The following is a 57,671-nucleotide window of genomic DNA, read 5'->3' as shown; positions in this document are numbered from 1 at the left end:
AATATTATCTGAATAAAAGGGCGGTCTTTCCGAGGCCGCCCTTTGTTTTTGTGAAGCGGACGGACAACAACTTTGGCCTGATCACGCATCTGTCAGAACATCGGACCGTTTTGGCTGGAAATTTATGTCTTTGGATTCTATCAAGGTTCCATGACAACAAAACCTTCGCGCCGAATCCGCCTGACAGCGTCTTTCCGTTCCTTCATCGAGAGCGAAGCCTCCGGTGGCATCATCCTGATGGTGGTGGCCGCGCTGGCGCTGATCATTGCCAATTCACCGCTCAGTGACGGTTATTTCGGCCTTCTGAAGACCTATGTCGGCGGCCTGAGTATTCTTCACTGGGTGAATGATGCGCTGATGGCGATCTTCTTCCTGCTGGTCGGGCTGGAAATCAAACGTGAAATGATCAGCGGCCAGTTGTCCAGCTGGTCACGGCGCGCATTGCCGGGCTTCGCTGCGGTCGGCGGCATGGTCGTTCCGGCGGCCATCTTCCTTGCCTTCAATGCCGGCACCGAAACGGCGCGGGGCTGGGCCATTCCATCGGCAACGGATATCGCCTTCTCGCTCGGTGTTTTGTCCCTGCTTGGTTCGCGCGTGCCTTTGTCCCTGAAGGTTTTCCTGACGGCGCTTGCCATTATCGACGATCTGGGTGCGGTTCTCATCATCGCGCTGTTCTATTCGGACGGGCTGAATATTCCCGCCGTTGCCGGTGCCGCCGGTGTTTTCGTCATCCTGATGGCCATGAACCGTCTCGGCATGGTGCGGCTCTGGGCCTATCTCGTCCTCGGCGTCATTCTGTGGATTCTTGTGCTCAAATCGGGTGTGCATGCCACGGTGGCCGGTGTCCTCCTGGCGCTAACCATTCCCATGCGCGGGGCCAAGGACGGGCAGGGGGCAACCGAATCGCCGCTGCTCAAGCTGGAGCACGCCATCCAGCCCTGGGTCGGCTTTGCCATCGTGCCGATCTTCGGTTTTGCCAATGCGGGTGTGTCCTTCAGTGGCGTCTCGCTGTCCAACCTTGCCGATCCCGTCCCCCTTGGCGTGGCGGCCGGCCTGTTCGTCGGCAAGCAGATCGGCGTGTTTGCCTTTGCGCTGCTGGCGATAAAGTTGCGGCTGGCGGAACGCCCGGCGGGAGCAAGCTGGTTCCAGATCTATGGGGTTTCGATGCTGTGCGGCATCGGCTTTACCATGAGCCTGTTCATTGGCCTTCTCGCCTACGCAAATTCGCCATTGTTGCAGGATGAAACGAAGCTCGGCGTTCTGCTTGGATCACTGCTTTCCGCCGTTGTCGGTGCCGCGCTTTTGCGTGTGTCGCTGACGCGGTCGACAAAGGCGTGATCGCGCAAGGCAGGGCGCTGGCGCAAGCCTAGTCTTTGCTGTCTTGAACAGGAGTCCGTCCGATGTCGGAATTGCATAGTGGATCGTGTCTGTGTGGAGGCATCCGCTTCAAGGCGCATGGCAAGCTGCGCGGGATCGTCTATTGCCATTGCTCGCAGTGCCGCAAGCAATCCGGCCATTTCTATGCGGCGACGAATGTCCAGAAGGATGCCATCACCATCACCGGTGAGGAAAACATCAAATGGTATGCCGCCAGCGAATATGCGGCGCGCGGTTTCTGCCGCAATTGCGGATCGGTGATGTTCTGGAAACACCATGATCTCGACTACATCTCGGTGATGGCCGGATCGTTCGATAAGCCGACCAGTCTCAAGGGCGAAGTGCACATTTTCGTCGGCGACAAGGGCGACTATTACGAAATCGGCGACGATCTGCCGAAATATGTGGCGAGCGGCGGCGGTATCGTCGTGGCAGGCGACTGAGGGGCCGGGAACGCGTGAAGGATTGACGCCGCCCGATCTGGCTTTATAGCTGCCGTTACGGACGGACGGGAGCAAACCATGCAGCGGCTAATACTGGCATTCGTCAATTCCATGCGCGCGCTCAGGCACCTGGCGGTGCATGAAAAGGCGGTTCAGCAGGAACTTATCCTTTTCATCCTGTCGATTCCCGTCGCGGCGGCGATTGCACCATCCGTGCTGGTTTTCCTGGTTCTGACCGGCTCGGTGCTTATCCTGATCATGATCGAGGTGCTGAACACCGGCATTGAAGCGGCGTGCAACGCCGTGTCGCGGGATTTCCAGCGCGACATCCAGATCGCCAAGGATTGCGGATCCCTGGCCGTGCTGATCTCGGTTGTTCTCGTCGCCATCGTCTGGTTCTATACGCTCTGGCACGTATTTTTTTCCTGAAACCGCGTGTGAGTCGCATTGTTTAATCTCCAGCGAAATGATATATGTTCAATATGAGCAAAAATCCCGACATCCTCCGTATCGCCATCGCCCAGCTCAATCCTGTCCTGGGTGACATCAAGGGTAATCTGACAAAAGCGCGTGAAGCACGGGCCGACGCCGCGCGGCAGGGCGCCGATCTCATCCTGTTCACGGAGCTGTTTATCTCAGGGTATCCGCCGGAAGATCTGGTGCTGAAGACAGCCTTCATCGAAGCCTGCGAAAAGGCGGCAATAGAATTTGCGGCCGACACATCGGATGGCGGACCGGGGGTGATTATCGGCACGCCGCTGCGGCGCGACAGCGGCCTGCACAATTCGATCATGGTGCTGGATGGCGGCAAGGTGATTGCGGAACGCTTCAAGGTCGACCTGCCCAACTATGGCGAGTTCGACGAGAAGCGGGTATTCCAGCAGGGGCCGATGCCGGGGCCGGTGAATTTCCGCGGCATCCGCATCGGCATTCCGATCTGCGAGGATATCTGGGGCGACCTCGGCGTGTGTGAGACACTGGCCGAGAGCGGCGCGGAGATACTCTGCGTGCCCAATGGCTCGCCCTATTACAACGGCAAGGTGGATGTGCGCCATCAGGTGGTGCTGCGCCAGGTGATCGAAACCGGTTTGCCGCTGATTTTCGCCAACCAGCTCGGCGGTCAGGACGATCTGATTTTCGACGGTGCCTCGTTTGCGTTCAATCCGGACAAAAACATCGCGTTCCAGATGTCGCAATTCGAGGAACAACTTGTTGTCACCACGTGGCGGCGCGGCGCGGGCGGGTGGTCCTGCTCGGAAGGCCCCATGTCGAAAATCCCCGAGGGCGAGGAGGCGCAGTATCGCGCCTGCATGCTGGGCCTGCGCGATTACGTCAACAAGAACAGCTTCAAGGACGTGGTTCTCGGCCTTTCCGGCGGCATCGACTCGGCGATCTGCGCGGCGCTGGCTGTCGACGCGCTGGGCGAGGAGCGGCTGCGCGCCGTGATGATGCCGTATACCTATACATCGAAGGACTCGCTGAAGGATGCGGAAGACTGCGCCAAGGCGCTGGGGTGCCGCTACGACATCGTGCCGATCTTCGAGCCGGTGGAAGGCTTTCTGAAAGCGCTCGGGCCGACATTCGAAGGTACGAAAGAGGGCATCACCGAAGAAAACCTGCAAAGCCGGGCCCGTGGCACGATCCTGATGGCAATCTCCAACAAGTTCGGCTCGATGGTGGTCACGACGGGCAACAAGTCGGAAATGTCGGTGGGCTATGCCACGCTCTATGGCGACATGAACGGCGGCTACAATCCGATCAAGGACATCTACAAGATGCAGGTCTACGCCATGTCCGAATGGCGCAACAGGAATGTGCCCGCCGGCGGCCTCGGTCCATCGGGCATCGTCATCCCGGAAAACATCATCAGCAAGGCGCCGTCCGCCGAATTGCGCGAGAACCAGACGGATCAGGATTCGCTGCCGCCCTATCCGGTGCTCGATGACATTCTCGAATGCCTCGTCGAGAACGAGATGGGCGTCGACGAGATCGTCGAGCGCGGCCATGAGCGCAAGACGGTCGAGCGGATCGAACACCTGCTCTATCTCGCCGAATACAAGCGCCGGCAGTCCGCGCCGGGTGTGAAGGTGACGCGGAAGAATTTCGGCCGCGACCGGCGCTATCCCATCACCAACAAGTTCCGTGATCGAGGGTAGGACCGATTGCATGTGTCGAACCAGGCACTGATCGCCCTGCAACCATCGTTTTTGACTACGACTAAAGTCTAGTGTTGCAATCGCGCCTCACTTTATTTCGAAAAGCGGCTGCACAAAAAATAGGCGCTTGGCGCGTGATTGCGATTCACCTATAAGCCATCTCTCCGGCAATCAAGCCCGGGAGGTTTAGAATGGCAGCTGTTTCAATGTCCCCTCGGGGCGGCGTCCGTTCCTGACATGTGATGATGAAAAGTCCCAGGGCTTTTCAATTGACTTCACCGGTCAAGAACACTCATCGCCGATATTGGCCTTTCCTGTATTCAGGCAAGTCGCCAAGCCAATTGTGCCGCATTGATTCCCTCGTTCTGTTGCGCGGCATTCTCGTCTGAAATTCATATTTGAGGCCGGTGCGTTTTGGCACCGGACGATCGTCATGGCATTTTTACGTAACGCCTTGCGCGGCGGAGCCTTCCGCAGCGTTCTCGGATTCACCTGGATTCACTGGCAGAAGCAGCCGGTGCGTCTGGCAATCATTCTTGGTGCAGTGCTGCTCTCGACACTGGCCGACGTGCTGACGCCGCTCTATTCGGGGCGGCTGGTCGACGCGGTGGTCAATGGCGCGGCAACGGATGCCATTGCCTGGGATGCGGCGATGGCCGCGTTCTGGACCCTGATGGCCCTGTCGCTGGGTGCCATCATCCTGCGGCACGTCACCTTCATGACGATCGTCAAGCTGACATTGAAAATGATGTCGGAGATTGCCTCCGGCGCGTTCTTCCGTGTCCAGCGCTTCTCGACGGACTGGCATGCGAACAGCTTTGCCGGCTCGACGGTGCGCAAGATCACGCGCGGCATGTGGGCGCTTGACCTGCTGAACGATACGCTGCTGGTGGCGTTGTTTCCGTCCGTTGTCATGCTTGTCGGCTCGACCGTGCTGATGGCCTGGTACTGGCCCATGATGGGCGTCATCATCGGTCTGGGATCCCTCGTGTTCGTCGGCGTGACGGTGGCGATGTCGCTTGGCTATGTCGCGCCGATGGCGAGCCTTGCCAATCGCTGGGATACCAAGCTCGGCGGTTCGCTGGCCGATGCGGTCAGCTGCAACATGGTGGTGAAGGGTTTCGGCGCGGAAAAGCGCGAGGATGCACGGCTGCTGAAAGTTCTTGCCAAGTGGCAGGACCGGACGCGGCGCACGTGGATCCGCGGCACCCGCAACGGCACGACGCAGGGTTCGCTGCTGCTCATCCTGCGGGCATCGGTCATCGGCTTTGCCCTGTGGCTGTGGTCCAGGGGGCAGGCGAGTGCGGGTGACATCACCTTCGTGCTGACGTCGTTCTTCATCCTGCAGGGCTACCTGCGGGAAGTCGGCATGCACATCCGCAATTTGCAGCGTTCGATCAACGATATGGAAGAGCTTGTTGACATTGAGAGTCAGCCGCTCGGCATTGATGACCGGCCCGGCGCCAAGCCGATCCAGATCACCAATGGCAAGATCGTGTTCGACAATGTGACGTTCCACTACGGGGCGCACCGGGCACCGCTCTATGATCGGTTCTCGGTGACGATCCGGGCGGGTGAGCGCGTCGGCCTTGTCGGCCACTCCGGTTCGGGCAAGACGACGTTCGTCAAGCTGATCCAGCGCCTGCACGACGTGAAGGCGGGGCATATCCTGATCGACGGTCAGGATATTTCCGCCGTCACCCAGGCATCGCTGCGCCAGCAGATTGCCATCGTGCAGCAGGAGCCGATCCTGTTCCACCGGACGCTGGCCGAGAACATCGCCTATGCGCGGCCGACGGCCACGCAAAGCGAAATCGAGGAAGCGGCCCGGCAGGCCAGCGCGCATGACTTCATCACGGCCCTGCCGAAGGGCTATGGTACGCTGGTGGGTGAACGCGGTGTAAAGCTGTCCGGCGGCGAGCGCCAGCGTGTGGCCATCGCCCGGGCGTTCCTCGCGGATGCACCGGTTCTGATCCTGGACGAGGCGACATCGAGCCTCGATTCGGAATCGGAAGTGCTGATCCAGCAGGCCATGGAACGGCTGATGCTGGGCCGCACGACGCTGGTAATCGCGCACCGGCTGTCCACGGTGCGGGCACTCGACCGGCTGCTGGTCTTCGACCATGGCCGGATTGCGGAAGAGGGCAACCACGAAGCTCTGATCCGCCTGAACGGCGGCATCTACCGCAGCCTGTTCGAACGGCAGGCGCTGGAACTGACCAAGGGTCTTGTTCTGGCCGACGACTGATCCTGTGGGCCGCGCGAAAGCGCGGCCCATATTGATCTTCACGCGTCGTTCCGATATGCCCGACGCATGACCATCACCGTCCGTTTTGCACCATCTCCGACCGGCTATATCCACATCGGCAACACGCGGACAGCCCTGTTCAACTGGCTGTTCGCGTTGAAGCACAATGGCCAACTGATCCTGCGCTTCGATGACACCGACGTGGAACGTTCGAAGACCGAATATGCCGAAGCGACCGCCGCTGATATTGATTGGCTTGGCATCAAGCCGGTGCGGGTCGAATACCAGTCGAAACGCTTTGCCTTCTACGATGCCGCCGTCGAGAAGCTGAAAGCGGCTGGCGTGCTATACCCCTGCTACGAGACCCCGGAAGAGCTCGAACGCAAGCGCAAGCTGCGCCTCGCGCGCCGCCTGCCGCCGGTCTATGGCCGCGATGCGCTGAAACTGACGGCGGAGGACCGCGCGAAGCTCGAAGCGGAGGGACATCGTCCGCACTGGCGTTTCCTGCTGCCGAACTTCAAGGACGATCCGTTCGCGCCGGCGCGCACGATTGTCCACTGGGACGATATCGTGCGCGGCGAAGAGACCGTCGATCTCGCTTCGCTTTCCGATCCGGTGCTGGTGCGCGAAGACGGCACCTATCTCTACACGCTGACCTCCGTGGTCGACGATATCGACATGGGCATCACGCACATCATCCGCGGCGATGATCACGTCACCAACAGCGGCGTGCAGATTTCCATTTTTGAAGCGCTCGGTGCGAAGGCGCCGGCGCTTGGCCATCACAATCTGCTGACGACTGTTTCGGGCGAGGGACTGTCCAAGCGGACGGGAGCCCTGTCCGTCGGCAGCCTGCGCCGCGACGGCTATGAGCCGATGGCCGTGGTCAGCCTCGCCGTGCTGACGGGAACGTCGGAGAATGTGGTTGCCATGCCTGACATGGCATCGCTCGCCGCAATCTTCGATCCGAAGGCAACATCGAAATCATCCTCGAAATTCGATCCGGCGGAACTCGATACGCTGAACCGCACGCTGATCCACGCCATGCCGTTCGACGTGGCTGAAGAGCGGCTGCGGGACATGGGGATCACCGGCGACAAGGCCGAAGCCTTCTGGCTTGCGGTGCGCGGCAATCTCACACGCGTTGCCGATGCGGCGCTGTGGTGGAAGATCGTCCAGGACGGTCCCGTCAGTGACGAAGTCCTTGCTGAAGAGGATCGCGATTTCGTTGCGGCGGCTTTTGACGTGTTGCCGCAGGAGCCGTGGAGCCGCGCGACCTGGGAGCAGTGGACGGAAGCGGTGAAGGTTCAGAGCGGACGCAAGGGCAAGCCGTTATTCATGCCCCTGCGCATTGCCCTTACCGGGTTGGCTTCTGGTCCGGAGCTCGCAGATTTACTGCCCCTTCTTGGTCGGGAAGGAACGTTGGCCCGACGACCCTGACCTTGCGGTTGGGATCGATCGGCTTGTCCGGTGACAGCGGTTTCGGCTGTTCCGCTTCGACTTTCGGCACGGCGGGTGTCCCCAGCTGAATAATCGATGACGGTTTTTTCTCCGGCTCTACCACAGGCGCAGCCGGTTCGGCCTTGGCCTCGGCCGGTGCCGACGGCTTGTTCGGTTCGGGGTTTTTCGCCGGCTCTGCCGATGGCAATGGTTCGGCCTTGACAGGCTCGACCGGTTTGATCGGTTCCGCCGGTTTGAGTGCTGGCTGTGTTTGTGCTGGCGCCGGTTTCGTCGCGGGCGCAGTCGCCGCCGGTTGCCGGGCTATTTCCTTGGGATTTCCAAGCGTGGTGTAATTGCCCGCCGTGCGCTGACAGGAGCATTGCGGCGTGCCATTGGCGCCGACTTTCCTGAATTTGAACGCGTTGGGCATATCCGTATAGGCCTGGCCGCGCAGGGAAATCATCTGATCGACGGTTTCACCGTTGGTCGAATGATAGAACAGTTTCGCGCCCGGGCATTGCGCCTGGCACTGCGCTTCGTCGCGGTGGAAATTCTCCGCGCCGGTCGCGTAGGAAATGGGGAAATAATAGCCGTCGCAGGTGCGCACGCAGAGCGTCTGATATTGTCCGCCGTAGACCGGTGCGGTGCTTTCAAGCGGCTCGTTTTCAACGGGCCGCTGGCCTCCGAGGACTTCATAGGGGCGGCGCCGGGGCTCCCCGTCTCGCGGTTCGACTTCGCGCGGCAAGATTTCGCGGTCAGGCTCATAGGATGCCGAGCAATTGTTGGCGTCCATGGCAGCTTCCACCCGGTCGCGGCGCAGGTTCAGCTCATACTCATCCGTGACGAAATCATTGTCGAGTTCGCGCAGACGCTGTTCCATGCGGCTGCAAACGTCCGACTGGGCCGCTGCCAGCTGTGTTGACAACAGCAGCGTGCCCATGGCGAGTGCCGCGAAGTGTATGAACCGTTTCATATGGTCTAGTCCTGCAAGATCACGCGCAGCCTACCTGGCTGACTGCGCCTGAACCATCCATGAACGTGCGGCAGCAATAAGACGGCAGCGCGCTATTCCAGGCGCTGTGACGCCTCAACCACTGCCAGAGCCGTCATGTTGACGATACCGCGCGATGTCACCGACGGCGTCAGAATATGCACAGGCTTGGCGGCGCCGAGCAGAATGGGCCCGACATGCAGTGCATCGGTGACCGTCTTGACGACGTTGAGCGTGATGTTGGCCGCGTCGAGATTGGGGAAGACCAGAAGGTTGGCTTCGCCGCTCAGGCGGGAATGCGGCAGCACACGCTCACGCAGGATTTCCGACAGGGCGGAATCGCCATGCATTTCGCCATCCTGCTCCAGATCCGGTGCCTTGGAGCGCAGGATTTCCGAAGCGGCGCGCATCTTGGCGGCACTTTCGGAATCGCGTGAACCGAAGTTGGAATGCGAAAGCAGGGCTGCCTTGGGCTCGATGCCGAAGCGGCGGATTTCGTTGGCGGCCAGAACCGTCTTTTCGGCAATCTCTTCGGCTGTCGGATCGATGCTGACATAGGTATCGGTCAGGAACAGCACGCCGCGCTGTGAAATCAGCAGGCTGAGTGCGGAAAAATTGCGGATGCCTTCGAGCTTGCCGATAATCTGGTCGACATTGCGCAGATGGCGCTCGAAACGGCCTTCCAGACCGCAGATCATGGCGTCGGCTTCGCCGCGCATGATGGCCAGCGCTGCAATCACCGTGCCGCTGGCGCGGACCATGGTGCGTGCCACTTCCGGCGTGGTGCCGCGCCGGCCGGTAAGGTTCACCAAAAGGTCGACATAGTCGCGGTAGCGCGGATCGTCTTCCGGGTTGATGATGTCGAAATCGGTGCCGAGCTTGATCTTCAGGCCGTAGCGCTTGAGACGCGTCTCGATGACCTGCGGGCGGCCGATTAGCGTCGGGATCGCCGTGCCTTCTTCGAGCACCACCTGTGCCGCGCGCAGAACCCGCTCGTCCTCGCCGTCGGAATAGATCACCCGTTTCTTCTCGGCAGTCCGCGCTGCGGTGAAGATCGGCTTCATGATCAGGCCGGAACGGAAGACAAAGCGGTTCAGCTTGTCGAGATAGACCTCGAAATCCTCGATGGGGCGGTCGGCAACGCCGGTTTCCATGGCCGCCTTGGCCACTGCCGGCGCGATGCGCAGGATCAGGCGCGGATCGAACGGCGAAGGAATGAGATAATTGGGGCCGAAGGTCGGTGTTTCGCCGGAATAGGCGCGGGCCGCCACATCCGATGGCTCCTCGCGGGCAAGCGCCGCGATGGCCTTGACCGCCGCCATCTTCATTTCCTCATTGATCGCCCGTGCGCCGCAATCCAGCGCGCCACGGAAAATATAGGGGAAGCAGAGGACGTTGTTGACCTGGTTGGGGAAATCGGAGCGTCCGGTGCAGATCATGGCGTCGGGGCGTGCGGCGCGTGCTTCCTCCGGCATGATTTCCGGATTGGGATTGGCGAGCGCCATGATCAGCGGGTTCGGCGCCATCTGTTTCAAAAGTTCCGGCTTCAGGACACCTGCCGCTGACAGGCCGAGGAACACGTCGGCACCGCCGATGACATCGGCCAGCACGCGCGCATCGGTCTTCTGGGCATAGACGGATTTCCAGCGGTCCATCAGGGTGTTGCGGCCGTCATAGACGACGCCGTCGAGATCGCAGACCCAGATGTTCTTGCGGTTGGCACCGAGCTTGACCAGAAGGTTGAGGCAGGCGAGCGCTGCCGCACCGGCGCCGGACGCCACGATCTTGACCTTGGACAGATCCTTGCCGGCCAGCTCCATGCCGTTGAGGATGGCTGCGGCGACGATGATCGCCGTGCCGTGCTGGTCGTCATGGAAAACGGGAATGTTCATCCTGGCACGGAGGATTTCCTCCACGTCAAAGCATTCCGGCGCCTTGATGTCCTCGAGGTTGATGCCGCCAAAGGTGGGTTCGAGCGCGGCAACGACATCGACGATCTTGTTGATCTCCTGCGCGTCGATCTCGATGTCGAAGACGTCGATGTCGGCGAATTTCTTGAAGAGAACCGCCTTGCCTTCCATCACCGGCTTGGAGGCGAGGGGGCCGATATTGCCAAGACCAAGGACGGCGGTACCGTTGGAGATGACGGCGACCAGATTGGCGCGGCTGGTATAATCGGCGGCTGTAGCAGGATTTGCATGAATGGCAAGGCAGGGCGCCGCCACACCGGGGGAATAGGCAAGGGCAAGGTCGCGCTGATTTCCAAGCGGCTTCGTCGCCTGGATTTCCAGTTTACCCGGCTGAGGAAAGCGGTGGTAAAACAGGGCGCTTTCTTCGAGGTCGGACTGGTTGGGCGAATTGTCCTTGGCCATGGATAATATCCTCCGGAAATTGGCTGGTCGCAACTTGGGATTTGCGATTCAATCTTTTTAGCATGCATAAATGACACGAAGAGCCATAAATGAAGTCCATTTTGTTACAAGTGTTTATCGCAGGAAACCATAGACTTTTTAGCGGCGTCATAAGACTGTGACATGAATCAGGTTTCTGTCAGACCAGAGGTACCGATGCGTACCGGCGCTGAACGGAGATCAGCCTCATGGTTGAGCCAGAGACACGTAAGTTTCGCACGCTCTTTTTGTCCGATGTGCATCTTGGTTCCAAAGGCGCCAAGGCGACCTTCCTCCTGGACTTTCTGAAGTATCACGATGCGGATACGATCTATCTGGTCGGCGATATCGTCGATGGATGGCGTCTGCGCCGCAGCTGGCACTGGCCGCAGGAGCACAACGACATCGTGCAGAAACTCCTGCGCAAGAGCCGCAAGGGCGCGCGCATCCTCTACATCGCCGGCAACCACGATGAATTCCTGCGCGATTTCCAGGGCACGCATTTCGGCGGTATCGAGGTCATGGACCGCACGATGCACGAAACCGCTGACGGCCGTAAATTCCTCGTGATCCATGGCGACCAGTTCGACGTCGTCGTGCGCAATGCCCGCCACATCGCCTATCTCGGCGACTGGGCCTATGATGCGGCGCTGGCCATCAACACCATCATGAACAAGGTGCGGCGCATGCTCGGGCTGCGCTACTGGTCATTCTCCGCCTGGGCGAAATTCCGGGTGAAGAAGGCCGTCAACTTCATCGGTTCCTTCCAGACCGTCGTCTCCGACGAGGCCCGGCGCATCGGCGCCGACGGCGTCATCTGCGGCCATATTCACCACGCCACCATCGAAGAAATCGACGGCATCGAATACATCAACACCGGCGACTGGGTTGAAAGCTGCACCGCCATTGTCGAGCATCACGACGGCAAGATGGAACTCATCTCCTGGACACATCTGATCGGGGAGAAGGCCGGCTTTGCGCCTGTCGTCAAACTCGAGGACAAGCGTCCCAAGGCGGCGAATGCAGCCTGAATGGCTTCTCCTGCAGAGATCGATCCGATGAAGAGGCTGGTCATCGTCTCCGATGCCTGGCATCCGCAGGTCAATGGCGTGGTGCGCACCCTGACCCAATTGCGCGAGCAGATGGAGGCGCGGGGCGTCGAGGTGACGATCATCTCGCCCGCGGACTATCCTTCGGCGCCATGTCCGACCTATCCGGAAATCCGGCTGGCACTGACCTATCCTGCGGCGGTGAAAGCCCGGATCGAGGCGTTGCAGCCCGCCTTCGTGCATATCGCCACGGAAGGCCCGCTCGGCATCATGGCGCGGCGTGCCTGCCTGAAAAACAAGTGGCGCTTCACCACCAGCTTTCATACGCGTTTTCCCGAATATCTGCGCGAGCGTCTGCCCATTCCGCTGGCCTGGACCTACGGCTTTCTGCGCCGGTTCCACAATGCTGCCGAGACCTGCCTTGTCCCGACACAGTCCATCTACGAGGAACTGACCGAGCGCGGCTTCGACACGCTGCGCGTGTGGACGCGCGGTGTCGACCGCGATCTGTTCCGCCCGCAGGCGGATGTCGATCTCGGCCTCGCGCATCCCGTCTTTCTCTGCGTCGGCCGCGTTGCGCCGGAAAAGAATCTTGAAGCCTTTCTGGCGCTTGATCTGCCGGGAACAAAACTTGTCGTCGGCGACGGGCCGGATATGGATGAGCTGAAGCGCAAATTCCCCGACGCCGTGTTCGCCGGCAAGAAGGAGGGCGAGGAACTCGCCCGCCACTATGCGGGTGCCGATGTCTTTGTTTTTCCCAGCCGCACCGACACGTTCGGCCTGGTGCTGCTGGAAGCGATTGCCTGCGGGCTTCCGGTGGCGGCCTATCCGGTGGCCGGCCCGAAGGACGTCATCGGCGCGACGGGCGCAGGCGTTCTGTCAACCGATCTGCAGGAGGCCGCGCTGGGCGCACTTGCCATGGGGCGCGTCGATCCCGATGCCACCCTGCAGGGATTCAGCTGGGAAGCCTGCGCCGATATATTCGAGGATATTCTCACGGCGATTGCCGGTGCCAAGCCGCAGCTCGGCCACGAAGCGAACGCGGCGCGGGCGGTGTCGGCGGGCTAATCTATATTTTCTGCGTTTATGATAATTGAGCTGGAAAAACCTCCAGCGTTTCTAGGCAGTTGGCGCAAATCATGGTATTTCGGAATACGGCTAGTTGATATTCGTGCGCCGTTCCTCGATCCTCCGAAAGTCCCTCCATGACAGCCGCCACTGCGGACACTTTTCACGAAAAACCGTCTCGTTTCGAGTTTCGGCTGTCTCTGGCCTATTTCGCGATTTTCATCTCAAGCGGCCTGCATCTGCCCTATTTTCCCCTGTGGCTGGAGTTCCGTTCGCTGTCGCCGACGGAAATATCGATCGTCCTGTCCATGCCGCTGTTCGTGCGCGTCATCGCCGCGCCGCTGGTTTCCATTCTGGCCGACCAGTCCAGCGACCGTGCGCATATCCTGACCATTGCCACCATTCTGGCGGTGATCGTCGCGGCCTTCTACTTTCTGCCGTTCAATTTCTTCGGCATCCTCGTCGTGTCGCTGGTGCTTGCCGCACCGTGGACATCGCAGGTTCCGCTGGCCGATACGATTGCGCTTTCAGGCGTGCGCCGCTACGGGGCGGATTTTGCCAGGATGCGCGTCTGGGGGTCCATCGCATTCCTGCTGGCCTCCTTTGCCGGCGGCGTGCTGATCCAGCACACGGGCGAGTGGATCATCCCGACGGTGCTGCTGGGTGCGCTGGTAGCCGCATGCGGCATGAGTTTCGTGGTGCCGCGCATCGGCAAGCCGCGCCGCCTGTCGCCGCTGTCGGATATCGACATGGCGGATGCGGGCAGGGCGCTGCGCCGCCCGGCCTTCGTGACCTTCCTGATCGCCACGGGGATCACGCAGGCAAGCCACGCCTATGGCTACAGTTTTTCGGCCATCTACTGGAAGTCCATCGGCATTGAAGAGACGGTGATCGGGGCGCTCTGGTCCATCGCCGTGGTGGCCGAGGTGATCATGTTCACCTGCTTTCGCCGGGTTTTCGGACGCCTGCATCCGGCCAGGGTGCTGATGATCGGCTCAGCCGTCGCCATATTCCGCTGGACCGTCTTCCCGCTGATCGTGCCCGCCGGTCTCGGCGTCGCTGGCTTTTTCGTCGTGCAGAGCCTGCATGCCTTCTCCTTCGCCCTGTCTTTCCTCGGCATGCAGAAAATGATCGCCATGACCATTCCCGAGGAGAAGGGTGGAACGGCGCAGGGCATATCCACCTTCTTCATCGGCACGTCGCTGGCCATCGTCACCATGGTCTCCGGACCGCTCTACAGCGCCACCGGCATCTATGGTTTCTATGCCATGGTGGCGCTGGCGGCGGTCGGGCTTGTCTTGGCCAATGTTTCGCTTCGATTGGAGCAGCGCGAGCGCTAGCCCCAAAGCTCCGATTGCGGCGGCGAGACGCGGCTGCCTTCAAAGACGAGTCCGGGCTGGCGGTCGTCCTTCAGGATCAGCGGGCCGTCGAGATCGACGAAGTCGGCGTCCTGCGCGACGAGGATGGCAGGCGCCATGGCCAGGGACGTGCCCACCATGCAGCCGACCATGATGCCGAACCCGAGTTCGCGCGCCCGTTTCTGCATGCGCAGAGCCTCGGTCAGCCCGCCCGTCTTGTCGAGCTTGATGTTGATGCTGTCGTAGCGGCCAAGAAGGGTGTGCAGATCGTCGGTGCCGTGGGCGCTCTCGTCGGCACACAGGGGGACGGGGTGGGGGATTGTCGAGAGAATGCCGTCCTTGCCAGCTGGAAGCGGCTGCTCGATGAGCACGACCCCGGCCTTTGCGGCGGCCAGCATGTGCCGGACGATATTCCGGTCGGTCCAGCCTTCATTCGCGTCGAGAATGATGCGGCTGTCGGGCGCAGCTTCCGCTACGGCCCGAATGCGATCTTCGTCATCCTCGCCGCCCACCTTGACCTTGATGACCGGACGGCCGGACACGGCACGGGCCGCTGCAGCCATGGTCTGCGCATCGCCGAAGGAAACGGTCACGGCCGTGGTGAGGGCTTTGAGCGGCGACAAGCCGATGATATCGGCAACGCGCCGGCCGGCCCGTTTGGCTTCGAGATCCCAGAGCGCGCAATCGACGGCATTGCGGGCCGCGCCGGCGCCGATCAAACCGGGCAAATCCTGCCGGTTGGCCCCCGCCGCGAGCACGCTGCGCAGTTTTTCGATTTCGGCACAGACGGAATCGAGACTTTCGCCATAGCGGGCATAGGGAACGCATTCGCCGCGCCCCGTGTGCAGTCCGTCGCGCAGGGTGCAAACCACCACGGCTGCTTCCGTCTTGGAACCCCGCGAGATTGTAAACGTTCCGGCAATGGGCCAGCGTTCAACGGTAATCTCCATATTAACAGTCATTATGTGCGCCTTAGAGCCTTTCCTGCTTAAATAGAATCGTTCTGCCGGAGGGAATTTGGTTCAAGATCGAGGGGTTTGGCGAGACCGATGTTTATCCATCGGGCGAAGCCGAAGCCTGATGGGATTGGACCAAAATCACCCGGCCCTTCGGGTTTCGGACTGGCGGCCAACCACTTTGTCAGGCAGCTTCGTCCGATGGATAAACATCGGCCTTGCTACCTTCCGCGTGGATTGTCTCGCCATCCGGGAAACAGAACGGGTTCTATTTAAGCAGGAAAGGCTCTAATTGCTACAGTGACATCAAGTCCGAGACTCGATATGTGTGAGGGATGTTGACCGATAGAGCAAACAATTCAAGTGCTTCTGCTGTCATGGGACGCCATTTCTATGCGGCATGGATGGCAACAAGGCCCGCAGAGCTTTATGTACTGATTTTCAGATCCAGGGACGCCCGAGGCGAATGAATTCGACAGACAACGGCCAGAGCAGAGAGCAGGAGCCCAGCGATATCATCCTTTCGGTCAAGGATGTCAGCGTGTCCTTCGGCCGTTCATCGGTGCTGGAGCATCTGAATCTCGATGTCTATCGCGGCGAGATACTGGGATTTGTCGGCGCATCGGGGACGGGCAAGTCCGTCCTCATGCGGACGATCCTCGGTCTCAATCAGAAACAGCATGGCAATATCAGCATTTTCGGCCATGACATCGATCATGCGACGGAACAGGAAAAACTCAGCGTCGACATGCGCATGGGCGTCCTGTTCCAGCATGGCGCGTTGTTCTCGTCGCTGACGGTTCTGGAGAACATTCAGGTGCCGATGCGCGAATATCTCGACATTCCGCACAGCCTGATGGACGAACTGGCGCGCCTCAAGATCGATCTGGTCGGATTGAAACCGGATACGGCGGAGAAATTTCCGTCGGAACTGTCCGGCGGCATGATCAAGCGTGCGGCGCTGGCCCGCGCTTTGTCACTCGACCCGGACATCGTCTTTCTCGATGAGCCGACATCGGGGCTCGATCCCATCGGTGCCGCGGATTTCGATGAACTGATCGCAAATCTGCGCGATACCATGGGTTTGACGGTCTATATGGTCACGCACGATCTCGACAGCCTGTTCGCCGTTTGCGACCGAATCGCGGTATTGGGTAAGAAAAGGGTTCTTGTGGAAGGAACCATCGACGACATGCTGACGTTTGATGACCCGTGGGTTCAGGAATATTTTCATGGCAAGCGCGCGCGCCAGATCGTGCCGAACGGCAGCAGCAGGCGAAAGTCCGATCGTGTGCAAAGCGCCCGGCAATCCGGGCCGTTGCTGAAGGAACAGGGTTAGGTGGAATAATCGATGGAGACCAAAGCCAACTACGTTCTGGTCGGGATTTTCACGCTTGCGGTTTGCGTCGCGGCGTTCGTCTTCGTGTATTGGATCGCCCGTTATGGCGACAGGCAGGAAATGACGACGCTGGAAATCCGTATCGCCGGTTCGGTCACCGGCCTGGCCGAGGGCAGCCAGGTGCTGTTCAACGGCATCAAGGTTGGCACCGTGCGGCGCCTGAATATCGACAAGACCAATCCTGACGCGGTGATCGCCACCGCGGAAATTGACAGCACGACACCGATCACCCGCTCGACCCAGGCCACGCTTGGCTTTACCGGCCTGACCGGTCTGGCCTTCGTGGAGCTCAAGGGCGGCAAGGTCTATGAGCCCAATCTGCTTGAGGAAGCCGACAAGGATGGCGCCGTCGCGCGTATCGATGCCGACCCGTCCGTGGTCAACAACCTTCTGCAGAAGGCGCAGGACATTCTCGAACGCGTCAACACGGCGATGAGCTCGATTGAAAGCTTCATTACCGAAGTGAAGGGCCCGCTGGTCGATACGGTCAACAACACGAAGAAGTTCACCGATGCGCTGGCCAAGAACTCCGATGTGATCGACAAGTTCAGCCAGAGCGCCGAAGACGTGCAGTCGGTGGTGCGCGAGGCGCGTGAAATGATGACGCGCCTGAATGCCGCTTCCGCCCGGGTCGATGGCGTCCTGGCCAAGGTCGACAATCTGGTGTCCGACGGGGATGGCAGCGTCGTGGCTGAAGCGCGGAACACGCTCAAATCCTATCGTGCGGTTGCCGACAACCTCAACACCAAGCTCGGCCCGATCACGGACAACCTCAACCGCTTCTCCGGACAGGGCTTGCGCGACGTGCAGGCGCTCGTCACCGAGAGCCGCCAGTCGGTCCAGCGCATCGAGCGGGCGATCAGCGATCTAGAGAAGAATCCGCAGCGGGTGATTTTCGGCGGCAGCGGCAATGTGCCGGAGTATGACGGCCGCACGCGCCGTTGACTTTGACGATGCTGCATCGCATGAAGGTTAAGGAATCGTGAAGCTTTGCGTGACAGGGATGATACCATTGGTGAATTCAAGAACGACAATTGCCGCTCTGCTGATGGCTTTGTCCGTTTCCGCCTGCGCCGGAACCAAGAAGCTTGATACATTCGATCTGTCCGGCCCGTCGCTGTCCGACACTTCATCCAGAAAACATGGCAGCCGCCAGATCCTGATCGCCGCGCCATCGGCCCTCAAAGCGCTTGACGGCGAGAATGTCGTTGTCCGCTCCGGACCGAACGCCATTTCGTTCCTGAAGGGCGCACAGTGGTCCGACCGCCTGCCGAACATCGTGCAGACGCGGCTTGTGCAGGCCTTCGAGAGCTCGGGTCGCTTCGGCGGTGTCGGCCGTCCCGGCGAAGGCCTTGCCATCGATTATCAGGTGATCAGCAATATCCGCACGTTCGATATCGATGCCTCAGGCAAGGAAACGGCCGTCGTCGAAATCGCCATCAAGATCCTCAATGACAAGAACGGCACCGTGCGCGCCACCCGCGTGTTCCGCTCGACATCGCCGGTCAGCGGCCAGGGCAATGCCGCCTATGTCACCGCGCTGAACCATGCGTTTGACAGCGCCGCCGGCGATATCGTCACCTGGACGCTGTCGGTTATCTAAACCAGAAACTCAGGCGACCTTTTTGAGTTCGCCCGCTGCCGGACCGGTGGCGAAGGGGAGTTCCTCGTCGGCCCAGCCGGTAATACCGCCGATCATGATTTTCACCGGACGTCCCAGTCTTGCGAGTTTCAGCGCCGCCTGATCGGCTCCATTGCAGTGGGGGCCGGCGCAATAGGCGACGAACAGCGTATCGTTGGGCCATGCGGCCATGCGCTCGGCGGTGATCTCGCGATGCGGCAGATGAATGGCGCCCGGCACGTGACGGCGTTCATAGGCCGCCGGTGTTCCCACCACGTGCAGGAGTACAAAATCTTGGTCGCCGGCCTTCAGCGATGCGGCCACATCGGCACAATCGGTCTCAAGCGCGAGACGCCGGGAAAAATGCTCGATGACAATCTGTGGTGCGGCGGCAGGGGTTTCGGTAACGTAGCTCATGGGGTTCTCCTGTGTTGCTGCCCAATTCGTAAGGCAAGCAACAAGGCACTGGTAGTTGGCAAGATTGCCATATATCGTCGATATCATGTCAAACGCATCCCTTGCCCCACGCCTTGAGAATCCGCTGGTTGTCGCCGTTGCCTATGACGGGCTCTGTACGTTCGAGTTCGGCCTGGTCGTCGAAATGTTCGGACTGCCGCGCCCGGAAATGGGCGATGACTGGTACAAGTTTGCCGTCGCCAGTATCGAGGTGGGTGAGCTGCGCGCTACGGGCGGCGTGCGCATTCTGGCCGATGGCGGGCTTGACCTGTTCGAACAGGCGGGCACCATCATCATGCCGGGCTGGCGGGGTGTAGAGCATGCTGTCCCCGAGGCACTGACCGAGGCTTTGCGGCGGGCGCATGCCAATGGTGCGCGGATTCTGTCCATTTGCTCCGGCGTGTTTGTTCTGGCCGCCGCCGGTCTGTTGTCCGGCCGCAGGGCGACGACGCATTGGCGTTATGCGGATCTTCTCGCGGAGCGCTATCCTGACGTCGCGGTTGAGCCCAACGTGCTTTACGTGGATGAAGGCAGTGTGCTGACCTCTGCCGGGAGCGCGGCGGGCATTGACCTCTGCCTGCATCTGATCCGCCGGGATTTTGGCACCGAAGCCGCCAATAAAGTCGCGCGCCGCCTTGTGGTGGCGCCGCACCGTGAAGGCGGGCAGGCGCAGTTTGTTGAAAGGGCCGTGCCGCCCCCGCATGAGGGGATACGGCTGTCACCGTTGCTCGAGCGGATGCGCACCGAGCTCAGGCAGGATTTTTCCATTGCAACACTGGCCAAGGCGGCGGGCATGAGCCCGCGCACCTTTCTGCGCCGCTTCGAGGCCGCGACCGGCACGACACCGGCCAAGTGGCTGCTGTCGGAGCGGCTGGCCAAGGCACGGGAACTGCTGGAGCAGTCCGCGCTTTCTGTCGAGATCATCGCCGAGACCACCGGGTTCGGCACGGCTGCCACCCTGCGGCATCATTTTCGCCAGCAACTGGCGACAACACCCACCGCCTACCGCGAGATGTTCGGCAAGGGCCGGGAACTGGAGATCGCCTGAAAAGGCGCCGTGGATGCTTAAGGCCTATCCGCCTTCTTGTAAGACCCCATGGTCTGGCGATATGATCCATCTTTTTTAAGATAGCGGTAATGTTGAAATGTTGCTCTTTGTCATGACATCCATTGCTCTTGCATTCACGCCTGGACCAGACATGCTTTTGTGTATGAGCCGATCAATACGATCCGGTCGAACGGCAGGTCTTGTGTCCGCTGCTGGATCAACACTCGGACTTTATTTGCAAGCTGTCGTGGCCGCGATGGGCCTTACCGGTTTGCTGGCTGTTCTTCCGGAAGTATATATTCTCGTGAAGTATCTTGGCGCAGCCTATCTGCTCTATCTCGCATGGCGAATGATCGGGTCAGACGAGATTTTTCGCGATGATCCAACTCCGGCTGAAACAAGCTACAAATGGATTTTCTTCCAAGGCGTGTTGACGAACTTGACCAATCCAAAAGCGATCGTGTTCTTTATATCGTTCTTTCCGCAATTCATTGACCCAGCAGGATCAATTCTTGCTCAAAGTCTTGTCCTCGCCACGATCATAAATGTTTTCTCATTGGCTGTATTGATTTTGATCTGCCTCTTCGCGTCAGCCTGGAAAAATTGGATTGTCAGGCGCCCCGCCATGATACGCCTGCAGAATTGGGTGGTTGCTGGCATATTCGGCATGTTTGCCGTAAAAATCCTGACAAACCCGGCGAGAAGCTAGCCATATTTTTCCGCCTTCTGGAAATTCGCAACCGCTGCCGCCGCTGGTCAATATGATGACCTGTTCCATTCTCACCCCAGCTATGAACAGCTGTTCTGCACGCGCGGCCTCCCAACCCGAAGCGAGTTAGATGGAAGGCTCCAACCTTCCCCCAGAAGGACTGCGCAAGTGGCTTCTCAGCCGCCCATAGCGAGATGTTCGGCAGGGAGTCATGTTCTGCAACGCCAGTGACTGGCTTTGCAACCAAACCACTTCCCTCATGGTGAGCCTGTCGAACCACGCACCATGTATCGTTCTACCTATTCAGGCTCGCCGAACCATTGCGCCGCGGTCTGCGCAAGGTCCCCCAGATCGGGAGCGGTCTCGCCGGCCCAGGCGACGATGCCATCCGGACGTACAAGCACGGCGCACAGGCCAAGCCGGTTTCCGGCATCGCGTGCGAGATAGCCGATCCGGCCGCCCCAGCGGCATGCCAGTGCCTGAAGCGGTGCAGTGGCGTCAAAGTCCAGGAGGAGGCCTTTCCCGCTTCCAAGATGCCCGCCAAGGAACGTCCCGTCGGCCAGCTCGAAGTCGGGCGCACTGCGGCCGACCAGTGGGTGGGTGCCCCCAAGATCGTAGCGGAGCGATACGCCCCAGACGCGTTCGGCGAAGTAGGTTGCACCATCGCGCGTGTCGATGAGATCGCGGATGATGGCTTCGAGCGCACGGGAACTGCGGCTCGGCCGCATGAGCGCGACCTGGGCGCGCGACCAGTCAAGCACCTGCGCTCCGACCGGATGCCGTTCTCTCTCATAACTGTCGAGCAGGCCGGACGGCGCGGTGCCGCGGATTGTTGATGCAAGCTTCCATCCCAGGTTCATCGCGTCGCCAAGCCCGAGATTCAACCCCTGTCCGCCGAGTGGGGAATGGATGTGCGCGGCGTCACCGGCGAGCAGCACCCGTCCATGGCGGTAGGCGGTGGCCTGACAGGCGCGATCCGTCCACGTGGTGGCAAGCGTGAGCGCCGTCACCGTGATGCCGGTGCCGGAGACGCGTCGCAGCACCGCCTGCACGTGGTCGAGCGTGATCGGCCGGGTCCGGTGGTAAACGCCGCCGTCGAAATCGACCATCGCGATGGTTCCGGGCTTCTGGTAGGTGTACATGCCCGTCGGCGTATAGTGACGGCCGGGGGCAAGCACGTCCGGATCAGCCATCTCGACCTCAACGGAATAGCCGGTGAATTCGGGATCGGTGCCGGTGAACGTAAAACCGCCAGCCTTGCGCACGGTGCTGCGCCCGCCATCGCAGCCGACGAGCCAGCGTCCGTGAAAGGCGGTACCGCCAGCATGAACGGTCACGCCATCATCCGACTGGTCGAAACCTTCCACGCCGAAGCCGCGCCTGATCTCGACGCCCATCGCGTCAGCGCGGGCGGCAAGGACGGATTCCACCTGTTGCAGGGTGGTGGCCAGGTTGGCGGCGGCTGGGCCGGGCAGGCGATAGGGCCATTTTGAGGTGTCGATATTGTCCTGGAAAAACTGGATGCCGGCGAAATGGCCGCCCGGGCGGCGCGGCTGTTGCACCCAGTGCGCGGCAGCCGGTGTCCTGTTGCCATCCGATGGTTCTTTTTGCTGGGCCGAGATGTCATCGAGCAGGCCACGGCGGTAGAAGGCTTCGACGGTGGGGGCGGAAAGGCCGCGCATGCCGAACGGCAGCCCTTTCAGGGGGGAGTGCGGGTTTTCGGCTTGCTCCAGCACCAGGACCGACAGGCCGGCGAGGCGCAGTTCGCAGGCAAGAAACAGGCCGACAGGGCCTGCACCGGCGATCACAACATCATAAATCCTGGAAAAATCGGGCATGAACTACTCCTTTGTGGTCGTTCGACCGGAGCGGTTCATCGTTCTGCGAACCACACGGACGAACAAGAAACGCTTGGACAGCGTTGGCTGTTCGTCGAGGGGAACACATGCACGAGGCAGGGACAGAGCTTCCGTTTCCGAAAGGACTTGGGCTTACCAAACCAAGTCTGCCTTTTCCGACGCGGCGAACATAGCGCCGGAGCCGCCGGCCTGCAACGGGAGATATTCCATTCGCTGCTGGCCTGTCTCCGCCGCTGATGCGCGGGCAACAAAAAACGCGGCCAGTGGCCGCGTTTTTCAGTTCTGACAGGACACCGCCTTAGCGCAGGCGGTTACTCGCATGGGCCAGCATGGTGTAGACCTTGCCGGTATCCGACGTCAGGTAGTTCTGGGTCAGGACATTGTCGCGATCATTGCGGGCAACGTCTTCCAGCAGGCGTTCGAAGTCGTCCATGTAGCGGTCGACGGCACGGCGGAATTCGCTGTCTGCCTGGTACTTGCGCTTGATCTCGTCAAACGTCTGCTGACCCTTCAGCGTGTAGAGGCGACGGGTGAACACATTGCGTTCACCGGCGCGGTAACGCTGCCACAGTTCAACCGAAGCCTCATGGTCGATGGCACGGGTGATATCGACCGAAAGCGAGTTCAGCGATTCAACCACCTGACCGGGCGAGCGTGCCTCGGGCGCCTTTGCCTTTGGCTCGGCCGGAGCTTCATCGCTGGATGCACGACGGAGCAGGTCGGAAACCCAGCCATTGCCCTGCTTGGGCTGTTCCGGGTTGCCGCGCACGTCGAGGCTGCCGCGCATGGCCGGGGCCGGAGCAGCGGGTGCCGCAGCAACGGCGCGTGGTGCTGCAACCGGTTCGCTGCGTTGCGGCTGCGGGGCCTGTGCAACGGCTGCTGCCGTACGGGCAGGAGCCGGGGCGCGGGCTGCCCGGGCTTCGCCGACGTCGGTCAGGCGTCCGGACTTCTGCACGATTTCCGACAGCTCCTTCAGCGCATTGATCTGCTCGGAAACAGCCTTGCGCATCTGCGCGGTCGACTGCTTGGCTTCTTCCGGCATGTCCATGACGCCGCGCTGCAGTTCGGAGCGGGTCTCTTCGAGTTCCGCACGGATGGCAGCCGAGGAGCGGCGGATTTCGTCCGTCGCATTGGCGAACTTCTGCGATGCCTGTTCGACAACTTCCGCGATCGAATTGCGGATCTGTTCGGTTGTCTGCGTGGCACGGCCTTCGGCCCGGTCGAAGGCGGAGGAGACGAGGGATTCGAACGACCGCATGGTCTTTTCGATGTGCTCGGATTTCTCCACCAGACCGGTTGCCAGATTCTGCAGGGCGGCCTGACGTTCGTCGAAGGTCGAAGCGAGGTTCGACTGCGACGAGTTGATCAGTTCCGATGCAGCACCCAGCATCTTGCCATGCTCGTCGAAACGCTTGGCGATGGAGGCAATGTCGACGAGTGTCGTGTTCGACAGCTGCGAGAGCTTGCCGATATTGCCGTCGATCAGGCGTGTCGAAGACTGGAAGGACTCGGCAGCACGCGTTGCATTTTCAGCAAAGGTGGTTGTCGTGTCGAGCAGGCGGCCGTCGATGTCGCCAAGATTCTTGGTGGCCATGTCGATCAGTTCGCCCAGCTTCGCATTGGAAGAGGAGAGGCGGTCGATCAGGTTGCTGACGTCGTCGGTCAGGCCTGCCTTGGCTTCCTGGACAGCGGTGATGGTTTCCGCGGTGCGGCTGGCGATGGCATTGATCAGGGCCGCATTTTCCACGCGCAGGCGTTCTGTCGCCGCCGTGGTGGCTTCGACAAGCTGCGAGGCGAGCGTACGGCCATTGTCAGCAAGGCTCTCAACGAGCGGCTGCGCCGTGTTGTCGAGGATGCTGATGATTTCCTGCGAGCGGGCTGCCAGCACTTCGTTGAGTTCGCGGGTGCTTTCGGCCAGCTTGGAGGCGGTGGAATCCGTGGCCGCGGTGAAGCGGGCTTCCAGTGCTTCCAGATTGGCGGCGGCTTCCGTTGCCCGCTGACCAAGACGCTTCTCGGTTTCAGCCAGGCTTTCGTTCATGCGCTGGCTGAATGCCTCGCCATGACCGTCGAGTGCTTCACCGGCCTTCTGTGCTTCGCCGGTGAGGGTGGAAGCGGCTTCGGTGATCTTGTCGCGCAGGGTGCGGGCAACGACCGAGGCGCTCTGTTCAAGCGACTTGCGGACATTGTCGACACCCATGGCGAGCGCGCTCTGCATGGTCGTCGTGCGTTCGTCGATGGTGCCGCCATGGGTTTCGAAGGCCTTGGCGAGCACTTCGGCGCTGTCGTGCAGAACGGCCTGCAGGGCAACGGTACGATCGCTGATGGCGCTGGCCTGGCCGTCAAGGGTCTGGCTGAGCGTCGCATTGCCATGTTCCATCGCCGCGCGAATACCGCTGATACGGTCGTCGAGCACGCTGGCATGGCTGTTGAGGGTTTCACCAATGCGGGCATCGCTGTCGGCGAGGCTTGCCGCGATGGCTGCGGCCCGCTCGTCGATCGTGCCGACATGGGCGGCAAGCGTATCGCTGATACCGGCATTGCTGTTGGCAAGCGTTGCCTGGATGGCTGCAGCGCGCTCATCGAGCGTGTTGACGTGCGAGGCAAGTGTGCTGCCGATCTTGGCGGTGCTGTTGGCAAGCGTCGACGTGATCGTCGCAGCCCGCTCGTCAATGGCGCCGACATGCGAGGCGAGCGTGTCATCGATGCGCGCACTGCTGTTCGAAAGCGCTGCCGAGATTGCGGCTGCCCGTTCGTCAATCGCATTGACATGCGAGGCAAGCGTATCGCCGAACTGGGCGTTGCTGTCGTTGAGCGTTGCCCGGATTCCGGCGGCACGTTCGTCGATGGCGGTGACGTGCGAGGTGAGCACATTGCCGATCTGGGCATTGCTGCTGTCGAGAACAGAGCGGATGCCGGCAGTGCGTTCGTCGATGATCGATGCATGACCGGCCAGGGTCTGGCCGATCTGCGCATGGGTGTTTTCAAGCGCCGCCTGGATGGCCGCCGTGCGCTCATCCAATGCCGAGGCATGGGAAGAAAGCGTGTTGCCGATGCGTGTATCGCTGTTGGCGAGCGCCTGTTCGATACCGGCCGTGCGGTCCTCAATGGCGCTGGCATGCGATGCCAGGACATTGCTGATGCGCTCGTCACTGCTGGTCAGGGCACTCTCGATGCGGCTTGTACGGCCATCAACGGATTCAATGAAGCCGCTGAGCGTGCCGTCGATGCGCGCACCGCTGTTGAGCAGGGTCGACTGGATTTCCGCGTTGCGGGCGTCAATGGCCTGCGTGTGGGCAGCCAGCGTCTCGTCGAGCTTGGCATCGCTGCCAGCCAGAGCCAGCTGGATGTCCTGATTGCGTTCGTCCAGGCTCTTGGCATGATGGTCCAGAGTCTGGGCAATCTTGGCATGCGTGTCGACAAAGGCGGCGCGCATACCGGATGTGCGGTCATCCATGATCTTGGCATGGGCTTCGAGCGTCTGGCCGATGCGGGCATCGCCAGCCAGGATCGCGGCTTCAACACCGGCACTGCGCGCATCGATGCTGCGCGCATGTTCGTCCAGGGTCTGGCGGATCTTTTCATCCGTGTCGGAGAATGCAGCATGCATGCCCGACGTGCGGTCCTCGATGGCCTTGGCATGGGAATCGAGCGTCGCGCCGATGCGGGCATCATTGTCAGCCAGTGCCGCACGCAGACCGGAGGTGCGGTCATCGAGCGATGCGGTGTGACCGTCGATGATCTGGCCGATGGCTGCCGTGCTGGTTTCGAGAACGGAGCGCAGGGTCGACGTATGGTCGCCAAGCTGTCCGGCCTGATCGCGAATGATCGAGGCAGCCCGTTCTGTTTCGCCGGAAAGGGTTGCAGCGAGGGCTTCGCGGCTTTCGGCCAGCCTGTCGGCAAAGAGCGTCGTATTGGTGGACAGCAGGCTTCCAACCGATTCGGAAAGGCTCGACAGGTCGTTGCCGATCTTCGCCTTCGTTTCGTCGACGATACCGTCAATCGAAGCGCGGCCGTCAGTGAAGGTCTTGGCAATGTCGCGGGTACGTTCGATCAACTGTTCATTGATCTGGCGCGCACGGGCTTCCAGTGCTGAATTCAGGCGTTCGGTGCTGGCATCCAGCGACTGGGCGCGGGTTTCGAATTCAGCGAGCAGGGACCGGCCGCGCTCGTTGATTGTCGTGTCGAGCCCGGCGAGACGCGTATCGAATTCACCGACCAGGGTCTGGGTGGCGTTGCCCAGCAGCGACAGCATGCTGTTGGTGCGGCCATCCAGCGTATCGGCCAGCTTCATCGTCACCGAATCGGTCTGTTCGGAGAGCGCTGCAATCCGCATTTCCAGAAGATTTGCAAAGGCTTCGCCCGAAGTGGTGATCTTGGCCGAGATGTCGTCGGAGCGCGAGCCGATCGATTCGGCAATTGTGTGCCCGCTCTGGGTCAGGCGATCGATGAGCGTATCGCCGGACTGGTTGATCGACATGGTCAGGTTGGTCGAGGCGTTGAGCAGATTGTCACGCAGCGAATCGCCAGCCAGGGACAGTTCATCCTTCAGCTGTTCATGTGCGCTGGAGATCGAGGCACGAACCCGTTCGGCATGGCCGATGACCGATTCGCGTTCGCCGCCAAGACGGTCGACCAGCGTGCGGATGCGGTGTTCGTTGTCCGTATAGACGCGTTCCAGCTGGTTGACCTCGGTCTGAACAAGCGTTTCCAGCTCAACTGCACGGGCGAGGGTGCGTTCGACACCTTCGCTCATCGCGGCGACTTCACGGCGAACGGCCTGGCCCAGCGAGGCCACGCGGTCGGACGAGAGCATTTCCGGCTCGGAAAGACGCATGGCGGCTTCGGCCATGGAGCGGGCGGCATACTGCATTTCCTGCGCGCGGCGCACCATCAGGGCAAAGGCCCAGAACAGCATGATCGGAACGATGATCGCGACGGCGAGGGCAATCGCATAGGGCGCAGCGGCAAAATCGGCGAAGGACCGAATCGACCACAGGGACGAGCCGTAGAGCGCCTGACCAAGCGCAAGAACGCCGGCGGCCCAGAGCACGCTGACGATTGCGGTGACCAGTCCATAGGAGCGCGGCGCCTGGTTTGAAACCGGCGAACGGGTCGTTTGGGTATTCTGCAGCAAATCGTCATTTGCCGGCTTGAATGTCTGCGGCGGCACGGCGGGCGCCTTTGGCGGCGCGGGCGGAGCAGCGGGAATCGGGTTGGCAGCCTGGATCTGCGGCTTGGGCGCCGGCAGCGGAATCGTGTTCTCCGCGGCAAGGCTTTCCTTGATTTCCACGGGCTTTACAGGTTCCGGAACGACGGGCGGATTGTGTTTTTCCGCTGCCAGTTCCTGCGCTGCCTGGGAAATCTGCGCTTCGAGATCGTTGAAAGAGATCAGATCGTCATCGACTGGCGAAAGATCCATATCCATGCCGAGTGTCGACTCATCGAAATCAATTTCTAGAGCCTTTTCAAGAGCTTCACCAAGTTCATCCTCGGCTTTCGCTGCTTTGTTCTTCGGGGCTGTGGCCATGTTTACCTCGCAATATTGGGCAGTGACCACATGTGGAGTCGACTGCGCCATACTCTTTACGCCTTAAGTCTATCGTACTGGCACATGGATTGGAAAGAAACAATGGATTCGGGAAATGCTTAAAAGTTTAAACACAAGGTTAATTTTTTTGGCCCGAACCAAATTTTGCCGGAATGCCTGAATTAACCCTTCGTTCACCACATCGGGCCAATTCGGGGGGTAGCGGCCACGCTTTAACCCAGAATATCCGGCATTTGATTAAACTTGTGCATTCATTTGAGTCTGAGTTCAGGAGAGTATCATGGCACTGCCACAACAAGCGTCAATGGCTTTTGCGCTGCCGGGCGGCGAAACGTCCAAACCATCGCGCAAACGGCCGATCGATCTTGTGCATCTTACCCGCGAGACATTCGGCAACCGGGCACTCGAGACCGAAATCCTCAGCCTGTTCTCCCGGCAGATCTCCGGAATCGTCAACCGGCTGAGCCAGGCGAATGCGGATGAACGGGTTCGTCTCGCCAAATCGCTCAAGGGTTCGGCGCGCGCCGTCGGTGCCTTCCGCGTGGCCGATCTGGCCGAATCGATTGAACAGTCGCCCGGCAACACGAAGCTGTTGAGCGAACTGCATCCCGAAATCGACGATGTGCGTGATTATATAGCGGCGATCACGCGCTAGGGGCTCAGTCCGGGGGCGGGGCCCCAGGCTGCGTCAGGGAGTGCAATTGACTTCCCTGCCCAAATCCCTATCTCAGCGGTAACTTTTCTGCTTGGGGCTTTTTTCATGGCAAAGATCACGTTTGTCACTTTCGATGGCGTCCGGATTGAGACGGAAGCCGAGAACGGCTCGACCGTGATGGAAAGTGCCATCCGCAACGCCGTGCCGGGCATCGACGCGGAATGCGGCGGTGCCTGCGCCTGCGCGACCTGCCATGTCTATGTCGACGGCGCATGGAAGGACGCGGCCGGAGAGCCGGAAGCCATGGAAGAAGACATGCTGGACTTCGCCTATGACGTGCGTCCGAGCTCGCGCCTGTCCTGCCAGATTCGCGTTTCCGATGAACTGGACGGCCTTGTCGTGCATGTTCCGGAACGTCAGGCCTGACATTCCGCATATTTTGCCTGATATTTTCTCACGGACCGATTAGAATTGCTCCATTCCAGACCGCGGGCGGGTATGAAATACTGCACTGGTTTGTCATGAGGAATTGTCGATGAGTGAAATAACCAAAACGGACGTTGTGATCATTGGTGCCGGGCCTGTCGGCCTCTTTGCCGTATTCGAACTCGGCCTTTACGATCTCAAATGCCATCTGATCGATATTCTCGACCGTCCCGGCGGCCAATGCGCCGAACTCTACCCGGAAAAGCCGATCTATGACATTCCGGCCTGGCCCGAGATCAGCGGGCAGGGTCTGACGGACAAGCTGATGGAGCAGATCAAGCCGTTCGCGCCGCAATTTCATTTCAACCGCATGGTCACCCGGCTGGAACGCCAGCCCGATGGCCAGTTCCACGTGGAAACGGACGAAGGCGAGATTTTTGAGACCAAAGTGGTGGTGATCGCCGCCGGCGGCGGCTCATTCCAGCCGAAGCGCCCGCCGGTTCCCGGTATTGAAGCCTTCGAGGGCAAGAGCGTCTTTTATTCGGTGCGCCGCATGGAAGAGTTCCGTGACGAAGATGTGCTGATTGTCGGCGGCGGCGATTCGGCCCTGGACTGGGCGCTGAACCTGCAGCCCATCGCCCGCAGTTTGACCGTGGTGCATCGCCGTGCCGAATTCCGCGCGGCACCCGACAGCGTCAAGAAAATGTTCGAACTGGTCGAGCGTGGCAGCGTGCGGTTCGAGCTTGGACAGGTTTCCGGCCTGACGGGCACCGACGGGCAGCTGTCCAGCGCCACGATCAAGGCTGCGGAGGGAGAGACGGAGATTTCGGTCACCCGCCTGCTGCCGTTCTTCGGTTTGACGATGAAACTCGGCCCGATTGCCGATTGGGGCCTCAACCTGCATGAAAATCTCATACCGGTGAATGTCGAAACCTTCGAAACCTCGGAACCGGGGATTTTCGCCATCGGCGACATCAACTGGTATCCCGGCAAGCTAAAGCTGATCCTGTCCGGTTTCCACGAGGCCGCGCTGATGACCCAGGCGGCCAAGCGCATCGTCAGCCCCGGCGAGCGGGTGGTGTTCCAATATACGACCTCATCGACCAGCCTGCAGAAGAAGCTGGGCGTCGCTTGAAAGATGAACCGGCGCGTCAGCGCCGGTCAGACTATCCCTTTTTCTTTTCCATCTCACGCTGGATGCGGAATATGAGCAGCCGTTCGAAGCGGCGCTCAAAATTCTTTCCCTCCACGCGGTCAAACTGAATCTGCGCAGCGTCCTGCTCCTTCATCAGCTTGACCATGAGCCTGGCCGCATCGGCTTTCATCTCTTCGCAATTGCTGCGCCAGGGCAGGGCTTTCATTGCCCGTTCCATATCGCCGGCGGCGGTGCGGGCGATCACGATATGGCTCTCTTCATGACGTTTGATATCGGCCGACAGCGTATCCCAGATCATGGCGAGATCGGGCTTGGCCGAAGCGCGCTGTTTCCAGCGCGGCAGGTGGACCTGGGCGTGAATGGTGATGTCTGCCTCGACAACCCGGCAGCTCTTGCCGTCGGAGCCGTATTTGACCTTGGTGTTGAACCGCATCTGCGTCGCGCCGGGATGACGAGGGCCGGTCTTGTGCAGTTGCGGACCACGCCGGCTCAACTCGCGGTCGAGATCGGCGGCGGTCGTGCCGGACAGGGTGAAATACTTGTAATTGCGCAGGACCACGGCCGCATTGGCGCTTTCTGTCGCGAGCAGGCATGCAAGTGCGAGAGCCGCCGTTCTGACAATCGTTTTCATGGGGACTGGTCCTTCATTTCGGCCAAAGCCTGCCTGTGCTCCCGATACTGTAGCGCCAAAAACGTTGCGGATGAATTGACGTGACGGCCGTTCTGTTCAAAAACAACTGCAGCAGTACAGTCTTGAAAGGAGCATCCCATGCAAAGAGAGTGGCGTCTAGCGCATGGGCGATCCCTCACCCTCGGGCCGGTGTCTGTCATCATGGGTGTTCTCAATGTCACGCCGGATTCGTTTTCCGATGGCGGCGTGCATCTGGCGCTGGACAAGGCCATCGAGGGGGCGAGGGCGATGATTGCCGCGGGGGCAACCATCATCGATGTCGGCGGCGAGTCGACCCGTCCCGGCGCAACCCGCGTCGATGCCCGGACTGAACAGGCGCGGGTACTTCCGGTCATCGAGGCCCTCGCAGGGGAAACCGATGTCATCATTTCCGTCGATACCTATCGCGAGGAAACCGCGCGGCTGGCCGTTGCCGCCGGTGCGCATATCGTCAATGACGTGTGGGGTGTCCAGCGCGAACCGGCGATTGCCGATCTTGCGGCGGAAACCGGTGCCGGACTTGTCATCATGCATACGGGCCGGGAGCGGGAGCGCGATCCGGATGTCATCGTTGACCAATTCGCTTTCCTCAACCGGTCACTGGAGATCGCCAGGCTGGCCGGCGTGGCGCGCGAGCAGATCGTGCTCGATCCGGGATTCGGCTTTGCCAAGGAAACCGAGGAGAACCTTGCCCTGATGCGGCGGTTCGGCGAGCTGCAGGCCTTTGGTTATCCCTTCCTGGCGGGTACGTCGCGCAAGCGTTTCCTCGGCGCCGTGACGGGGCGCGATGCGGACGAGCGCGACGTGGTCACGGCCGCGACATCCGCGATCCTGCGGCTGGCCGGTGCGGATGTGTTTCGCGTGCATGATGTCAGGATGAACCGGGATGCGCTGGCCATCGCCGATGCCATGCTTGCAACCCGGAGTGCCGGGACATGAGCCCTGTGCACAAGGCGTGGCTGGGACTGGGCGGCAATATCGGGGAACCCGTTCAGTCGATGGCGGAAGCCCTGCAGGCCCTCGACCGCCGCGATGATACGCAGGTCACTGCCGTTTCGCCGGTTTACCGGACGCCGCCGTGGGGAAAGATCGATCAGGCGTGGTTTCACAATGCCTGTGCCTGTGTCGAAACATCCCTCGAACCGGAAGCTTTGCTGGCGGCCACGCTGGATATCGAGCGCCGGATGAAACGGGAGCGGATCGAACGCTGGGGACCGCGCATCATCGACATCGACCTTCTGGCCTATGAGGGCAGGGAGCGCTTTGAAAGCCCGACGCTGACGCTGCCGCATCCGCGCATGACAGAACGGGCCTTTGTGCTGGTGCCGCTCGGCGATATCGCGCCGGATCTTGTGGTCAGCGGCAAAAGCATTGCCGGATGGGCTGTCCTGTGTGACCGTTCCGGCATAGAAAAAGCCCGCACGGATGCGGGCTGGTGGCGCGACAACCGAACGGATTGATCAGTTCTTGGCGATGCTGCTGACCGCGGTGTTGTCCACCCGCTTCAGGGTCATGCCGACAACCGGGATCAGCGTATCTTCCAGCCGCACGGATATGGTGACGTTCAGCGTGTTGTCGCCGGTAAACTTGGCCAGCATTGCGCCGGTCAGCTGTTTGCGGGTGATGTTCAGGACAACCCGGTCGCCGGCAACGCTGCCGCCGGTGATATCAAGGCCCTTGCCCGCCGCACCGTCGAGGAACGTGCCCTTATAGGTGCCGCCGGAACGGGCGATGGTTGCCTTCATCGGCTGGTTGAAAATGCCGACACGGCAATTGCCGTCCAGCGTCATGCCTGCGGTCTCATCGGGCGTAGAACCGTCGAGCGTGCAGGTGAATTTCGTGCCTTTATACTTGCCGGCAACGATCTCGCCCGGACCAACCCACTGGCCTTCGACGGTCTGAAAGAACTCGGCGTCCTTGTCTTTGTCCTTGGCTTGTGCGGAAAACGCGAAGAGCGCGCATGCGAACAAAGATATGGTAGCGGCAGCTGCGCGTGTTTTCATTCGGGTTACTCAACACAAATCATTGAAATGACGATGACCGATCATCGGTTGGAATGGTTAACGGATGGTTGCCATTCCTGCCGAAATTGCAACCCCGTCCACAGGATTATTGTTTTTTCCCGCCGCCGATACGGGCAAGATCCCCAATAAAATCACTGATCCCCGGGCGTTTTTCCGCATTGAACGGAAACGGGCGGACCAGATCCATTGCGGAAATGCCGATGCGCGCGGTCATCAGGCCGTTGATGACGCCTTCGCCCAGCCGCGCCGAGAGCTTTGCGGCGAGCCCGTGGCCGACAAGCTGCTGGACGATGCTGTCGCCCATGGCCACGGTGCCGGTGACGGCGAGATGGGCGATCACGTTGCGGGTCAGCTTGAGGAAGCCCAGCGTGCCGGGGCGTCCGCCATAGAGTTCCGACAGGCGGCGGATCAGCCGGGCCGACTCGAAAATCACATAGCCGATATCAACGAGCGCGCGCGGACTGACGGCGGTGACAACCGAAACGCGCTTTGCTGCGGCGAGAATGAGTTCGCGCGCCTGCCGGTCGAGCGGGCGCAGCAATTCGGTTTCCGTCAGGCGGATGAGATCGCGTCCGTCGATCACGTCATCGCGCAGATCGTGCAGCAGGGCACGGCCCTTGGCGGTCGCCGGCATGGTCTCGGCGATGGTAACCAGCCGCGCGACGGCGGTCCTGGCCTGCCGTGCGTCATTGTCGGCCGCCGCCTTGGCCGCCTCATCGCGCAGGGATTGCACGGACGACAGACGGCGCAGGGCAAGGGTTTCGCGGATGACGATGGCCAGAAGCGAGAGAGCGGCGACGATGCCGACGGCAAGCGCCGCCCAGCCAAGCCAGGGCGCACGCTCGAACAGGGTGCGGATGAGATTGTCGGCCCATAGCCCGACGGCGAGCGATACCAATACGCCGAGGGAGCCGGTCAGCACGGATGCAAAGGAGAAACGTTTCTTGCGCGGCAGCGCTGGTGGCGGGGTCAAGGCATCCAGTTCATCTGCCGTTGCGGCATCGAGGTCGAACACATCAACGGGTGCCGGTGTGATCACCGCGATATCCCTGATTGCGGTCGGCCTGCGGGCTTCGGCTGGTTTGTGCGTCGTTTCCGTCCCGGTGCGCGCGGTTGCCTCCGGCGGGGCCATGCGGAAGGCTGCAGGTTTGCGTGGGGTGCTGTCGGTCATGCGAGGCGATCTCCGATCAGGAACTGAAGCGCGCGATCAAGCCGGATATGTGGCAGCGACAGTGTAAACCCTTCTGCGGTCTTTTCGAGTACCGGCGGACGGAAACGGACGAAGCGAATGGCCGGATCTTCAGAAGCCGATTCCGGTCCTTCGAAAATTGAATCCGGTCTTTCCGGTAAGTCACCGGGAAATATGGCTGTTTCCGTCTTGCCGTCGAAGTGTTCGCCGTCGATCGTTTCGCCCTTCAGCGGCGTTCCGACGATGACGGGGAGGATTTCCTTGCCCTGGGTGACGGTTGCCTCGCGCGTAGTGCGCACCGCCGCCATGGCCAGCACGTCGACATTCGCGCCGGAAAAGTCGGCACGGCCGACGGCCCGGTCCACCAGGCGGCGGACGATGGCCTGCAGCCGGTCATGGCTTTCATGGTGCAGATGATCGGCCTTGGTTGCGGCAATGAGAATGCGGCCGATGCGCCGCTGGACAAGCCCGGTGAGGAAATTGGTGCTGCCGGGACGAAAGCAGGAGAGGATTTCCGTCAGGGCGCGCTCGAGATCGGCAATGGCGGACGATCCCGCATTCATCGCCTGCATGGCATCGACCAGCACGATCTGCCGGTCGAGCCGGGCAATGTGCTCGCGGAAAAACGGTTTGACCACATGGGTCTTGTACGCCTCGTAGCGGCGCTCCATCATGGCGGCCAGCGAGCCGGGGCGGAATTTGCCGGATTTGAGATTGGGCAGGGGTGCGAAGGTGAGGGCGGGTGAGCCGTCAAGATCGCCGGGCATCAGAAAACGGCCGGGCGGCAGTGTCGAGAGCGCCCGTTCGTCCGCCTTTCCCGCTTTGAGGTAGCCGGTGAAACTGCGAGCAAGTCGCTGCGCCGTTACTTCGTCGGCCTGCGCATCGGCATCGATGGCATCGGCCACGGCAAGCCACTCGCTTGCCAGCTCGCGGCGGCTTTCAAGGCGCGCCAGATCGAAGGAGTCGCTGGAGAATTCGGCAAAGGACTTGTTGAGGAGCGGCAGGTCGAGCAGCCATTCGCCGGGATAGTCGACAATATCGAGGGAAAGCTTGCCGCCGGAAAACATGCGGTTCCACATCGACGCGGATTCGTATTCGATGGTCAGTCGCAGCTCCGAAATGGCTCGGGTGGAATCCGGCCAGACACGGTCCTCGATGAGCGCCTTGAGGTGGTCCTCATACTGGAAGCGCGGCACGGCGTCGTCCGGTTGCTCCTCCAGATAGGCCTTGGCGATCCTGCCGGATTTCTGCGCTTCGAACATCGGCAGCCTGCCGCCGTGGATGAGATTGTGCACCAGCGCAGTGATGAAAACGGTCTTGCCCGCCCGGGAAAGGCCGGTCACACCAAGCCGGAGCGAGGGCGAAACCAGCCCCGCGGTCCGGTCCGCCAGGGTATCAAGGGCGATCTTTGCCTCGTCGGTCAGTGTTGTCAGTGTTCCCAAGTCAATCGTCCTGCACTTTCGCCCGTTCTCGGCCCGGATATAGGGGTGACACGTCTAATGACAAGACGTTGGCTTTTTTCAGAGGTGCTCGGAAGGCGACAGGAACGTGCTCAGCGTCCCGGTTCCATGGCGGATTTCCGCCAGGGGAACGGCAAAATCAATGACGGCGAGCCCCGCCGTGGGAAAACCGGCTGCGAAGGTGGGGTGAGCGGGCGGATCGCCGCGCCCGGCAAGGGCAATGGCCACATCCTCCATCATCGGATTATGGCCGACCAGCATGACGGAATGGGCATTTTCATACTCAAGCCCCGCCATGCGGATGGCTGTCAGATAGTTGTCGGCGCTGCCGGAATAGAGTTTTTCCAGGTCTTCCAGAATGAAGGGCGGTTGCAGGGCGATATGCTCGAGTGTCTGCCTCGCCCGAACGGCGGTCGAGCAGAGGACAATGTCCGGCCGCAGCCCGAACCGTTTCATCTCTTCGCCGAGAACGGTTGCCGATTGAATCCCGACAGAATCCAAAGTCCGGTCAAAGTCTTTTTGCCCGGGAGATGGCCAGACTGCTTTGGCATGGCGGAGTAAATAGACCTGGCTCATCTCTAAACTCCACAGTGTTTTGGTTCTTTTAGGACACAATGAATGGATAAACCTCTGCGGCAAATGACGCAATTCTCAAATAATTGTGCAAAACCGGCCTGTCCTATTTATGGGCGGTCTGCATTTCTGCGAGGCAATGGTTAAACAGTGCCAGCGGATACAGGCGGCCAAAACCGGGATTTTGCCGTATTTTCGGCTGGAATATCGCATTTTATGTCGAGATGGCCCGTATTTGGCGGATTGTTTGCCGATTATTTAAGCAAAACCGCCTTGTTCGAATCCCTTAACAGCCTGTCGTTTTGCAGTTGTGCGGCTTTGTGACACGACCTATATAGGCCTCCTCGCGTCTCATAGGTGCAGGGTGATTCAAAGATGAATAAACTTATCGATCTTGACTATAAGCCCACGGATGACGAGCCTTTCATGAGTGATCGGCAGAAATCCTATTTTCGTGAAAAACTAATCAACTGGAAGAACGACATTCTGCGGGAGGCGCGTGAAACGCTTGAGATCCTGCAGCAGGAAAATGCGAACCTGCCAGATATCGCTGATCGTGCATCGTCCGAAACGGACCGTGCGATCGAGTTGCGGGCGCGTGACCGGCAGCGCAAACTGATCTCAAAGATCGATGCAGCCTTGCAGCGCATTGATGACGGAACATACGGGTTTTGCGAGGAGACCGGTGATCCGATCAGCTTGAAGCGTCTGGATGCACGGCCGATAGCTACACTTTCCATCGAGGCGCAGGAACGTCACGAACGACGCGAGAAAGTCTACCGCGACGATTGATGCGACCTTGATGAAACCAATAAAAAAGCCCGGATCGTTCCGGGCTTTTTTATTGGAGAAGTCTCTCTGAAGACTAACGCTTTTCCGGCCTGGACAGATCACCGAGCAGGCGCTCCATTTCATCCTCGATACTGCCGGTCTCCTTGCGCACTTCCTCATCGGGCGTGATGTGGAGCTCGCCTTCGAGATCCGACTCGAACGCATCGCCGAAATCAAGGTCCGCCAGATTGATGTCCGGTTCTTTCGCCTTGGCCGGCCCGAGAATTTCCAGCGACGATTCTTCGTGGATGGACCTTACGCCTTCACTCTGCACGGCGAACGGGAACGCCGCCGCCGTGGTGGTTCTGGTTTCCACAGGCGTCTTGGTTTCCGGATGTGTCTCATCAAAATGCGGCAGGGCATCGATGTGCGGTTCACTGCGCTGGCTTGCCCCAAAGGACGGCGAGGCCGTCCGCTGCCAGCCATTGTCCCTATGCGGCGCCTCGATATGGGGTGTCCCAGCAGGCTGCTGCACCGCGGCGGGTGGCGATACGGCATCGGGCGCACTGGTGATCGGAGGAATGGGCGCCATGGGTGGAACGGGCGGCAGCGGCGTTGCTGCCGTGATGGGGCGCTGTGGTTCGGGCTGCACCGTTTCGCGTTGCGGAGCCGCCGCTTGAACCGGAGCGGCCGGACGAACCGGCGCGGGCGGTGCTGCCGGGTGCACCGGCGCCGCGGGCCGGCTGACCGGCGGGACGGGCGGGGAAACGCGCGCCGGAGCCACGGGCTGCGGGCGGGGTGCCTCAACCGGCCGCGCCTCGGCTTTCGGCTCGGCATCCGCCGGAGCGATGGTGGCCGCAGGTTCGACGCGGGACTGCGGCTTGGCAAACTGACGGATATTCTGCTCGATCACCAAATCGCTGGGGCCGCCGATCAGGATCAGGTGTTCCACGTCGTCGCGGCGCACCAGAACCAGGCGGCGTCGGTTATCGACAGCAGCGGCATCGGTCACCGACAGGCGGACCTGACGGTTGCGCCCGCCGGCGACGAAGGTTCCGCCGGTGACGCGCCGCAAAACGGCAAAGACGAGCAGCAGAAGAACAATGACCAGTGCGAAAAGAAGGATGAACCCGACAATCGGGGCAGCGGTTTCGCCGACGACAGCGACCAGCCAATTATGCATGACGAACTCTCCTTTACATTCTCCGGACCAAAACGCACGTCCCCCGACATGGAACCCGGAGCAATAATCTGTGTGACACTAGTGCGAGCCTTTGCCTGCTGCAACCCTGACGCATCGTCTGGCCTGTGGCTATCGGCTGGTCCTGCCGATCTTGTGCCGCAATTGCCGTGCGAAACCGTGGAATAATGGCTGGTTCTGCACGCTTGGGGTTTATACGGCATCAAAGATATGATCCAAACGATTCGGAACCAGCATTGGTCATACGGACCTCAGCCGGTTCAAAATATTGTGGCCTGCCCGGGCAGCTTCCGCGATGAAAAGAAGGGGTTTGAGACGGATGTCTCAAGAGACGAACAACGATCTTTATCCAGAACCGATCATTGCCAATACAAAGTCGATCAAGGCGGCCTTGCGTCTTGTCATTCTCGGCATTGTGCTGGTTGGCGTTTCCATCCTTTATTTCATCTACCGCGACCAGCTGGGGCAGCAGTTTCTGCTGGGACTGCTCGGCACGCTGGCCATGACCGGCGTGTTCTATCTCTTCGGTTCGGCCATCAATGTCATTCAGTTCACACCGCGCGGCACCAGCGATGAACTGACGCGCGCCTTTGTCGATACGTTTCCCGAGGGCACGGTTGTCACCGATCAGAAGGGCCGTATCGTCTACGCCAACCGTGCCTATGCCCAGTTGACGGGCGTGACCAATTCCAGCGATGTCCGGGCGATAGAGCACATACTTTCCAGTGAAAGCGCCGCTTCCGATCCAATCTACCGGCTGGCCAATGCGGTGCGGGACGGTATTTCCGGCCAGGAGGAGCTGCGCCTGTCGCGGCCGCTCGACCCCGCGCGCGCGCCGATACCGACCTGGTATCGCGTCAAGGCCCGTGCCGTTGCGGGTATTCCCGGTCAGACAGCGCCGGTTTTTGCATGGCAGATTGCCGATATCTCCGCCGAGCGCGCCGAGCAGGAGCGCTATTTCCAGGATATTCAGGAGGCCATCGATCACCTCGACCATGCCCCGGCGGGCTTTTTCTCCGCCGACCCTGACGGGCGCATCACCTATATCAATGCGACATTGGCCGAATGGCTCGGGATTGACCTGACCAAGTTCACGCCGGGTTCCATGACGGTCCGCGATGTCGTCGCGGGCAACGGCATGGCGCTGATCAATGCGGTGAAGACGGAACCGGGTACCAGCCGCAACACGGTGATCGATCTCGATCTGGCCAAGGCGAACGGCCAGAGCCTCGCCGTGCGCTTCTATCACCGTGTGCAGGCGCAGCGCGACGGCAAGCGCGGCCCGACCCGGACAATCGTGCTCAACCGCGCCGAAGGCGAGGACAATTCCGCCGCCCTGCGCGCCGCCGAAGTACGGTTCACCCGCTTTTTCAACTCGGCGTCCATGGCGATTGCCGCCGTCGATGCTTCAGGCAAGATCCTGCGCACCAATGCGCGGTTCCTCGGCCTGTTCTCGCCCGTGGTGGACCGCGATGCCATCGACCGGCGCACGCCACTGGAAACCGTCGTGCATGAGCGCGACAGAGAAGCTTTCGACCGGGCGCTGGCCGCTGCCTTTGCCGGCAAGGCGGAGATTTCGCCGGTGGATACGGTCATTCCCGGGCATGAGGAGCGCCATCTGCGCTTCTATATCAGTCCGGTCTTCGATGCCGGCTCGGAAGAGGGCGCCGAGGAGGCTGCCATCGTTTCCGTCGTGGAAACCACGGAGCAAAAGGCGCTGGAAGCCACCATGGCCCAGAGCCAGAAGATGCAGGCCGTCGGCCAGCTCGCGGGCGGTATCGCCCACGACTTCAACAATGTGCTGACGGCAATCATCATGTCGTCAGATCTGTTGCTGACCAATCACCGCGCTTCCGATCCCTCCTTTGCCGACATCATGAACATCAAGCAGAACGCCAATCGCGCAGCATCGCTGGTGCGGCAGCTCCTGGCATTCTCGCGGCGCCAGACCCTGCGTCCGGAAGTGCTTGATCTCACCGATGTCATCGCCGATGTGCGCATGCTGCTGACGCGGCTTGCGGGAACGCAGGTCAACCTCAAGATCGAGCATGGCCGCGACCTGTGGCCGGTGCGCGCCGATCTCGGCCAGTTCGAGCAGGTGGTGGTCAATCTGACCGTCAATGCGCGCGATGCCATGCCGGAAGGCGGCGATCTGACCATCCGCACCCGCAATATCGGCGAGAGTGAAAGCGCGGCGCTGAACTACCGCGATCTCCTGCCAGGCGACTATGTCCTGGTCGAGGTGCAGGACAGCGGCACCGGCATGCCGCCCGAGGTCATCGAGAAGATTTTCGAACCGTTCTTCACCACCAAGGAAGTCGGCAAGGGCACCGGTCTCGGGCTTTCCATGGTCTACGGCATCATCAAGCAGACCGGCGGTTCGATCCATTGCGAATCCGAACTTGGCAAGGGCACCACATTCCGCATCTTCCTGCCGCGCCATGTGGAGGCTCCGGTCCTCAACGCGGCAGGTGAAGTGATTGCGGTTGAAGCGCCGAAGAAGGAAAAGAAGGTCGAGAAGGCCACCGATCTTTCCGGCTCCGCAACGGTTCTCCTCGTCGAGGACGAGGACGCGGTGCGCATGGGCGGTGTCCGGGCACTGCAATCGCGCGGCTATACGGTACACGAGGCGTCCAGCGGTGTCGAAGCGCTTGAAGTGATGAAGGAACTGGGCGGCAAGGTCGATATCGTCGTGTCCGACGTGGTGATGCCGGAGATGGATGGCCCGACGCTGCTGCGCGAACTGCGCAAGGAGTACGGGGATATCAAGTTCATCTTCGTTTCCGGTTATGCGGAAGACGCCTTTGCCCGCAACCTGCCGGAAGATGCCAAATTCGGCTTCCTGCCAAAACCCTTCTCGCTGAAGCAGCTGGCGACGTCGGTCAAGGAAATGCTGGAAAGCGAATAGAGGACGCACTTGATACTTCGAGCGTTTTCGAAGCATCCTTGCCGTGGATAGGCCAGTATCGGCCCGGAAGCAGCCACGGAAGAATGCCATGTCGAACACCGCCAGATTTGCCGAAATCGCCGCGCTGGCCGGAGATCCCGGCCGCGCCAGCATGCTCACGGGCCTGATGGATGGACGCGCGCTGACCGCGGGCGAACTGGCGCAGCTTGCCGGGATTACGGCCCAGACGGCCAGCAGCCATCTGATGCGCATGACGGAGGCCGGGCTTCTGCAGGTGGAAAAGCAGGGCAGGCACCGCTATCACCGGCTGGCATCACCAGCGGTTGCGCAAATGATCGAAAGCATCATGCAGATTGCAACACCCGGCACGCCCAGCAAGACCGTGCGCACCGGGCCGCGCGATGCGGCCTTGCGCGCGGGGCGCACCTGCTATGACCATCTGGCGGGGAAACTGGGTGTGTCAATTGCCGACGCGCTGGTCGGGGCCGGGCATCTGGAACTCGGGTTTGATGCGGGTGAACTGACGGATAGCGGCCTGTCGCTTTTCGACAGGCTGGGCATGGATATCGGTGCGATCCATCAGAAGAAGGGGCGCATCCTGTGCCGTCCCTGTCTCGACTGGAGCGAGCGACGCCCGCATCTGGCCGGTGCCATCGGTGCCGCATTGTGCAGTCACTGCTTCGATAAGGGGTGGATCCGGCGCGCCGACGGCACGCGCGCCGTATCCGTGACGCCGAACGGCCAACGGCATCTGCGTGAAGCCCTCGGCGTCAACCTGATGTAGATCGGGATTAAGAGGTGCGTGGTTCGACAAGCTCACCATGAGGGAAGTGGTTTGGCTGCAAGGCTACTAGGAAACATTGCAGGATTAGCTCCCTGCAACCTACTCCATCCCTCATGGTGAGCTTGTCGAACCACGCGCCCATATGGCAGGGCAGCCTTCGATGTGCTGCCCTTAACGCTGTTTAGACGTGTTTGGTGATCCCGCCATCCACGCGAATGTTCTGCCCCGTGATGTAGCCCGCATCGTCCGACAGCAGGAACGCGGTTGTCTTGGCGATCTCGTTCATGGTGCCGACGCGTTTCATCGGGATGCCGCTCTCGGTGCCCGGCTTGTGATCGAGGCTGTCGATAAAGCCGGGAAGCAACGCATTCATGCGGATATTGTCGGCGGCGTAGCGATCCGCGTAGAGTTTTGTATAGGCGCCGACGGCGGCGCGATAGGCGCAGGACACCGGGAAGACGAGGCTTGGCTCGAAAGCGGCAAAGGTGGTGATGTTCACCCAGGCGCCTTTGCCCTGCTTGAGCATATAGGGTGTGACGAGCCGCGCCATGCGCACGACGCTCAGCACCATCAGATCATTGCCAAGCGCCCATTTCTCGTCGGTGATGTCGATGAGGTCACCCTTCGGCGGATGGCCCGTATGGTTGACCACGGCGTCGATGCGCCCATAGGCTTCCGCTGTCTTGGCGACGAGCGTTTCCAGATCCTTGGCTTCTCCAGCCGAACCCTTGATGCCGATTGCACCCAATTCCGCTGCCAGCTCGATGGCGCTGCCGGACGGCGACATCAGGCCGAGCCGGTAGCCTCTGGCGTGCAGCTCGCGCGCTATGCCTGCGCCCATGCCGCGTCCGCCGCCGGTGATGATTGCTACGGGTGATTGTGAGGTCTCAGTCATGCGAAATCCTGTCGGTGTCGTTTGGGTGCGGCGGAGCATGTTGGAATAAGACCGGCGGCGCAAACGAATTCCGCCCGGCATATTCGTCAAAATTTTTGAACCGGGATCAGGTTTTGAATCAGAAACTCTCTTGAAATCACTGATATTGTGGTGAAAGATGGCGGTATGATCCGTCGTTCGAATATCATGATGCTTGGTACCGCACTCCTTTTCAGGGGTGGTGGAGGGCTGTTGCGCTGACGTCGACGCGATCTTTCACCAGACCCTGCCACGAGGCGAGCAGGGTCTGACCTTCGCTCTCCTCGAACAAACGGAGAGCAAGATGCAAGACCAACCTTTATCACCACCCCACGATAGCGCATTCTCGATCCGGGCGGCGCGTGCCGCCGATTTTGAACAGATCAACACATTGACCAATTTACCCGGTTTTCGTGCCGGTACTTTACGCCTGCCCTTTCAAAGTGCGGAGCAGACCCGCAAATGGCTCGAAAGTCTGGGCGCGGGGACGACAAGCATCGTTGCCGAGATCGATCAACAGATCGTTGGCCACGCGGGCCTGCATCGCTCCGATGGCAGGCGGGCCCATACGGCGCATCTCGGGCTCGGCGTGCACGACGATTTCACCGGGCACGGCATCGGCAAGGCGCTGCTGCTTGCCCTGATCGATGCGGCGGACAACTGGCTCAACATCCGGCGCCTGGAATTGACGGTCCATGCCGACAATGTCAAAGCCATCGGTCTCTACGAAAAATGCGGCTTCGAGCGGGAAGGCGTGCACCGGGATTATGCCTTCAAGAACGGGCGATTTGTCGATGCCCTGGCCATGGCGCGGCTACGGCTGATTTAGCCGTTTGCTTTCCATATTTTGCCGTATTCGATGCTATATTTCGCAACATTTCCAACGGGGACCTGATTCCATGATCAAGAAGTTTGCCATCGGCTGCCTTGCCGCGACGTTTTTGGCCGGTTGCACCACCACCGATCCCTATACCGGCGAGCAAAAAATATCGAATACGGCCGGTGGTGCGGCAATCGGCGCAGCGGTTGGTGCGCTGGGTGGTCTCGCCGTTGGCGGCGGTGGCAAATCCGGCCGCAACGCGGCGCTGATCGGTGCCGGTATCGGCGCGCTGGCCGGCGGTGCCGTCGGCAATTACATGGACCGCCAGGAATCGGAGCTTCGGGCCCAGCTGCAGGGCACGGGCGTATCGGTGACCCGTAACGGCGACCAGATCATCCTGAACATGCCGTCGAACATCACGTTTGCTACCGACCAGGATGCGGTGAAGCCGCAGTTCTTTGCAACGCTGAATTCGGTTGCAGTGGTGCTGCGCAAGTTCGACCGGAGCATCATCGATGTCTATGGCCATACGGACAATGTCGGCGGCCAGCAGTACAACCAGCTTCTGTCCGAGCGCCGCGCGCTGTCTGTTTCGAACTACCTGACCCAGCAGGGCATCGACAACCGGCGTTTCTCCGTTCGCGGCTTCGGCATGGACCGGCCGATTGCTTCCAACAATTCGGAAGCCGGCCGGTCGCAGAATCGCCGCGTCGAACTGCAGATTTCGCCGCTTACCTGACCAGTGTCAGGGCGACAGCAATGCGCGCTGCAAGGCGTGCATTGTTTTCCACCAGGGCGATATTCGCCTTCAGGCTTTCGCCCTTGGTGATGTCGAGAATTTCCGAAAGAAGATATGGCGTTACGGCCTTGCCCGTGATGCCATTTTTTGTGGCGCGCGACAGGGCTTCACGGATATATCCGCCCATGATGTCGGCCGGAATTTCGCTTTCCAGCGGAATAGGGTTGGCGATCAGCATGCCGCCGTTGACGCCGATGGCGCTGCGCGTTGCCTGGAACCTGGCGATGGCTTCCGGCGTGTCGAGACGCAAGGGGGCCTTGAGATGCGACTGGCGCGACCAGAAGGCCGGCAGAACATCCGCTCCATGCACCACAACGGGTACGCCTTTGGTTTCAAGCACTTCCAGCGTCTTTTCAATATCCAGAATCGCCTTGGCGCCCGCCGAGACGACGATCACCGGGGTGCGGCCCAATTCTTCCAGATCGGCCGATATGTCGAAACTGGTCTCCGCGCCCATATGCACACCGCCGATGCCGCCCGTGGCAAACACCTTGATGCCGGCCATGTGTGCGGCCAGCATGGTGGCGGCAACGGTGGTGCCGCCGGTGCGGCCTTCCGACAGCGCAAACGCCAGATCGGCACGCGACAGCTTCATGGCGCCCTTGACCTGCGCCAATGCCTCGCGTTCCTCGGCCGAAATGCCGATCTTCAGGCGGCCATCGATGATGGCGATGGTCGCCGGGACTGCGCCACCATCGCGGATGATCGTCTCGACATCGGCGGCCATGCGGCTGTTGTCCGGGTAGGGCATGCCGTGGGTGATGATCGTGCTTTCCAGCGCCACCACCGGCTGCCCGGCGGCAAGTGCTTTCTGCACCTCCGGTGCAATGTCGGTGAACGGGTTGAGAGCTGTTGTGGTCATGGTTCTTTCCTTTGTCGTATCAGGCCGTTGGCTCATGCGAGCGGGATGGCCTCCGGTATGGTCGCGAGGGCCGCGTCGAAAATCCTGGATGTGAAGATCGGCGTTGCCGAATGGGTTTGCAGTGTCAGCGCCGAGGCGGCAAAGCCTTCGCGCACGGCGTCCTCCAGGGGAAGGCCGCGCATCAGCGCCGATATGGTGCCGCCGGCCAGCGCATCACCCGCGCCGGTCACGTCGGCAATACCGGTCAGCGCTGGCGGAAGAAGGGAGAATGCACCGCCGCTGGAATAGACCAGCGCAGCCTGCCCGCCATTGCTGACAACGGCAGTGTGCAGACCCTCTGCCGTCAGGGCGCGGTGCAGATCGGGCAGGCTGGCATCGGCGCCCAGTCCCGTCAGCGCAAAGGCTTCACGCCGGTTGAGGAACAGGCAGGCGAGATCGCCGAGAACCGGCCGCAACCGCACCGCCTTGGCCGGGGAAATCGCCAGCGCATAGAGCGGTTTGCCGCCGGCAAGCTCGGCCAGTTTCTGCAACGCTTCCGACGGCAGATTGGCATCGCCGAAACCCGCATCGGCAGCATCGAGGGAATCGCGCCCCTTGCGCCGCCGCAACTGCCGGGGCAGGGCGAGTTCATACAGCGCCATGTCGGCAATGGCCGCCACCACATCGCCCTGTTCATCGAGGATCGCCGTATAGCTCGGGGTCGCCCGGTCGATGAACACGGCGGAACTGTCCTTGATTCCGGCGGCCTCAAAGGCGGCGCCGATGACATCGCCAACCCGGTCGCCGCCGCGCACCGACAGCATTTCAGCCCGCACACCGCGCCGCACGGCAAGGCGCAAAGCATTGAACACGCCGCCGCCAGGCTCTTCGCGCATGATGCCGGGGTTGGACGCGCCGGGAATGAAGGGAACGCTGCTCTGGCCGCGCCGGTCCATATGGGCGCCGCCGACAGCAAACAGCAGCGGTGTGTAATCCTGAGTCATGGTTGGTGGCTTTTGCTGAACAAAATGATCGGTTGCAAGACACTTGGTCCTTTCCTTCTCTAGATGGCCTGCTGCCCCGACGCAATCGCCGCAACGATTCGAATTTGCCGGCCGCGGTTTTCCCGTCCATGCTGCCCGAACACGAGGAACATGTGGACAAGCGCAGGCAGCCAACTTTCGGAACATTTTAAGAACATTTTTGTGTTATTATTGTTTTTCAATGGCTTGTACATATTGCCAAATGAGAACAAAACAGATACAAATATCTTCAAAGGCCGGAGCATCCGGGCTTCATGGATAGCACAGGGGTAGTGTAACATGGCTCAAAATTCTTTGCGGTTAGTTGAGGGTAATTCGGTGGATAAAACGAAAGCGCTGGATGCGGCATTGTCACAGATCGAGAGAGCCTTTGGTAAGGGTTCGATCATGCGGCTTGGACGCAATGAGCAGGTTGTGGAAATTGAGACGGTTTCGACCGGGTCGCTTTCCCTGGATATAGCCCTTGGCGTCGGCGGTCTGCCGAAAGGCCGCATTGTCGAGATTTATGGGCCGGAAAGCTCGGGTAAGACAACCCTGGCGCTGCATACGATTGCGGAAGCCCAGAAGAAGGGCGGCATCTGCGCCTTTGTCGACGCGGAACATGCGCTGGACCCGGTCTATGCCCGCAAGCTGGGCGTGGATCTGGAGAATCTTCTGATCTCGCAGCCTGATACGGGCGAGCAGGCGCTGGAGATCACCGATACGCTGGTGCGTTCCGGTGCGATCGATGTTCTGGTGGTCGATTCCGTTGCCGCCTTGACCCCGCGTGCGGAAATCGAAGGCGAGATGGGCGATTCTCTCCCCGGCCTGCAGGCCCGCCTGATGAGCCAGGCGCTGCGCAAGCTGACCGCATCCATTTCCCGCTCCAATTGCATGGTTATCTTCATCAACCAGATCCGCATGAAGATCGGCGTGATGTTCGGTTCGCCTGAAACCACGACGGGCGGCAATGCGCTGAAATTCTATGCTTCAGTGCGTCTCGATATCCGCCGCATCGGTGCGCTGAAGGAACGTGATGAGGTGGTCGGCAACCAGACCCGCGTCAAGGTGGTCAAGAACAAGCTTGCGCCCCCCTTCAAGCAGGTCGAATTCGACATCATGTATGGCGAAGGTGTTTCCAAGACGGGCGAACTGGTCGATCTCGGCGTCAAGGCGGGTATCGTTGAAAAATCCGGTTCGTGGTTCTCCTACAATTCCCAGCGTCTGGGGCAGGGCCGCGACAACGCAAAGCTCTTCCTCAAGGACAATCCCGAAGTGGCCAATGAGATTGAGCTGGTCCTGCGCCAGAATGCCGGTCTGATTGCCGAGCAGATGCTGGACAAGGGCCCGGACGATGTCGAGGACAATGACGGACCCGAGGCCGCCGAAGGCTGATCTCCCAGGACGGACCGTTCCGGTCCGCAATTCAAACCCGCATCCGGCCGCCGGATGCGGGTTTTTCTTTTAAAATGCTCTCACGCTGTAAGAACGTCCCTCGGGCCGAGGCTGTGCTTCACCGCACGCAGCGCTACCTTCCCACATATTGAGCAGACCTCCCTCATGCTGAGCTTGTCGAAGCACGCACAACCGCTCTGCGTGCTTCGACAAGCTCAGCATGAGGAAGAGTGCACGTATTCGAAGACTGTGCTGTTCATAAGCAAGGCCCATTATCACAGGGATTTTCTGGACAGGCCGCGGTCGCATCGCTACAAGCGTTGCGTTCCGCCCTTTTGTTGCAGAAAGGGGCTATTTCGCTTTGGTTAGAGACAAGTCAGAAGGCAATGCACATGAGTGGCGTCAACGAAATCCGGTCGACATTTCTGAACTATTTCAAGAAGAACGGCCATGAGATCGTGGCGTCGAGCCCGCTTGTGCCGCGCAACGACCCGACGCTGATGTTCACCAATGCCGGCATGGTGCAGTTCAAGAATGTTTTCACCGGTCTGGAGCAGCGGCCTTACAGCCGGGCCACGACATCGCAGAAATGCGTGCGCGCCGGCGGCAAGCACAATGACCTGGACAATGTCGGCTATACCGCCCGCCACCATACTTTCTTTGAAATGCTCGGCAATTTCTCCTTCGGCGATTACTTCAAGGAAGAGGCGATCAGCCTGGCCTGGAACCTTATCACCAAGGAATATGGTCTCGACAGGAACAAGCTGCTCGTCACCGTCTACCACACGGACGATGCGGCTGCCGGATTCTGGAAGAAGATCGCCGGCCTGTCCGATGACCGCATCATCCGCATCGCCACCAGCGACAATTTCTGGGCGATGGGCGATACCGGCCCATGCGGCCCGTGCTCGGAAATTTTCTACGACCATGGCGAAGACATCTGGGGCGGCCCTCCCGGCAGCGCCAACGAGGATGGCGACCGCTTCATCGAGATCTGGAACCTCGTCTTCATGCAGTTTGAGCAGATCACCAAGGAGCAGCGCATTGAATTGCCGCGCCCGTCCATCGATACCGGCATGGGCCTCGAGCGTCTGGCCGCGGTGCTGCAGGGCGAACACGACAATTACGATATCGACCTGTTCCGGGCGCTTATCCGCGCGTCGGAAGATGCGACCGGCATCAAGGCGGAAGGAAAATTCCGCGCCAGCCACCGGGTGATCGCCGATCATCTGCGCTCATCGAGCTTCCTCATTGCCGATGGCGTGCTGCCGTCGAATGAAGGCCGCGGCTATGTGCTGCGCCGCATCATGCGCCGCGCCATGCGCCATGCGCAGCTGCTGGGTGCCAAGGAGCCGCTGATGTGGCGCCTGCTGCCGGCGCTGATCCGTGAGATGGGACAGGCCTATCCGGAACTGATCCGTGCGGAGTCGTTGATTTCCGAAACGCTGAAGCTTGAGGAAACCCGTTTCCGCAAGACGCTGGACCGCGGCCTCGGCCTGCTGAGCGATGCCACGGAAGGTCTTGGCGAAGGCGATCGGCTCGATGGCGAAACCGCGTTCAAGCTCTATGACACCTTCGGTTTCCCGCTGGATCTCACCCAGGATGCGCTGCGCCAGCGCGGTATCGCTGTCGATACCGATGCTTTTGCGGCGGCCATGGAGCGGCAGAAGGCGGAAGCCCGCGCCCATTGGTCCGGTTCCGGCGACGCAGCGACAGAAACGGTCTGGTTTGCGGTGCGCGACAAGGTCGGCGCCACCGAATTCCTCGGCTACGAGACGGAAAAGGCCGAAGGCGTCATCACCGCGCTGGTGCGGGACGGTGCGCAGGTGGACAGCGCTGGGGAAGGCGAGGCCATTGCCCTCGTGGTCAACCAGACGCCGTTCTATGCCGAGTCCGGCGGTCAGCAGGGCGATACCGGCATCATCTCCGGCGACGGCTTCACCGTTGTTGTCACCGACACGCAGAAGAAGAATGACGGCGTGTTCGTGCATCTGGGCAAGGTGCTCAAGGGCACGGTAAAGCTGGATATTCCGGTGGAGATGACGGTCGACAGCGGGCGCCGGACGCGTATCCGCTCCAACCACTCGGCGACGCACCTGCTGCATGAGGCGCTGCGCGAAACCCTTGGCACCCATGTCGCGCAGAAGGGCTCGCTCGTTGCGCCGGATCGCCTGCGTTTCGACTTTTCCCATCCGAAGCCGATTTCGGACAAGGAACTGGCCGTCATCGAAGACCTCGCCAACGAAATCGTCCTGCAGAACGCACCGGTCAGTACCCGCCTGATGGCGGTTGACGATGCCATCGCGGAAGGCGCCATGGCGCTGTTCGGTGAGAAGTATGGCGATGAAGTGCGCGTGGTTTCCATGGGAACCGCGCTGCACGGCGAGAAATCGGGCAAGAGCTATTCGACGGAACTGTGCGGCGGCACGCATGTGCGCGCCACCGGCGATATCGGCCTGATCCGGATTGTCTCGGAAAGCGCCGTGGCGGCGGGTGTGCGCCGCATGGAGGCGTTGACCGGCGAAGCCGCGCGCCGCTACCTCGAAGAACAGGACGACCGGGTCAAGGCGATTGCCGGTGCGTTGAAGTCCACGCCTGCCGACGCGCTGGCGCGCGTGACGGCGCTGTTGGATGAGCGCCGCAAGCTGGAACGCGAGCTCACCGAGGCGCGCAAGCAATTGGCGCTTGGCGGCTCCGGCAATGGCGCCGCGCAGTCCGAAACGGTCAATGGTGTCGGCTTCATCGGCAAGGTGGTCACCGGCGTCAATCCGCGTGACCTGAAGCCGCTGGCCGACGATGCCAAGAAGACCGTCGGCTCCGGCATCGTGACGTTCATTGGCGTGTCGGAAGATGGCAAGGCCAGCGCGGTTGTCGGTGTCACCGACGATCTCGTCGGCACGTTCAGCGCCGTCGACCTGGTCAAGATCGCGTCCGCCGCGCTCGGCGGTGCGGGCGGCGGCGGCCGTCCCGACATGGCGCAGGCCGGCGGTCCCGACGGTTCCAAGGCCGAGGCGGCCGTGGCTGCCGTGCGCGACGCGCTCGCCGGCTAACACCAAGCATTGTATTTCCGGCCGCAGCGTGATGCGGCCGGAAATGCCCCCGCTCATACTAATTGCTGAGTGGGCAAGAGATTGATTTTCCGGTATTTTTACCTGATATTTTACGTGCGCAGGCTGATTGGTTTGCGGTGTTTTTTCTGCATCGCAATTTTGTTTCGCATTTTCAAAAACTGTTTTTAGCTATCCATTTCGAGAACTGACGTGAAGACAATACTGGCTCTTCTGCTCGCCGCGATGCTGCTTGTTTCCTGCCAGACCTCGACGGTCGTCAAGGATGTTCATATGCGCAGCGATACGGCCTTCGGGCCGGATGTCCTGGCCTATTTGGATCTGTTCATGTCGCTGAACGCGCAGCCCTACTATTCGACGACGGTGGGATACGGTTTCAAGACGCTTTATACCGGCCAGGGCAAAAGCCACCTCTCCGAGGCCTGGAGCTATGGCCGGCAGATGCGGTTCGAAAAGGGAGTGAGCAGACGGGCGGCCTGTTTCTTTCGGCCTTGCCTGCCCACACGCGAGGAAACCGGCGTGGTGGCCATGGATGAGGCTGATTTTGTTGCCGCCGCCACGAAGGGGCTCGACTTCGAACTGGCGGGCAAGGCCGGGAAAATTGTCGGCAGGATTCCGGCCCATGCCTTCCGCCGGGTATTGGATCTCAAATCGAGCATGAAACTGCCGCCCGCGGCCGCAAACAGGGCGCCACCGGCAAAAGCGCAGGCGCCTGCCGAAGAGGACGCGAATATTGACGACGACTAGTGCCCCGTAAACCTGCGCTTGCGGTATCGCTTGGCGGCAACAAACAGGAGGCGGTTTCGGCGGATGGGCGGCGAGGGACGGGGGAATAAGGAGACCGGTTGATCAGGATACCGGCGAAAAGACTGCGGGATAGCCGGATGATCGGATGAGGAATCCGGCAAACCGGAGGGCCTGTGAAAACGGCTGCCGCATAGGGAAACCGCAAGGAGAGGGACCTGCCGGGAAAGCTGCGGAGAAAGGGACCGCCCGGAAAGCCTGGCGATCAAAGAAAAGCCCCGGCGAACCGGGGCTTGTGTTGTTCGATGGCGATGCCTGATCAGGCGGCCCCAGATCAGGCGGCCATGGCCTTGCGCAGGTTCTCGTCGATCTTGTCGAGGAAACCCGTGGTGGACAGCCAGGGCTGGTCCGGACCGATCAGCAGCGCCAGATCCTTGGTCATGTAACCGGATTCAACCGTATCGACGCAGACTTTTTCCAGCGTGTTGGCAAAGCGGTCGAGTTCGGTATTGCCGTCGAGCTTGGCGCGGTGGGCAAGGCCACGCGTCCAGGCGAAGATCGAGGCAATGGAGTTGGTCGAGGTTTCTTCGCCCTTCTGGTGCTGGCGGTAGTGGCGTGTCACGGTGCCATGGGCAGCTTCCGCTTCCACCGTCTGGCCATCCGGCGTCATCAGCACGGAGGTCATCAGGCCGAGCGAGCCAAAGCCCTGTGCCACGATGTCGGACTGCACGTCGCCGTCATAGTTCTTGCAGGCCCAGACATAGCCGCCGGACCACTTCAGCGCCGAGGCAACCATGTCATCGATCAGGCGATGCTCATAGGTGATCTTCTTCTCGGCGAACTTGTCCTTGAACTCGGCATCGAACACGTCCTGGAAAATGTCCTTGAAGCGGCCGTCATAGGCCTTGAGGATGGTGTTCTTGGTCGACAGATAGCAGGGGACGCCGCGGTTATAGGCATAGTTGAGCGAGGCGCGGGCAAAGTCGCGGATGGAATCATCCAGATTGTACATGGCCATGGCAACGCCGGCGCTTGGCGCATCATAGACGTCGTGTTCGATGGTCTTGCCGTCTTCGCCGACAAACTTGATCGACAGCTTGCCCTTGCCGGGGAACCGGAAATCGGTGGCGCGGTACTGATCGCCGAAGGCATGGCGGCCAACGATGATCGGCTGGGTCCAGCCGGGAACCAGACGGGGAACGTTCTTGGCAATGATCGGTTCGCGGAAGATAACGCCGCCGAGAATGTTGCGGATCGTGCCGTTGGGCGACTTCCACATCTTCTTCAGGCCGAATTCCTCAACGCGCTGCTCGTCCGGGGTGATGGTGGCGCACTTGACGCCGACGCCATACTGCTTGATTGCATTGGCCGCATCGATGGTCACCTGATCGTCGGTCGCATCGCGATGTTCGATGCCCAGATCGTAATATTTCAGGTCGATGTCGAGATAGGGATGGATCAGCTTGTCTTTGATGTACTGCCAGATGATGCGGGTCATCTCGTCGCCGTCAAGTTCGACGACCGGGTTTGCAACCTTGATCTTTGCCATGAATAATCAGCCTCTTTATTACTGGTCTGGGAATGCCAGCATCGGTTTTCATTGAGGGTTCGCGCCCCTATAGCACTCGCAAACCAGAACGCAAAGACTGGCTTTAAGTGTTTAATCGCAATCTTGGCGGAATATGAGCCGGGCATCGGCCCGATGCACGATTGCCCGTTGAAAAAACGCGTTGTATGAGGGCGGCATTCACAATGGATTGATCATGGCAGGTACAGACAGACAGCGCACACTCATTGCCGAAGGGCCGGCGATCATCCTGGTCGAGCCGCAATTGCCGGAGAATATCGGCATGGTGGCGCGGGCCATGGCCAATTTCGGGCTGGCGGAGCTGCGCCTCGTCAAGCCGCGCGAGGAATTTCCCAACGACAAGGCGCGCTCCGCCGCAAGCCGTGCCGACCACATCATCGATGGGGCGAAGGTCTATGACGATCTGCCGTCGGCTATCGAGGATCTGCATTTCGTCTACGCGACGACGGCGCGGGAACGCGATGCCTTCAAGCAGGTGCGCGGACCCGTCGAGGCGGGCCAGACGCTGCGCCAGCGCTTCAACCGGGGCGAGAAAACCGGGATTCTTTTCGGGCGTGAGCGCTTCGGCCTCAATAATGACGAAGTCAGCCTCGCCGATGAGCTGGTGACATTTCCGGTCAACCCGGCATTTTCGTCGCTGAACATCGCACAGGCGGTTTTGCTCATGTCCTATGAGTGGATGAAGTCAGGGTTGGAGAAGGAAACGGACACGGCCTTTCGTGGTCCCGAACTCGAACCCGCGCCGAAGGAACAGCTGCAGGGCTTTTTCAACCATCTGGAAGACGCCTTGCAGGCGCGCGGCTATTTCCGGCCCATGGCCCGCAAGGAAATCATGGTCAACAATCTGCGCGGTGTGCTGACCCGTGCCGGTTTTTCCGACTCGGAACTGAAGCTGTTGCGCGGTGTCGTTGTCTCGCTGGATTATTTCAGCCCGAAGACGCCGCGCGGCTCCGGTGCGCCGGAAGGGCGCAAGCGGGAAAAGCCGGCGGCCAGGAAAACGGCCGTCAAGCCAGCGGGACGCGAGGATATACCCGGCGATGAATGACACAGCGGACCGGCCGATCATTGCGTTTGACAGCGGCATTGGCGGCTTGACCGTCCTGCGCGAGGCGCGGGTGCTCATCCCGGATCGGCGTTTTGTCTATATCGCCGACGATGCCGGTTTCCCCTATGGCGACTGGGACGAAGAGCCGCTGCGCGCCCGCATTCTCGGCCTGTTCGAGGGCTTCATTGCCACATACGATCCGGAGATCGTGATCATCCCCTGCAACACAGCGTCGACGCTGGTGCTGGACGATCTGCGCCGGGCCTTTCCGGCGGTGCCTTTTGTCGGCACTGTTCCCGCCATCAAACCGGCGGCAGAGCGCACCTCGTCCGGCCTCATCACCGTTCTGGCAACGCCGGGCACGGTCAAGCGCGCCTATACGCGCGATCTCATTCAGTCGTTTGCCACGAAATGCCATGTGCGGCTGGTCGGCAGCCAGAACCTGGCGCGCATGGCGGAAGCGCATATACGCGGCGATCATCTCGACGATGCGGCGATAGAGGCGGAAATCGCGCCATGCTTTGTCGAAATGGATGGCAAGCGTACCGATATCGTCGTTCTGGCCTGCACGCATTATCCGTTTCTGGCCAATGTGTTCCGTCGCCTTGCCCCATGGCCGGTGGATTGGCTCGATCCGGCCGAAGCAATTGCGCGCCGCGCCTTGTCGCTGCTCAAGCCGAACGGTGCGGGCAGCGAACCGGAGCATGGCGACGACATCGCCGTGTTCACCTCGGGCAATCCCGATTTTTCCACCCGGCGCCTGATGCAGGGTTTCGGGCTCGCCATGGCTTGATTTTCAGTGAACGGCGGGACCGGAAGCCCCGCCGTCATTGGCTCTAAGCCAATGCCGTTTCTTCCGCCTTCACGGGCTGGCCAAGCTCCTTGCGGATGACCGGAGCAACCCTTGTTCCGAACAGCTCGATGGCCTTCAGCGTGTTCCTGTGCGGCAGGCTGCCGAGATCGATCTGCAGCAGGAAGCGATCATGCTTGAAGTAGCTGTGCTGCAGCATGATCTTGTCGATGACCTCCTGCGGCGAGCCGACCAGAAGGGCACCGCGCGGCGTGCGGCCTGCTTCGAACTGCGCCCGGTTGCTTGGCGGCCAGCCGCGTTCGCGGCCGATCTTGTTCATCACCACCTCATAGGACGGCCAGTAGCCATCCGCTGCAGCCTGTGACGTCTCGGCGACATAGCCATGCGAGTTGATGCTGACCTTCAGCCTCTCCGGCGCATGACCGGCCTTTGCCCCGGCTTCACGGTAGAGATCGACCAGTGGTGCAAAGCGATGCGGTTCGCCGCCGATGATGGCAATGGCGAGCGGCAGGCCGAGTGTGCCCGCGCGGATGACCGAAGCAGGGGTGCCGCCAACGGCAATCCATACGGGCAGCGGATCCTGCAGCGGGCGCGGATAAACGCCGAGATTGCTGATCGGCGCACGCAGATTGCCTTTCCAGGTCACACGTTCGCTGGCACGCAGTTTCAACAGGAGGTCGAGCTTTTCCGTGAACAGCTCGTCGTAGTCGTTGAGGTCATAGCCGAACAGGGGGAAGGACTCGATGAACGAGCCACGCCCCGCCATGATTTCCGCACGGCCCGAAGAGATCAGGTCGAGCGTCGCATATTCCTGGAACACGCGAACCGGGTCTTCCGAGCTCAAGACGGTCACGGCGCTGGTCAGCCGGATATTCTTGGTGCGTGCAGCACCCGCCGCCAGAACCACGGCGGGCGTGGAAATGACGAAATCCGGGCGGTGATGCTCGCCGATCCCGAACACATCGAGGCCAACCTGATCCGCCAGTTCCATCTCTTCCAGCAGGTTCTGCATGCGCTGGTGCGCATCGATGGCAACGCCGCTCGTCGGGTCAGGGCTCATGCCCGCAAATGTATAGATGCCGAGTTCCATGATCTTCACCTTCATGTCTTGTGTTGCTGCTTAGGTAAGCACAGCGCGGTTGCTTGTGAAGAACGCACATTGGGGTTGCCGAGGCACCAAAAGGAAACCGCCCCGGATGGGGCGGTCTGCATAATGTTACGGTGCGTGGTTCGTGCAATCGATATCAGTATCCAACGGTGAAACGCTGCCTGACGTGTTTTGGCGTCCCGGCTTCATCGAGAATGGCGACGGCAAGGTCAGCCACGCTGACGGTGCTGTGGCCTTCGGCGTTGACCACGGGATTGTCCTTGCCAAGCCGGTAGGTGCCGGTGCGTGGGCCAGGCACGAGGGCGAATGGCGGAGAGACAAAGCTCCAGTCCAGACCGTTTTCCGTCTTCAGGTCGTTCAGGGCCTGACGGGCACCGAGGGCGCCTTCACGATATTCGGCAGGAAAATCAGGGCCATCGACAAATTGCTTGCCTTCCTGATTCAACAGGCTGCCTGCGCCGCCGACAACGATCAGGCGCTTGACGCCCGCCTGCTTGGCGGCCTCGGTGATTGCCTTGCTCGCCTTGATATGAATGGCCTGAATATCAGGCTCGCCCCAGCCCGGATTGTAGGCCGAGAGTACGATGTCGTGGCCCTTCAGCTTTTCAGTGAGGTCGGCGACATCGAGCACATCCGCCTTGACGGCCTTGACGCCATCGCGCTTTTCAACCTTGTCGGCATTGCGAACGAGCGCTGTCACGCTATGGCCGCGCGAGACAGCTTCCGGCAGAAGTTCCTTGCCAATGAAGCCGGTGGCGCCGATCAGTGCGATTTTCATTTTGATCTCCTGGGTGCTTGGGTACGGTTTGTTTTCTGGTTACTATTGATAACCATCTATGCTAGAAGTTGCTTCCTGTGAAGAACGCACTTTTTCCGTTTCAGGGAACACGGAAGTAACCAGCCTGGAAACACTGGAGATTTTATCCGATGAGTATACATGCGAAACCCGATGGCGATGTGCCTCTGCTGTCAACCTCGGCTGCGATGGTCGCCGACAGTGCAGGCAGATGCCCGATGCGGGAAGTGCTCGACATCGTCGGCGACAGCTGGAGCCTTCTGGTGATCATCAATCTTCAGGACGGTCCGCGCCGCTTCAATGTGCTGCGCCGCATGGTGGAGGGGATTTCGCAGCGCATGCTGACGGTCACGCTGCGTTCGCTGGAGCGTGACGGTCTGGTATCGCGCACCGTCAAGCCGACATCGCCGCCGGAGGTCACCTATGCGCTGACCCCGATCGGCCATTCGATTGCCGTTCCCATCGGCGCCCTGGGCGACTGGGCGGTGAAGAATCGTGATCATTTGCGGCAAGCCCGCACGGTTTTCGACGAGGCGCAGCAGGGATAGGAGTTCGGATACTCCGCTGCATCAGATGTTGTGCGTGGTTCGACAAGCTTGTCTGTTTGAAGGGATGTATAGTGGCATGGTCCACGTGCCTCTTAACAAGCACGTGGACCGATGGCAGGAGGCCGTTTCGACAGCGGGACATGAAGTCCGATGGTGAGCAAGGCCCTGTCCTTCGATGACACCCGAACAGTTGCCAGGGGCACCGACCCCGTATGACAAGCCAGGGGATTTCATCATGAC

The 57,671-nt window shown here is 60.7% G+C and carries 48 protein-coding genes; 30 read left to right on the top strand and 18 right to left on the bottom strand.

Annotated elements, in window-relative coordinates:
• The first annotated feature begins 150 nt into the window (after positions 1-150).
• The 6 genes from nhaA (at position 151) to gltX (ending at position 7,664) form a co-directional block, all read left to right on the top strand.
• Positions 151-1,338, top strand: coding sequence for a Na+/H+ antiporter NhaA (gene nhaA, locus RDL77_RS08370; protein ID WP_288192502.1), 1,188 nt, complete (start codon positions 151-153; stop codon positions 1,336-1,338).
• Positions 1,339-1,400: 62 nt separating this feature from the next.
• The gene (locus RDL77_RS08365) at positions 1,401-1,820 is read left to right on the top strand and encodes a GFA family protein (protein ID WP_223612922.1); all 420 of its coding nucleotides are present in this window, start codon (positions 1,401-1,403) and stop codon (positions 1,818-1,820) included.
• A 78-nt stretch (positions 1,821-1,898) separates the two neighbouring features.
• Positions 1,899-2,249 carry a diacylglycerol kinase gene (locus RDL77_RS08360; protein WP_223612923.1) on the top strand — a complete coding sequence of 117 codons (351 nt, stop codon included), beginning with the start codon at positions 1,899-1,901 and terminating at the stop codon, positions 2,247-2,249.
• A gap of 53 nt (positions 2,250-2,302) precedes the next feature.
• On the top strand, positions 2,303-3,976 hold the full coding sequence (locus RDL77_RS08355) for an NAD+ synthase (RefSeq protein WP_288192501.1): 1,674 nt from the start codon (positions 2,303-2,305) through the stop codon (positions 3,974-3,976).
• Between the two features lie 433 nt (positions 3,977-4,409).
• On the top strand, positions 4,410-6,224 hold the full coding sequence (locus RDL77_RS08350; protein ID WP_288192500.1) for an ABC transporter ATP-binding protein: 1,815 nt from the start codon (positions 4,410-4,412) through the stop codon (positions 6,222-6,224).
• 66 nt (positions 6,225-6,290) lie between these two features.
• Positions 6,291-7,664 carry a glutamate--tRNA ligase gene (gltX, locus tag RDL77_RS08345; protein WP_288192499.1) on the top strand — a complete coding sequence of 458 codons (1,374 nt, stop codon included), beginning with the start codon at positions 6,291-6,293 and terminating at the stop codon, positions 7,662-7,664.
• Here gltX and RDL77_RS08340 read toward each other — a convergent pair.
• Positions 7,582-8,637 carry a DUF2865 domain-containing protein gene (locus RDL77_RS08340; protein WP_288192498.1) on the bottom strand — a complete coding sequence of 352 codons (1,056 nt, stop codon included), beginning with the start codon at positions 8,635-8,637 and terminating at the stop codon, positions 7,582-7,584. The genes gltX and RDL77_RS08340 overlap by 83 nt on opposite strands.
• A gap of 92 nt (positions 8,638-8,729) precedes the next feature.
• Complete coding sequence (locus RDL77_RS08335; protein WP_223612927.1) at positions 8,730-11,027, bottom strand: NADP-dependent malic enzyme; 2,298 nt, start codon at positions 11,025-11,027, stop codon at positions 8,730-8,732.
• Between the two features lie 227 nt (positions 11,028-11,254).
• On the opposite strand from RDL77_RS08335, the gene RDL77_RS08330 reads away from it, so the two are divergent.
• The 3 genes from RDL77_RS08330 to RDL77_RS08320 all read left to right on the top strand — a co-directional run bounded on the left by RDL77_RS08330 (position 11,255) and on the right by RDL77_RS08320 (position 14,502).
• Positions 11,255-12,076: a UDP-2,3-diacylglucosamine diphosphatase gene (locus RDL77_RS08330; RefSeq protein WP_223612928.1), complete on the top strand. Its 822-nt coding sequence runs from the start codon at positions 11,255-11,257 to the stop codon at positions 12,074-12,076.
• A 27-nt stretch (positions 12,077-12,103) separates the two neighbouring features.
• Positions 12,104-13,162, top strand: a complete 1,059-nt coding sequence (locus RDL77_RS08325; protein ID WP_288192556.1) for a glycosyltransferase family 1 protein — start codon at positions 12,104-12,106, stop codon at positions 13,160-13,162.
• 137 nt (positions 13,163-13,299) lie between these two features.
• The gene (locus RDL77_RS08320; RefSeq protein WP_288192497.1) at positions 13,300-14,502 is read left to right on the top strand and encodes an MFS transporter; all 1,203 of its coding nucleotides are present in this window, start codon (positions 13,300-13,302) and stop codon (positions 14,500-14,502) included.
• On the opposite strand, the gene dgcA is transcribed toward RDL77_RS08320, so the two are convergent.
• Positions 14,499-15,482: an N-acetyl-D-Glu racemase DgcA gene (gene dgcA / locus RDL77_RS08315; RefSeq protein WP_288192496.1), complete on the bottom strand. Its 984-nt coding sequence runs from the start codon at positions 15,480-15,482 to the stop codon at positions 14,499-14,501. The two genes, RDL77_RS08320 and dgcA, sit on opposite strands and share 4 nt — an antisense overlap.
• 460 nt (positions 15,483-15,942) lie before the next feature.
• Between dgcA and RDL77_RS08310 the strand changes: the two genes are divergently transcribed.
• The 3 genes from RDL77_RS08310 to RDL77_RS08300 all read left to right on the top strand — a co-directional run bounded on the left by RDL77_RS08310 (position 15,943) and on the right by RDL77_RS08300 (position 18,478).
• Complete coding sequence (locus tag RDL77_RS08310) at positions 15,943-16,815, top strand: ABC transporter ATP-binding protein (protein ID WP_288192495.1); 873 nt, start codon at positions 15,943-15,945, stop codon at positions 16,813-16,815.
• Positions 16,816-16,827: 12 nt separating this feature from the next.
• Positions 16,828-17,820 carry an MlaD family protein gene (locus RDL77_RS08305; protein WP_105732406.1) on the top strand — a complete coding sequence of 331 codons (993 nt, stop codon included), beginning with the start codon at positions 16,828-16,830 and terminating at the stop codon, positions 17,818-17,820.
• A 103-nt stretch (positions 17,821-17,923) separates the two neighbouring features.
• The gene (locus tag RDL77_RS08300) at positions 17,924-18,478 is read left to right on the top strand and encodes an ABC-type transport auxiliary lipoprotein family protein (protein WP_374042692.1); all 555 of its coding nucleotides are present in this window, start codon (positions 17,924-17,926) and stop codon (positions 18,476-18,478) included.
• Positions 18,479-18,487: 9 nt separating this feature from the next.
• Here RDL77_RS08300 and RDL77_RS08295 read toward each other — a convergent pair whose 3' ends face one another.
• Positions 18,488-18,913: a rhodanese-like domain-containing protein gene (locus tag RDL77_RS08295; protein WP_288192494.1), complete on the bottom strand. Its 426-nt coding sequence runs from the start codon at positions 18,911-18,913 to the stop codon at positions 18,488-18,490.
• A gap of 85 nt (positions 18,914-18,998) precedes the next feature.
• On the opposite strand from RDL77_RS08295, the gene ftrA reads away from it, so the two are divergent.
• Positions 18,999-20,000, top strand: coding sequence for a transcriptional regulator FtrA (gene ftrA / locus RDL77_RS08290; RefSeq protein WP_374042691.1), 1,002 nt, complete (start codon positions 18,999-19,001; stop codon positions 19,998-20,000).
• A gap of 97 nt (positions 20,001-20,097) precedes the next feature.
• Positions 20,098-20,709, top strand: a complete 612-nt coding sequence (locus tag RDL77_RS08285) for a LysE family translocator (RefSeq protein ID WP_288192493.1) — start codon at positions 20,098-20,100, stop codon at positions 20,707-20,709.
• Positions 20,710-21,008: 299 nt separating this feature from the next.
• On the opposite strand, the gene RDL77_RS08280 is transcribed toward RDL77_RS08285, so the two are convergent.
• On the bottom strand, positions 21,009-22,547 hold the full coding sequence (locus RDL77_RS08280) for an FAD-dependent monooxygenase (protein WP_288192492.1): 1,539 nt from the start codon (positions 22,545-22,547) through the stop codon (positions 21,009-21,011).
• Between the two features lie 319 nt (positions 22,548-22,866).
• Positions 22,867-28,095, bottom strand: a complete 5,229-nt coding sequence (locus RDL77_RS08275) for a kinesin (protein ID WP_288192491.1) — start codon at positions 28,093-28,095, stop codon at positions 22,867-22,869.
• 301 nt (positions 28,096-28,396) lie between these two features.
• On the opposite strand from RDL77_RS08275, the gene RDL77_RS08270 reads away from it, so the two are divergent.
• The 3 genes from RDL77_RS08270 (at position 28,397) to RDL77_RS08260 (ending at position 30,332) form a co-directional block, all read left to right on the top strand.
• Positions 28,397-28,771, top strand: coding sequence for an Hpt domain-containing protein (locus RDL77_RS08270; protein WP_223612938.1), 375 nt, complete (start codon positions 28,397-28,399; stop codon positions 28,769-28,771).
• A 105-nt stretch (positions 28,772-28,876) separates the two neighbouring features.
• Positions 28,877-29,197 carry a 2Fe-2S iron-sulfur cluster-binding protein gene (locus tag RDL77_RS08265; RefSeq protein ID WP_240370589.1) on the top strand — a complete coding sequence of 107 codons (321 nt, stop codon included), beginning with the start codon at positions 28,877-28,879 and terminating at the stop codon, positions 29,195-29,197.
• 109 nt (positions 29,198-29,306) lie between these two features.
• Positions 29,307-30,332: an NAD(P)/FAD-dependent oxidoreductase gene (locus RDL77_RS08260; protein WP_288192490.1), complete on the top strand. Its 1,026-nt coding sequence runs from the start codon at positions 29,307-29,309 to the stop codon at positions 30,330-30,332.
• Positions 30,333-30,363: 31 nt separating this feature from the next.
• Here RDL77_RS08260 and RDL77_RS08255 read toward each other — a convergent pair whose 3' ends face one another.
• The gene (locus RDL77_RS08255) at positions 30,364-30,984 is read right to left on the bottom strand and encodes a DUF922 domain-containing Zn-dependent protease (protein ID WP_288192489.1); all 621 of its coding nucleotides are present in this window, start codon (positions 30,982-30,984) and stop codon (positions 30,364-30,366) included.
• Between the two features lie 138 nt (positions 30,985-31,122).
• On the opposite strand from RDL77_RS08255, the gene folP reads away from it, so the two are divergent.
• Together folP and folK are read left to right on the top strand one after the other, a co-directional pair.
• Positions 31,123-31,962 carry a dihydropteroate synthase gene (gene folP / locus RDL77_RS08250; protein WP_288192488.1) on the top strand — a complete coding sequence of 280 codons (840 nt, stop codon included), beginning with the start codon at positions 31,123-31,125 and terminating at the stop codon, positions 31,960-31,962.
• A complete protein-coding gene (gene folK / locus RDL77_RS08245) occupies positions 31,959-32,483 on the top strand; it encodes a 2-amino-4-hydroxy-6-hydroxymethyldihydropteridine diphosphokinase (RefSeq protein WP_223612943.1) in 525 nt (174 codons plus the stop codon). Before folP ends, folK begins: the two co-directional genes overlap by 4 nt.
• Here folK and RDL77_RS08240 read toward each other — a convergent pair whose 3' ends face one another.
• From RDL77_RS08240 to RDL77_RS08225, 4 genes are all read right to left on the bottom strand, one after another.
• Positions 32,484-33,026: a hypothetical protein gene (locus tag RDL77_RS08240; RefSeq protein ID WP_223612944.1), complete on the bottom strand. Its 543-nt coding sequence runs from the start codon at positions 33,024-33,026 to the stop codon at positions 32,484-32,486.
• Between the two features lie 106 nt (positions 33,027-33,132).
• Positions 33,133-34,218: a YcjF family protein gene (locus tag RDL77_RS08235; protein ID WP_288192487.1), complete on the bottom strand. Its 1,086-nt coding sequence runs from the start codon at positions 34,216-34,218 to the stop codon at positions 33,133-33,135.
• Positions 34,215-35,678, bottom strand: a complete 1,464-nt coding sequence (locus tag RDL77_RS08230) for a YcjX family protein (RefSeq protein ID WP_288192486.1) — start codon at positions 35,676-35,678, stop codon at positions 34,215-34,217. Before RDL77_RS08230 ends, RDL77_RS08235 begins: the two co-directional genes overlap by 4 nt.
• A 78-nt stretch (positions 35,679-35,756) precedes the next feature.
• The gene (locus RDL77_RS08225; RefSeq protein ID WP_288192485.1) at positions 35,757-36,272 is read right to left on the bottom strand and encodes a histidine phosphatase family protein; all 516 of its coding nucleotides are present in this window, start codon (positions 36,270-36,272) and stop codon (positions 35,757-35,759) included.
• 372 nt (positions 36,273-36,644) lie between these two features.
• On the opposite strand from RDL77_RS08225, the gene dksA reads away from it, so the two are divergent.
• Positions 36,645-37,061: an RNA polymerase-binding protein DksA gene (gene dksA, locus RDL77_RS08220; RefSeq protein WP_091877580.1), complete on the top strand. Its 417-nt coding sequence runs from the start codon at positions 36,645-36,647 to the stop codon at positions 37,059-37,061.
• A gap of 73 nt (positions 37,062-37,134) precedes the next feature.
• On the opposite strand, the gene RDL77_RS08215 is transcribed toward dksA, so the two are convergent.
• Positions 37,135-38,223, bottom strand: a complete 1,089-nt coding sequence (locus RDL77_RS08215; RefSeq protein ID WP_288192484.1) for a flagellar biosynthetic protein FliO — start codon at positions 38,221-38,223, stop codon at positions 37,135-37,137.
• A 337-nt stretch (positions 38,224-38,560) separates the two neighbouring features.
• On the opposite strand from RDL77_RS08215, the gene cckA reads away from it, so the two are divergent.
• Positions 38,561-41,149: a cell cycle histidine kinase CckA gene (gene cckA, locus RDL77_RS08210; RefSeq protein ID WP_223612949.1), complete on the top strand. Its 2,589-nt coding sequence runs from the start codon at positions 38,561-38,563 to the stop codon at positions 41,147-41,149.
• 88 nt (positions 41,150-41,237) lie between these two features.
• Positions 41,238-41,933 carry a helix-turn-helix transcriptional regulator gene (locus tag RDL77_RS08205; protein ID WP_288192483.1) on the top strand — a complete coding sequence of 232 codons (696 nt, stop codon included), beginning with the start codon at positions 41,238-41,240 and terminating at the stop codon, positions 41,931-41,933.
• A gap of 181 nt (positions 41,934-42,114) precedes the next feature.
• Here the strand turns inward: RDL77_RS08205 and RDL77_RS08200 are convergent, their stop codons facing one another.
• Positions 42,115-42,828 (bottom strand): SDR family oxidoreductase, encoded by a 714-nt coding sequence (locus RDL77_RS08200; protein WP_288192482.1) that lies wholly within the window; start codon positions 42,826-42,828, stop codon positions 42,115-42,117.
• A gap of 322 nt (positions 42,829-43,150) precedes the next feature.
• Between RDL77_RS08200 and RDL77_RS08195 the strand changes: the two genes are divergently transcribed.
• Both RDL77_RS08195 and RDL77_RS08190 read left to right on the top strand, forming a co-directional pair.
• Positions 43,151-43,675, top strand: coding sequence for a GNAT family N-acetyltransferase (locus RDL77_RS08195; protein WP_288192481.1), 525 nt, complete (start codon positions 43,151-43,153; stop codon positions 43,673-43,675).
• Positions 43,676-43,745: 70 nt separating this feature from the next.
• On the top strand, positions 43,746-44,405 hold the full coding sequence (locus RDL77_RS08190; RefSeq protein ID WP_223612953.1) for an OmpA family protein: 660 nt from the start codon (positions 43,746-43,748) through the stop codon (positions 44,403-44,405).
• On the opposite strand, the gene RDL77_RS08185 is transcribed toward RDL77_RS08190, so the two are convergent.
• A complete protein-coding gene (locus RDL77_RS08185; protein ID WP_223612954.1) occupies positions 44,398-45,327 on the bottom strand; it encodes a pseudouridine-5'-phosphate glycosidase in 930 nt (309 codons plus the stop codon). The genes RDL77_RS08190 and RDL77_RS08185 overlap by 8 nt on opposite strands.
• A 32-nt stretch (positions 45,328-45,359) precedes the next feature.
• Positions 45,360-46,310 (bottom strand): carbohydrate kinase family protein, encoded by a 951-nt coding sequence (locus RDL77_RS08180; protein ID WP_288192480.1) that lies wholly within the window; start codon positions 46,308-46,310, stop codon positions 45,360-45,362.
• Positions 46,311-46,628: 318 nt separating this feature from the next.
• Between RDL77_RS08180 and recA the strand changes: the two genes are divergently transcribed.
• The 3 genes from recA (at position 46,629) to RDL77_RS08165 (ending at position 51,538) form a co-directional block, all read left to right on the top strand.
• Positions 46,629-47,723 carry a recombinase RecA gene (gene recA, locus RDL77_RS08175; protein WP_182549139.1) on the top strand — a complete coding sequence of 365 codons (1,095 nt, stop codon included), beginning with the start codon at positions 46,629-46,631 and terminating at the stop codon, positions 47,721-47,723.
• Between the two features lie 392 nt (positions 47,724-48,115).
• A complete protein-coding gene (gene alaS / locus RDL77_RS08170) occupies positions 48,116-50,773 on the top strand; it encodes an alanine--tRNA ligase (protein WP_288192479.1) in 2,658 nt (885 codons plus the stop codon).
• A 291-nt stretch (positions 50,774-51,064) separates the two neighbouring features.
• The gene (locus tag RDL77_RS08165) at positions 51,065-51,538 is read left to right on the top strand and encodes a hypothetical protein (RefSeq protein ID WP_288192478.1); all 474 of its coding nucleotides are present in this window, start codon (positions 51,065-51,067) and stop codon (positions 51,536-51,538) included.
• 331 nt (positions 51,539-51,869) lie between these two features.
• On the opposite strand, the gene RDL77_RS08160 is transcribed toward RDL77_RS08165, so the two are convergent.
• Entirely contained in the window at positions 51,870-53,084 is a 1,215-nt protein-coding gene (locus RDL77_RS08160; RefSeq protein WP_223612958.1) for an NADP-dependent isocitrate dehydrogenase, read from the bottom strand.
• Positions 53,085-53,298: 214 nt separating this feature from the next.
• Here RDL77_RS08160 and RDL77_RS08155 point away from each other — a divergent pair, with 214 nt between their 5' ends.
• Positions 53,299-54,168, top strand: coding sequence for an RNA methyltransferase (locus tag RDL77_RS08155; RefSeq protein WP_223612959.1), 870 nt, complete (start codon positions 53,299-53,301; stop codon positions 54,166-54,168).
• Entirely contained in the window at positions 54,161-54,961 is an 801-nt protein-coding gene (gene murI, locus RDL77_RS08150; protein WP_288192477.1) for a glutamate racemase, read from the top strand. The genes RDL77_RS08155 and murI overlap by 8 nt, the downstream gene beginning before the upstream one ends.
• 43 nt (positions 54,962-55,004) lie before the next feature.
• On the opposite strand, the gene RDL77_RS08145 is transcribed toward murI, so the two are convergent.
• Complete coding sequence (locus tag RDL77_RS08145; protein WP_288192554.1) at positions 55,005-56,069, bottom strand: LLM class flavin-dependent oxidoreductase; 1,065 nt, start codon at positions 56,067-56,069, stop codon at positions 55,005-55,007.
• Positions 56,070-56,223: 154 nt separating this feature from the next.
• Positions 56,224-56,865 (bottom strand): NAD(P)-dependent oxidoreductase, encoded by a 642-nt coding sequence (locus RDL77_RS08140; RefSeq protein ID WP_223612961.1) that lies wholly within the window; start codon positions 56,863-56,865, stop codon positions 56,224-56,226.
• Positions 56,866-57,014: 149 nt separating this feature from the next.
• Between RDL77_RS08140 and RDL77_RS08135 the strand changes: the two genes are divergently transcribed.
• A complete protein-coding gene (locus RDL77_RS08135) occupies positions 57,015-57,431 on the top strand; it encodes a helix-turn-helix domain-containing protein (RefSeq protein WP_223612962.1) in 417 nt (138 codons plus the stop codon).
• The last annotated feature ends 240 nt before the right edge of the window (positions 57,432-57,671 follow it).

It is taken from the genome of uncultured Phyllobacterium sp. (genome assembly GCF_902479695.1).
Taxonomy (GTDB): Bacteria; Pseudomonadota; Alphaproteobacteria; order Rhizobiales; family Rhizobiaceae; genus Phyllobacterium; species Phyllobacterium calauticae.
The sequence above is the reverse complement of the archived record's forward strand: the minus strand, read 5'-3'. Positions and strand labels throughout refer to the sequence as shown.

Coding starts and splice junctions, on each gene's coding strand:
- ftrA (WP_374042691.1), top strand. CDS start 18,999: ATGTCAAACGCATCCCTTGCCCCACGCCTTGAGAATCCGCTGGTTGTC.
- RDL77_RS08140 (WP_223612961.1), bottom strand. CDS start 56,865: ATGAAAATCGCACTGATCGGCGCCACCGGCTTCATTGGCAAGGAACTT.
- RDL77_RS08300 (WP_374042692.1), top strand. CDS start 17,924: ATGGCTTTGTCCGTTTCCGCCTGCGCCGGAACCAAGAAGCTTGATACA.
- RDL77_RS08320 (WP_288192497.1), top strand. CDS start 13,300: ATGACAGCCGCCACTGCGGACACTTTTCACGAAAAACCGTCTCGTTTC.
- RDL77_RS08260 (WP_288192490.1), top strand. CDS start 29,307: ATGAGTGAAATAACCAAAACGGACGTTGTGATCATTGGTGCCGGGCCT.
- RDL77_RS08275 (WP_288192491.1), bottom strand. CDS start 28,095: ATGGCCACAGCCCCGAAGAACAAAGCAGCGAAAGCCGAGGATGAACTT.
- RDL77_RS08235 (WP_288192487.1), bottom strand. CDS start 34,218: ATGACCGACAGCACCCCACGCAAACCTGCAGCCTTCCGCATGGCCCCG.
- RDL77_RS08190 (WP_223612953.1), top strand. CDS start 43,746: ATGATCAAGAAGTTTGCCATCGGCTGCCTTGCCGCGACGTTTTTGGCC.
- RDL77_RS08200 (WP_288192482.1), bottom strand. CDS start 42,828: ATGACTGAGACCTCACAATCACCCGTAGCAATCATCACCGGCGGCGGA.
- RDL77_RS08215 (WP_288192484.1), bottom strand. CDS start 38,223: ATGCATAATTGGCTGGTCGCTGTCGTCGGCGAAACCGCTGCCCCGATT.
- RDL77_RS08205 (WP_288192483.1), top strand. CDS start 41,238: ATGTCGAACACCGCCAGATTTGCCGAAATCGCCGCGCTGGCCGGAGAT.
- RDL77_RS08340 (WP_288192498.1), bottom strand. CDS start 8,637: ATGAAACGGTTCATACACTTCGCGGCACTCGCCATGGGCACGCTGCTG.
- folK (WP_223612943.1), top strand. CDS start 31,959: ATGAGCCCTGTGCACAAGGCGTGGCTGGGACTGGGCGGCAATATCGGG.
- RDL77_RS08365 (WP_223612922.1), top strand. CDS start 1,401: ATGTCGGAATTGCATAGTGGATCGTGTCTGTGTGGAGGCATCCGCTTC.
- murI (WP_288192477.1), top strand. CDS start 54,161: ATGAATGACACAGCGGACCGGCCGATCATTGCGTTTGACAGCGGCATT.
- cckA (WP_223612949.1), top strand. CDS start 38,561: ATGTCTCAAGAGACGAACAACGATCTTTATCCAGAACCGATCATTGCC.
- RDL77_RS08280 (WP_288192492.1), bottom strand. CDS start 22,547: ATGCCCGATTTTTCCAGGATTTATGATGTTGTGATCGCCGGTGCAGGC.
- RDL77_RS08285 (WP_288192493.1), top strand. CDS start 20,098: ATGTTGCTCTTTGTCATGACATCCATTGCTCTTGCATTCACGCCTGGA.
- RDL77_RS08310 (WP_288192495.1), top strand. CDS start 15,943: ATGAATTCGACAGACAACGGCCAGAGCAGAGAGCAGGAGCCCAGCGAT.
- RDL77_RS08325 (WP_288192556.1), top strand. CDS start 12,104: ATGAAGAGGCTGGTCATCGTCTCCGATGCCTGGCATCCGCAGGTCAAT.
- folP (WP_288192488.1), top strand. CDS start 31,123: ATGCAAAGAGAGTGGCGTCTAGCGCATGGGCGATCCCTCACCCTCGGG.
- dksA (WP_091877580.1), top strand. CDS start 36,645: ATGAATAAACTTATCGATCTTGACTATAAGCCCACGGATGACGAGCCT.
- RDL77_RS08305 (WP_105732406.1), top strand. CDS start 16,828: ATGGAGACCAAAGCCAACTACGTTCTGGTCGGGATTTTCACGCTTGCG.
- recA (WP_182549139.1), top strand. CDS start 46,629: ATGGCTCAAAATTCTTTGCGGTTAGTTGAGGGTAATTCGGTGGATAAA.
- RDL77_RS08330 (WP_223612928.1), top strand. CDS start 11,255: ATGGTTGAGCCAGAGACACGTAAGTTTCGCACGCTCTTTTTGTCCGAT.
- RDL77_RS08225 (WP_288192485.1), bottom strand. CDS start 36,272: ATGAGCCAGGTCTATTTACTCCGCCATGCCAAAGCAGTCTGGCCATCT.
- RDL77_RS08350 (WP_288192500.1), top strand. CDS start 4,410: ATGGCATTTTTACGTAACGCCTTGCGCGGCGGAGCCTTCCGCAGCGTT.
- dgcA (WP_288192496.1), bottom strand. CDS start 15,482: ATGACTGTTAATATGGAGATTACCGTTGAACGCTGGCCCATTGCCGGA.
- RDL77_RS08360 (WP_223612923.1), top strand. CDS start 1,899: ATGCAGCGGCTAATACTGGCATTCGTCAATTCCATGCGCGCGCTCAGG.
- RDL77_RS08135 (WP_223612962.1), top strand. CDS start 57,015: ATGAGTATACATGCGAAACCCGATGGCGATGTGCCTCTGCTGTCAACC.
- nhaA (WP_288192502.1), top strand. CDS start 151: ATGACAACAAAACCTTCGCGCCGAATCCGCCTGACAGCGTCTTTCCGT.
- RDL77_RS08145 (WP_288192554.1), bottom strand. CDS start 56,069: ATGGAACTCGGCATCTATACATTTGCGGGCATGAGCCCTGACCCGACG.
- RDL77_RS08180 (WP_288192480.1), bottom strand. CDS start 46,310: ATGACTCAGGATTACACACCGCTGCTGTTTGCTGTCGGCGGCGCCCAT.
- RDL77_RS08255 (WP_288192489.1), bottom strand. CDS start 30,984: ATGAAAACGATTGTCAGAACGGCGGCTCTCGCACTTGCATGCCTGCTC.
- RDL77_RS08185 (WP_223612954.1), bottom strand. CDS start 45,327: ATGACCACAACAGCTCTCAACCCGTTCACCGACATTGCACCGGAGGTG.
- RDL77_RS08240 (WP_223612944.1), bottom strand. CDS start 33,026: ATGAAAACACGCGCAGCTGCCGCTACCATATCTTTGTTCGCATGCGCG.
- RDL77_RS08355 (WP_288192501.1), top strand. CDS start 2,303: ATGAGCAAAAATCCCGACATCCTCCGTATCGCCATCGCCCAGCTCAAT.
- RDL77_RS08270 (WP_223612938.1), top strand. CDS start 28,397: ATGGCACTGCCACAACAAGCGTCAATGGCTTTTGCGCTGCCGGGCGGC.
- RDL77_RS08265 (WP_240370589.1), top strand. CDS start 28,877: ATGGCAAAGATCACGTTTGTCACTTTCGATGGCGTCCGGATTGAGACG.
- RDL77_RS08295 (WP_288192494.1), bottom strand. CDS start 18,913: ATGAGCTACGTTACCGAAACCCCTGCCGCCGCACCACAGATTGTCATC.
- alaS (WP_288192479.1), top strand. CDS start 48,116: ATGAGTGGCGTCAACGAAATCCGGTCGACATTTCTGAACTATTTCAAG.
- RDL77_RS08155 (WP_223612959.1), top strand. CDS start 53,299: ATGGCAGGTACAGACAGACAGCGCACACTCATTGCCGAAGGGCCGGCG.
- RDL77_RS08165 (WP_288192478.1), top strand. CDS start 51,065: ATGCGCAGCGATACGGCCTTCGGGCCGGATGTCCTGGCCTATTTGGAT.
- RDL77_RS08195 (WP_288192481.1), top strand. CDS start 43,151: ATGCAAGACCAACCTTTATCACCACCCCACGATAGCGCATTCTCGATC.
- RDL77_RS08160 (WP_223612958.1), bottom strand. CDS start 53,084: ATGGCAAAGATCAAGGTTGCAAACCCGGTCGTCGAACTTGACGGCGAC.
- gltX (WP_288192499.1), top strand. CDS start 6,291: ATGACCATCACCGTCCGTTTTGCACCATCTCCGACCGGCTATATCCAC.
- RDL77_RS08335 (WP_223612927.1), bottom strand. CDS start 11,027: ATGGCCAAGGACAATTCGCCCAACCAGTCCGACCTCGAAGAAAGCGCC.